Source organism: Agreia sp. (genome assembly GCF_964263775.1).
Classification (GTDB): Bacteria; Actinomycetota; Actinomycetes; order Actinomycetales; family Microbacteriaceae; genus Agreia.
This window is the reverse complement of sequence record NZ_CAXVWM010000052.1, coordinates 1-46,225: the sequence shown is the minus strand read 5'-3', so window position 1 is coordinate 46,225 and position 46,225 is coordinate 1. Positions and strand designations below refer to the sequence as shown.

General features: G+C 66.5%; 44 protein-coding genes and 2 pseudogenes. 28 read left to right on the top strand and 18 right to left on the bottom strand.

What is annotated here, in order from left to right:
* Window positions 1–1,251, top strand: a 1,251-nt coding sequence (locus ACE5CZ_RS04925; RefSeq protein ID WP_374946223.1) for a glycoside hydrolase family 38 C-terminal domain-containing protein, incomplete at its 5' end; no start/stop codon positions are given.
* A gap of 9 nt (window positions 1,252–1,260) precedes the next feature.
* Here ACE5CZ_RS04925 and ACE5CZ_RS04920 read toward each other — a convergent pair.
* On the bottom strand, window positions 1,261–1,503 hold the full coding sequence (locus ACE5CZ_RS04920; protein WP_374946222.1) for a hypothetical protein: 243 nt from the start codon (window positions 1,501–1,503) through the stop codon (window positions 1,261–1,263).
* 82 nt (window positions 1,504–1,585) lie between these two features.
* Here ACE5CZ_RS04920 and ACE5CZ_RS04915 point away from each other — a divergent pair, with 82 nt between their 5' ends.
* Entirely contained in the window at window positions 1,586–2,170 is a 585-nt protein-coding gene (locus ACE5CZ_RS04915) for a thermonuclease family protein (RefSeq protein ID WP_374946221.1), read from the top strand.
* 3 nt (window positions 2,171–2,173) lie between these two features.
* Here ACE5CZ_RS04915 and ACE5CZ_RS04910 read toward each other — a convergent pair whose 3' ends face one another.
* Complete coding sequence (locus ACE5CZ_RS04910; protein ID WP_374946220.1) at window positions 2,174–2,512, bottom strand: hypothetical protein; 339 nt, start codon at window positions 2,510–2,512, stop codon at window positions 2,174–2,176.
* A 41-nt stretch (window positions 2,513–2,553) separates the two neighbouring features.
* Here ACE5CZ_RS04910 and ACE5CZ_RS04905 point away from each other — a divergent pair, with 41 nt between their 5' ends.
* Window positions 2,554–3,066 (top strand): hypothetical protein, encoded by a 513-nt coding sequence (locus ACE5CZ_RS04905; protein WP_374946219.1) that lies wholly within the window; start codon window positions 2,554–2,556, stop codon window positions 3,064–3,066.
* 3 nt (window positions 3,067–3,069) lie between these two features.
* Here ACE5CZ_RS04905 and ACE5CZ_RS04900 read toward each other — a convergent pair whose 3' ends face one another.
* Genes ACE5CZ_RS04900 through ACE5CZ_RS04890 form a run of 3 tightly spaced genes read right to left on the bottom strand, consistent with a single transcriptional unit; the run spans window position 3,070 to window position 7,015 of the window.
* Window positions 3,070–3,858, bottom strand: coding sequence for a ferritin-like domain-containing protein (locus ACE5CZ_RS04900; RefSeq protein WP_374946218.1), 789 nt, complete (start codon window positions 3,856–3,858; stop codon window positions 3,070–3,072).
* 14 nt (window positions 3,859–3,872) lie between these two features.
* A complete protein-coding gene (locus tag ACE5CZ_RS04895; protein ID WP_374946217.1) occupies window positions 3,873–6,200 on the bottom strand; it encodes an SDR family oxidoreductase in 2,328 nt (775 codons plus the stop codon).
* Window positions 6,197–7,015, bottom strand: a complete 819-nt coding sequence (locus ACE5CZ_RS04890) for a hypothetical protein (RefSeq protein ID WP_374946216.1) — start codon at window positions 7,013–7,015, stop codon at window positions 6,197–6,199. The genes ACE5CZ_RS04895 and ACE5CZ_RS04890 overlap by 4 nt, the downstream gene beginning before the upstream one ends.
* A gap of 71 nt (window positions 7,016–7,086) precedes the next feature.
* Between ACE5CZ_RS04890 and ACE5CZ_RS04885 the strand changes: the two genes are divergently transcribed.
* The 5 genes from ACE5CZ_RS04885 to ACE5CZ_RS04865 all read left to right on the top strand — a co-directional run bounded on the left by ACE5CZ_RS04885 (window position 7,087) and on the right by ACE5CZ_RS04865 (window position 11,423).
* On the top strand, window positions 7,087–7,863 hold the full coding sequence (locus ACE5CZ_RS04885) for an SDR family NAD(P)-dependent oxidoreductase (protein WP_374946215.1): 777 nt from the start codon (window positions 7,087–7,089) through the stop codon (window positions 7,861–7,863).
* The gene (locus ACE5CZ_RS04880; protein WP_374946214.1) at window positions 7,864–8,613 is read left to right on the top strand and encodes a lysophospholipid acyltransferase family protein; all 750 of its coding nucleotides are present in this window, start codon (window positions 7,864–7,866) and stop codon (window positions 8,611–8,613) included. It abuts the gene before it with no gap.
* Window positions 8,610–10,277: an FAD-binding oxidoreductase gene (locus tag ACE5CZ_RS04875; RefSeq protein ID WP_374946213.1), complete on the top strand. Its 1,668-nt coding sequence runs from the start codon at window positions 8,610–8,612 to the stop codon at window positions 10,275–10,277. The genes ACE5CZ_RS04880 and ACE5CZ_RS04875 overlap by 4 nt, the downstream gene beginning before the upstream one ends.
* Window positions 10,274–11,158 carry a DMT family transporter gene (locus ACE5CZ_RS04870; RefSeq protein WP_374946212.1) on the top strand — a complete coding sequence of 295 codons (885 nt, stop codon included), beginning with the start codon at window positions 10,274–10,276 and terminating at the stop codon, window positions 11,156–11,158. The genes ACE5CZ_RS04875 and ACE5CZ_RS04870 overlap by 4 nt, the downstream gene beginning before the upstream one ends.
* Before the next feature lie 127 nt (window positions 11,159–11,285).
* A complete protein-coding gene (locus tag ACE5CZ_RS04865) occupies window positions 11,286–11,423 on the top strand; it encodes a hypothetical protein (protein WP_200920326.1) in 138 nt (45 codons plus the stop codon).
* A gap of 77 nt (window positions 11,424–11,500) precedes the next feature.
* On the opposite strand, the gene ACE5CZ_RS04860 is transcribed toward ACE5CZ_RS04865, so the two are convergent.
* Window positions 11,501–12,586 carry a VIT1/CCC1 transporter family protein gene (locus ACE5CZ_RS04860; protein ID WP_374946211.1) on the bottom strand — a complete coding sequence of 362 codons (1,086 nt, stop codon included), beginning with the start codon at window positions 12,584–12,586 and terminating at the stop codon, window positions 11,501–11,503.
* Between the two features lie 20 nt (window positions 12,587–12,606).
* On the bottom strand, window positions 12,607–13,041 hold the full coding sequence (locus ACE5CZ_RS04855; RefSeq protein WP_374946210.1) for a DUF5997 family protein: 435 nt from the start codon (window positions 13,039–13,041) through the stop codon (window positions 12,607–12,609).
* A 60-nt stretch (window positions 13,042–13,101) separates the two neighbouring features.
* Between ACE5CZ_RS04855 and ACE5CZ_RS04850 the strand changes: the two genes are divergently transcribed.
* A complete protein-coding gene (locus tag ACE5CZ_RS04850; RefSeq protein WP_374946209.1) occupies window positions 13,102–14,151 on the top strand; it encodes a LysR family transcriptional regulator in 1,050 nt (349 codons plus the stop codon).
* 20 nt (window positions 14,152–14,171) lie between these two features.
* Entirely contained in the window at window positions 14,172–15,071 is a 900-nt protein-coding gene (locus ACE5CZ_RS04845) for a hypothetical protein (protein WP_374946208.1), read from the top strand.
* 73 nt (window positions 15,072–15,144) lie between these two features.
* Here the strand turns inward: ACE5CZ_RS04845 and ybaK are convergent, their stop codons facing one another.
* Window positions 15,145–15,642: a Cys-tRNA(Pro) deacylase gene (gene ybaK / locus ACE5CZ_RS04840; protein WP_374946207.1), complete on the bottom strand. Its 498-nt coding sequence runs from the start codon at window positions 15,640–15,642 to the stop codon at window positions 15,145–15,147.
* 10 nt (window positions 15,643–15,652) lie between these two features.
* The gene (locus ACE5CZ_RS04835; RefSeq protein ID WP_374946206.1) at window positions 15,653–16,369 is read right to left on the bottom strand and encodes an alpha/beta hydrolase; all 717 of its coding nucleotides are present in this window, start codon (window positions 16,367–16,369) and stop codon (window positions 15,653–15,655) included.
* Between the two features lie 58 nt (window positions 16,370–16,427).
* Between ACE5CZ_RS04835 and ACE5CZ_RS04830 the strand changes: the two genes are divergently transcribed.
* Window positions 16,428–16,802, top strand: coding sequence for an MmcQ/YjbR family DNA-binding protein (locus tag ACE5CZ_RS04830; RefSeq protein WP_374946205.1), 375 nt, complete (start codon window positions 16,428–16,430; stop codon window positions 16,800–16,802).
* On the opposite strand, the gene ACE5CZ_RS04825 is transcribed toward ACE5CZ_RS04830, so the two are convergent.
* Window positions 16,797–17,075: a metal-sensitive transcriptional regulator gene (locus ACE5CZ_RS04825; RefSeq protein ID WP_374946204.1), complete on the bottom strand. Its 279-nt coding sequence runs from the start codon at window positions 17,073–17,075 to the stop codon at window positions 16,797–16,799. The genes ACE5CZ_RS04830 and ACE5CZ_RS04825 overlap by 6 nt on opposite strands.
* Before the next feature lie 24 nt (window positions 17,076–17,099).
* Window positions 17,100–17,888, bottom strand: coding sequence for a DNA-formamidopyrimidine glycosylase family protein (locus ACE5CZ_RS04820; protein ID WP_374946203.1), 789 nt, complete (start codon window positions 17,886–17,888; stop codon window positions 17,100–17,102).
* 912 nt (window positions 17,889–18,800) lie between these two features.
* Here ACE5CZ_RS04820 and ACE5CZ_RS04815 point away from each other — a divergent pair.
* Entirely contained in the window at window positions 18,801–20,150 is a 1,350-nt protein-coding gene (locus ACE5CZ_RS04815) for an ADP-ribosylglycohydrolase family protein (protein ID WP_374946202.1), read from the top strand.
* Between the two features lie 128 nt (window positions 20,151–20,278).
* On the opposite strand, the gene ACE5CZ_RS04810 is transcribed toward ACE5CZ_RS04815, so the two are convergent.
* Window positions 20,279–20,632: a DUF202 domain-containing protein gene (locus ACE5CZ_RS04810; RefSeq protein WP_374946201.1), complete on the bottom strand. Its 354-nt coding sequence runs from the start codon at window positions 20,630–20,632 to the stop codon at window positions 20,279–20,281.
* Window positions 20,629–20,925 (bottom strand): YidH family protein, encoded by a 297-nt coding sequence (locus ACE5CZ_RS04805; RefSeq protein WP_374946200.1) that lies wholly within the window; start codon window positions 20,923–20,925, stop codon window positions 20,629–20,631. Before ACE5CZ_RS04805 ends, ACE5CZ_RS04810 begins: the two co-directional genes overlap by 4 nt.
* Window positions 20,926–21,206: 281 nt before the next feature.
* Between ACE5CZ_RS04805 and ACE5CZ_RS04800 the strand changes: the two genes are divergently transcribed.
* Both ACE5CZ_RS04800 and ACE5CZ_RS04795 read left to right on the top strand, forming a co-directional pair.
* A complete protein-coding gene (locus ACE5CZ_RS04800) occupies window positions 21,207–22,964 on the top strand; it encodes a sulfatase-like hydrolase/transferase (protein WP_374946199.1) in 1,758 nt (585 codons plus the stop codon).
* 80 nt (window positions 22,965–23,044) lie between these two features.
* Window positions 23,045–23,947, top strand: a complete 903-nt coding sequence (locus ACE5CZ_RS04795; protein ID WP_374946224.1) for a formylglycine-generating enzyme family protein — start codon at window positions 23,045–23,047, stop codon at window positions 23,945–23,947.
* Window positions 23,948–23,969: 22 nt separating this feature from the next.
* On the opposite strand, the gene ACE5CZ_RS04790 is transcribed toward ACE5CZ_RS04795, so the two are convergent.
* Window positions 23,970–25,157, bottom strand: a complete 1,188-nt coding sequence (locus tag ACE5CZ_RS04790) for a cellulase-like family protein (protein WP_374946198.1) — start codon at window positions 25,155–25,157, stop codon at window positions 23,970–23,972.
* Window positions 25,158–25,186: 29 nt separating this feature from the next.
* Window positions 25,187–26,152 carry a sulfatase-like hydrolase/transferase gene (locus tag ACE5CZ_RS04785; RefSeq protein WP_374946197.1) on the bottom strand — a complete coding sequence of 322 codons (966 nt, stop codon included), beginning with the start codon at window positions 26,150–26,152 and terminating at the stop codon, window positions 25,187–25,189.
* A gap of 151 nt (window positions 26,153–26,303) precedes the next feature.
* Between ACE5CZ_RS04785 and ACE5CZ_RS04780 the strand changes: the two genes are divergently transcribed.
* The 13 genes from ACE5CZ_RS04780 to ACE5CZ_RS04720 all read left to right on the top strand — a co-directional run bounded on the left by ACE5CZ_RS04780 (window position 26,304) and on the right by ACE5CZ_RS04720 (window position 39,914).
* Window positions 26,304–27,587, top strand: coding sequence for an extracellular solute-binding protein (locus ACE5CZ_RS04780; RefSeq protein ID WP_374946196.1), 1,284 nt, complete (start codon window positions 26,304–26,306; stop codon window positions 27,585–27,587).
* Between the two features lie 85 nt (window positions 27,588–27,672).
* Window positions 27,673–28,806 carry a cellulase-like family protein gene (locus ACE5CZ_RS04775; RefSeq protein ID WP_374946195.1) on the top strand — a complete coding sequence of 378 codons (1,134 nt, stop codon included), beginning with the start codon at window positions 27,673–27,675 and terminating at the stop codon, window positions 28,804–28,806.
* A 158-nt stretch (window positions 28,807–28,964) separates the two neighbouring features.
* Entirely contained in the window at window positions 28,965–29,969 is a 1,005-nt protein-coding gene (locus ACE5CZ_RS04770) for a carbohydrate ABC transporter permease (protein WP_374946194.1), read from the top strand.
* Window positions 29,966–30,868 (top strand): carbohydrate ABC transporter permease, encoded by a 903-nt coding sequence (locus tag ACE5CZ_RS04765; RefSeq protein ID WP_374946193.1) that lies wholly within the window; start codon window positions 29,966–29,968, stop codon window positions 30,866–30,868. Before ACE5CZ_RS04770 ends, ACE5CZ_RS04765 begins: the two co-directional genes overlap by 4 nt.
* A 4-nt stretch (window positions 30,869–30,872) precedes the next feature.
* Entirely contained in the window at window positions 30,873–31,823 is a 951-nt protein-coding gene (locus ACE5CZ_RS04760) for an alpha/beta hydrolase (RefSeq protein WP_374946192.1), read from the top strand.
* Window positions 31,824–31,933: 110 nt separating this feature from the next.
* A complete protein-coding gene (manD, locus tag ACE5CZ_RS04755; RefSeq protein WP_374946191.1) occupies window positions 31,934–33,151 on the top strand; it encodes a D-mannonate dehydratase ManD in 1,218 nt (405 codons plus the stop codon).
* A gap of 62 nt (window positions 33,152–33,213) precedes the next feature.
* Window positions 33,214–34,026: a FadR/GntR family transcriptional regulator gene (locus ACE5CZ_RS04750; protein WP_374946190.1), complete on the top strand. Its 813-nt coding sequence runs from the start codon at window positions 33,214–33,216 to the stop codon at window positions 34,024–34,026.
* 114 nt (window positions 34,027–34,140) lie between these two features.
* Entirely contained in the window at window positions 34,141–34,497 is a 357-nt protein-coding gene (locus tag ACE5CZ_RS04745) for a DMT family transporter (RefSeq protein ID WP_374946189.1), read from the top strand.
* Window positions 34,494–34,823 carry a DMT family transporter gene (locus ACE5CZ_RS04740; RefSeq protein WP_374946188.1) on the top strand — a complete coding sequence of 110 codons (330 nt, stop codon included), beginning with the start codon at window positions 34,494–34,496 and terminating at the stop codon, window positions 34,821–34,823. Before ACE5CZ_RS04745 ends, ACE5CZ_RS04740 begins: the two co-directional genes overlap by 4 nt.
* A gap of 25 nt (window positions 34,824–34,848) precedes the next feature.
* A complete protein-coding gene (locus ACE5CZ_RS04735) occupies window positions 34,849–35,901 on the top strand; it encodes a zinc-binding dehydrogenase (RefSeq protein ID WP_374946187.1) in 1,053 nt (350 codons plus the stop codon).
* A 202-nt stretch (window positions 35,902–36,103) separates the two neighbouring features.
* A complete protein-coding gene (locus ACE5CZ_RS04730; RefSeq protein WP_374946186.1) occupies window positions 36,104–38,389 on the top strand; it encodes a beta-glucosidase in 2,286 nt (761 codons plus the stop codon).
* Window positions 38,386–39,279: a sugar kinase gene (locus tag ACE5CZ_RS04725; protein ID WP_374946185.1), complete on the top strand. Its 894-nt coding sequence runs from the start codon at window positions 38,386–38,388 to the stop codon at window positions 39,277–39,279. The genes ACE5CZ_RS04730 and ACE5CZ_RS04725 overlap by 4 nt, the downstream gene beginning before the upstream one ends.
* A complete protein-coding gene (locus ACE5CZ_RS04720) occupies window positions 39,276–39,914 on the top strand; it encodes a bifunctional 4-hydroxy-2-oxoglutarate aldolase/2-dehydro-3-deoxy-phosphogluconate aldolase (protein WP_374946184.1) in 639 nt (212 codons plus the stop codon). The genes ACE5CZ_RS04725 and ACE5CZ_RS04720 overlap by 4 nt, the downstream gene beginning before the upstream one ends.
* A 35-nt stretch (window positions 39,915–39,949) precedes the next feature.
* Here ACE5CZ_RS04720 and ACE5CZ_RS04715 read toward each other — a convergent pair.
* Window positions 39,950–40,120: pseudogene (locus tag ACE5CZ_RS04715) on the bottom strand (IS3 family transposase); the annotation flags it as partial.
* A gap of 206 nt (window positions 40,121–40,326) precedes the next feature.
* Window positions 40,327–45,003 (bottom strand): ATP-dependent helicase, encoded by a 4,677-nt coding sequence (locus tag ACE5CZ_RS04710; RefSeq protein ID WP_374946183.1) that lies wholly within the window; start codon window positions 45,001–45,003, stop codon window positions 40,327–40,329.
* A 76-nt stretch (window positions 45,004–45,079) separates the two neighbouring features.
* Between ACE5CZ_RS04710 and ACE5CZ_RS04705 the strand changes: the two genes are divergently transcribed.
* Window positions 45,080–45,676, top strand: coding sequence for an NUDIX hydrolase family protein (locus ACE5CZ_RS04705; RefSeq protein ID WP_374946182.1), 597 nt, complete (start codon window positions 45,080–45,082; stop codon window positions 45,674–45,676).
* Window positions 45,677–45,772: 96 nt separating this feature from the next.
* On the opposite strand, the pseudogene ACE5CZ_RS04700 reads toward ACE5CZ_RS04705, so the two are convergent.
* Window positions 45,773–46,225, bottom strand: a pseudogene (locus ACE5CZ_RS04700) (ATP-dependent helicase); the annotation flags it as partial.

Below are 46,225 nucleotides of genomic sequence, written 5' to 3'. Positions count from 1 at the left end.
GCTCGGGCGGAACGGCTGGTCGAGGCTGCGGTCGCGGCGCTGGTCGGTCCGGGCGAGCAGGACCTGGTGCCGAACGCGGCGCCGCACGTCCGCGACGGCGTGGCCGCCCTGGGCATCGGCCCGGCCGCACCGGCTGCGGGTGAGGTCCGGGCGGAGGAGCTGACCGAGCAGGGCCGCACCTGCTACCGGTTGGACAACGGGGTGGTACGCGTCGTGGTCGACGGCGCAGGGCAGCTGACCTCCCTGGTGGACGCCGCCAGCGGTCGGGACGCCATCGCCCCCGGTGACCGGGGACTGCGCCTGCAGCTGCACCGGGACATCCCCAACCAGTGGGACGCCTGGGACGTGGACCGCTTCTATCGCAACCGGGTGGTCGACTTGGTCGAGCTCGACGCGCTGACCCCCACGGTCGGCGCCGACGGCATCGCCCGGATCGAGATCGAGCGGTCGTTCTCGGCGTCCTCGCTCCGCCAGGTGCTCAGCTTGGCGCCCGGAGCCCACGAGGTGCTGATCGAGCAGTCGGTCGACTGGCACGAGACGGAGAAGTTCCTCAAGGTGGCCTTCCCGCTGGACGTGCGGGCCGAGCGTACGGTCGCGGAGACCCAGTTCGGGGTTTACGAGCGGCCCACCCACACCAACACCTCGTGGGACGTCGCGCGCCATGAGACCAGCGCGCATCGCTGGATCCACGCGGGGGAGCCGGAATTCGGAGTCGCCATCGTGAACGACTCGACCTATGGTTACGACGTCGCGCGCAAGGAGAGAGCGGGCGGCGGGGCCTTCACCCTGGCGCGGCTCTCGATCGTGCGAGCGGCCCTGTTCCCCGACCCGAACCAAGACCAGGGCCATCACACTCTTCGAGTCGGCGTTCTGGCCGGTGCCGGAATTCGAGAGGCCGTCGAGGCCGGGTACCGGATCAACCTCGATGAGCGCCACATCGCCGAAGCGGGCGTGGACCAGGTAGCTGCGCTCTTCGCCCTGGACAACCCGGGCGTCGTCATCGAGACGGTCAAACTGGCCGAGGATCGCAGCGGCGACGTCGTAGTTCGGCTGTACGAGTCGCTCGGTCAGCGCAGCACGGCCACGCTCGACGCCAGGTTCGACTTCGGTGAGGTGGCGGCGACGGACCTGCTCGAGCGGGTTACCGCATCCGGTGCGCAGCCGGCACTGTCGGTCGACGGCGCAGCTGTGTCGTTCTCATTGCGCCCGTTCCAACTGGCGACGCTGCGCTTCGGTATCGCCAGGGGCTGATCCACGCGCCTATGCGGTGGGGCAGTGCAGCTGCGTGCGCTCTTTCGTGCGATCGATCGTATGCAGCGCCATCGATGTGCCGCACAGCGGGCAGTGCGGATCCGCCGGGGCGACGTACGGGTCCTCCTGGCGGCCGATGCCTATGTGCGCCGGGCCGGTGAATGAGTACACGACGCGGTTCAGGTTGTTGATGAACCCGGGCTTGCCATCGAACGGGTTCATCGGATTGGGCGTGCGCGCATGCCTGGTCAAGTCGTCCTCACCGGGGTAGTGCCGAAATGCTTAGTACCCTAATCATATCTGACCGGGCGGAGTCAGCCGACATAATCGGCTGATGCCCCGAAAACCGTCTCGACCCTCGACCGCACTCTGGCTGGGAGCCGCTGCGGTCGCACTCGTCATCGTTGCGCTCGCCTCGTTCGCCTCCGCGTCTTTCAGCGACGGGTCGAGAGGCGGCGGTCACGTCGTGCTCGCGACGAACGTCGACGGCCTCGAGATAGCCACAGTCGACCGTGTGGTCGACGGCGACACGATCGTGGTCACGAGGCGGGGCTCGTCGAATTCAGAGACGGTTCGCCTGGTCGGGGTGGATGCTCCGGAGTCGGTCGACCCCGATCGTCCGGTCGGGTGCTTCGGGCCGGAGGCATCCGGCTTTCTCACCGAGCTGTTGACAGACGGAATGACCGTCTATCTCGAAGCCGACCCCGCGCAGGGCGATACCGACCGCTACGGGCGGCTGCTGCGCTACATCTACGAATTCACGGCCGACGGGCCGGGCGAATCGGTCAACCTCCTGCTGCTGCGCGACGGCTACGCCGAGGCGTACCGCGGCGGGCATCAGCGGCAGAGCGAGTACGACGATGCCGAGCGCGAGGCCGAAGCCGCCGGGGTCGGTCTCTGGGGAGCCTGCGCGCGGTGAGGGCTACCTCGAGCCGAGCATCCACAGGAGGGCAGCGAGATTTGCCGCAGCGGTGAGCGCGGGCCCGAACGTCTTGACCCTGTCGCGAATCGCCACGCCGATGCCGGCGTCGATCGCCTGCACGACGATCATCGCGATGGCGATGGCCGCTACGAAAGGCAGGGCCCCGGTGAACGGGGCGACGACGGCGACGACGACGAGAGAGACGCTGCGTGCGGCGGCGTAGAGCGATGCGGTTCGCGCGTCTGCCCTGCTCTGACGAACGGCGACGAGCGAGTATCCCAGACTCACCGCCGCGCTCGCGAAGGTCACGAGTGCGCAGATCCAGAATGCCACAGTCACGATGCCATCGTAGGGCCTTCGCTTCGTCGTAGTCTGCTGCAATGAAAGAAAGCCCCTCTGAGCAGGTGCGTCGCCTGGTGGCCGGCGCCATCGAATCGTTGGAGACCCAGGGTGTGCACGACGAAGCACTGGGAATCCTGCGCGAACCGCGCGGATTCTCCGTGTTCAAGACCGCGCCGATAATCAGACCGGCGGGCAGGGCGTGGAGGCTCGGCGTGCTGCTGGTCGATCGATCGGGCGGCGTCTACGCCACGGGAGACGTGACGCGCGCCATCGAACCGTTGCGCGCGGTCACCAACCGCTCGGCCGAGGCGGAGGCCAGGCGCGACGACCGTCGGGCTGCGGCGCGCGGCAGATTCGCCGAGGGCGAGGTCGTGAACCACCGCTTCGTTGCGTTGTCACTCGACGACGAGAGCCTGCATGCCGGGTCGGGCCCGTTGGAGGTTCAGGATGGCCTGGTGGTCGTGCACTGGGATCGCACCAGTGCGGGGCGAGGCGTCGCGACGCTCGACCGCTACCTCGCCGACCGGGTCAGCGTACTCACGATCGACTGAGTTCTAGACGCCCAGCGCGTTGAGGGAGTCGTCGACGATCGTCAGGCCCTCGAGACCCGGCAGTCCGCTGATGGCGGCGTCGATCTTGCGCGCGGCCTTGCGACCCTCCACGCCGCCCATGAGGTGGCCCATCACGTGCTTGACCTCGTTCTTCTCCATGATGCTCGAGCCGACGGGTGCCCAGAAGTTGCTCAGGGCGAAGCGGGCGAATTTCTGCGCCTTGGTGCTCTTGGCCAGACGCTCGCGAGCCTGCGAGGTGTAGAAGGCGACGTGGCGCGCCTCTTGCTTGGCGATGCGCTTGAGCAGCTCGGCGAGCACCGGGTCTTCTTCGAGTGCGGCCATGCGGTTGTAGGCGGTGATCGCCGACCACTCGTTGGCGGCACCCCACGCCATGTGCACGGCGACGAAGTCTGCGCCCACGACCTTGCCGATGACGGACTGCTTGATGGGGTCGAGCTTGTCGCGCCAGCCGAGCTTGAGCCGCTTGGCCTTGAGCTCGTCGAAGTCGACGTGGATCCCGTGGATGCCGAGAACCGTCGCGAGTGCCTCGCCGTGCCAGAACTCCTCGCGGTTCCACATGGTCATGAACGCGCCCATCTCGGCCTCTTTGTGTGAAGGCGTGGTGAGCAGGTCGCGGGTGTAGCAGACCGTGTGATATTCGACATCGGCCATATACCGCAGGGTGCGCAGGGACCGTTCGGGCAGAGGGTGTTCGCGGAATCGCTCGAGGTCGAGGTCGTCCCAGTTCACGCTCACCGAGGTCGCGGTGTATTTGTCTACGTCGAATGCCATGGTGTAAGGAGAGTTTACTCTCCGGTTCCCTTCGCGAATTGCGGCAGCGCGGCAGCGCCGCGTGCACCGCGTTTCCAGTTGTGGATGCTCCATCTTCTTCGGAGCGCCTCGCGGGAGAGATTGGTGTCGGGGTTGATCGCCGTGGGATTGCCGACGAGCTGCAGCCAAACCAGGTCGGAATGGCTGTCGCCGTAGCCGTAAGACTTCGACAGATCGCAGCCGTGGGTCTCGGCGTAGCGGCGCAGCCAGGCCGCCCGCGCCTCGTCGACCAGGGGCGGCTGGGCGAGATAGCCGGTGAGTATGCCGTCGCGTTCATGCATCGATCCGGCGACGACATCGTCGAAGAGTGCGGCAAGCGGTGACGCCAGGATTCCGATAGAACCGGTGACGAGAACGGTGCGATGCCCGGCGGCTCGGTGCTCTTCGATGCGGGCGATCGCCGACGGCATCGTATGCCGCAGGAGCGTCTCGCGGTAACCGCCCGACACGACCTTCTCGAGTCGCTTCGCGGGCATGCCGCTGTAGCGGCGCAGGAAGGCGCGGATGAACTCGCCGCGGTCGCGGTGCTCGGCCCTGAGATAGCCCGGCAGAGAGGTGAGCAGGCTCGCGACCTCGCCCGGCCACGCCGCCTTGCGGAATCCGGCGGAACGCACCCAGAGATACTGCTCGACGATGTTGGAGTCGACGACGGTGCCCTCGAAGTCGAAGACGGCCAGAACGTCGCGGCGTTCCGGAAGCGCCTTCACGACCCGTTCCGACGCGGCCGGGCGCAGGGCGAATGCCCGGGTGAGAGCCGTGATCGACGGAAAGTGCACCTTCTGCAGGTAGTCCTCCCAGTCGATGGCGGTCACGTCGAATCCGATGTCGTCACGCAGCTCTGCGGGCAGCGCAGCGTGCAGCGCCCGGGTGTTGCGGTCGTCGAAAATGATCTCTGTCTGCACATAGGCGCGGTAGAGCTCGACAAAGGTGCGCAGGCTCTCGAGGTCGTCGCGCTGTTTGAGAACCTTCTTGACGTGCACCCGGGTGCGCTCGGTCGAGGGAAGCCGTTCGAGCGCCCTCTCGAGCCGGCCGTTCCAGACCTCCTGGTTTCGCAGAACGCGATCGACCTTGCGCGTTCCCGGAAAGGTCCAGTACGGAACCTCGATATGCCCGTCGCTCTCGTGCGGCAGGGGAGTGGCCGTGAAGAACTCGTTCATGTTCGTGAACATGCGGTGGATCGGAAGCGGATTTCTGGCGCCGGAACTCGCGTGGTAATACGCCGAATCGATCTCGGCATCGGCCGGCGTCGGGTTCGCCGCGACGGCGAGGATGACGTTGACGACGTAGTCGACGGGAATCACGTCGAGCACGGTGTCAGGCAAGGCGGGAAACTGCGTGAGGTTGCCTCGGGCGTACGCGAGCACCAGTGGGTCGGCGACCTTGAATCCGTCGATCCAGCCGGGATACGGGTGGCGGAGCGCGCTCTCGATGATGGCGGGGCGCACGATCGAGAGTCGATGGCCGGTCTCTCGCCAGAGCTCTTCGGCGGCGCGTTCTGCGAACGATTTGGTGAGCGTGTAGACATCGGTCCAGCCGAGGCTCTGGGCACGGCTCCGCCCGTAGTCGACGAGGCGCTCGCGCACCCAGTCGACGCGTCCGGTCTCTGCCGCGGTCGCGACGGCCTGCGGGCCTTCCTTGCCGTGCACGGCGCGGGCATCCGTCATGAAGGTGCGGAGGGTCTCGGGTTGGCGCGACGCCATCTCAACCCGCACCCGCGCATCCCGCGCAGCCGTGAGCTCTGCGCGCCAGTCGACCTCGTGCGTGAGGCGCCCTTCGGGCACGATGCCTTTGCGCAGTCCGCCGACGTAGGCCGTGGAGACATGCACGACGTGCGGGTCGCTGCCCGACTCCGTCAGCGCGGTGTACAGGGCGATGGCCCCGCCGAGGTTGGTCTCGAAGGCCTGGTCGATGGGCGGGTCGAACGACACGGTGGATGCGCTGTGGATCACGACGTCGAGATCGGCGGGCAGTGCGGGCACGGTGCCGAGGTCGCCCTCGATCACTCGGAGCCGATCGCGCACGGCGCGCTCGACTTCGGCCTCTCCGACGCGCTCGCGCCATGGACCGAAGACGGGCTTGCGCAGCAGGGTGCGCAGCCGGTCGTCGGCCGTGGTGCTGCCCTTCGTGCGGATGAGCAGCGAGATCGTGGTGCCCGGATGCGACGAGAGCAGGCGCTCGACGATCGCCTGGCCGACGAAACCGGTGCCCCCGGTGATGAAGACATGTGCGTCTCCGAGGCCGGAGGACGCGGTCCACGACTCCAGTGCCTCGGTCACGGCGTCGTCGACACCCGCGCCGCTCACGATCGCAGCTTTCGGGCGACGGCGTCGCCTGTCTGCGGGGTCAGGCCGGGAAGTTCTGCCACTCTGTTTCCGATCGAGGTTGCGCGCTGGAGTCCGTCGGCACCGCCGAAGACGGTCTGTTCGAAGAAGGTGCGGTCTGCGTGGGAGCGGTCGACCGCACCGATGGGCCAGGCGGCATGCGCGAGCTGGCCCGCGGCCTGCCGAACGGTCTTGGGCGAGGAGGCGAGGCGACGCTGCGACTCCTCGGCGAAGAAGGCCTCGTGCCGGCGCTTGATCTCACGAATTGTCGCGATCGTCGCGCTGAGCGTCGGGTGGCCGGCGACGGCATCCAATCGTTCGTATGCCGTGGCCATCACCCATTCGTCGATCAGGCCGGCCGTCACGTGCACGCCGGTGAGCGGAACGCCCTGCCCCATGGCCTGGATCGCTCGACGGATCGGCCCCCGGCGCTCGGCGGACTCGGCACGGTCGGAACGAGGCGGGCCCTCGTCGCCGACCTGCGCGCCGGTGCTGCCATTGGCGATGAGAATCTGGTCGATCGCGTCGGCGATCCAGAACTTCTCGAACGCCCACGTGACGAGAAACGCGGTGACGCGGGCGTCTTTGTGGGTGGCGGTCACCAGAAGATTACGCAACTGCTCCATCGTGGCGCTCTCGAGGCGGCCGAGATAGCGCAGCAGGTGCACGGCATCGGCCGAGAGCTGCGCGCCCTCGTAGCCTTCGAGTTCGAGCTCGGGTCGAAGATTTCCGCGGGCCGTGCTGGCGAACGCTCGCACGTCGAACCGCGCACTCGAAGCTGCGTCTGTAGATGTCATGAAAGCCCTGCCGACTGGTCGAAAACCCGCGTGCGTAAACGACGCCGTGAAGAGCAGACTAACCTAACCCCATGGCTGTAGCTCTCGTTACGGGAGGAACGTCTGGCATCGGTGCTGCGTTCTCCCGGTCCCTCGCCGCGCAGGGATATGACCTCGTTCTCGTCGCCCGGAGCGTTCCGCGTCTGGAGGAGATGGCCGAGGAGCTCCGCGCGCTCGGTCGTGCCGTCGAGATCCTGCCGGCCGACCTCGCCGATCGCAGTGACGTGGCGACGGTCGCCGAGCGGCTCGAAGACCCGTCGAGGCCGATCGACATGCTCGTGAACAATGCCGGGTTCGGCGTGCACACCTCGTTGATCGACGCCGACGTCTCGGCCCACGATCAGGCATTCGAGGTGATGTGCCGCGCCGTGCTCGTGCTGTCGGGCGCCGCAGCGCGGGGGATGCTGCCGCGCGGGTCGGGAAAGATCGTGAACGTCTCGAGCACGGCCGGCTTCGTGACGATGGGTGCGTACTCGGCATTGAAGGCCTGGGTCACGTCGTTCACCGAGGGCCTGGCCGTCGAGCTGCGCGGCACCGGGATCGGTGTCACGGCGCTCTGCCCGGGCTGGGTGCACACCGAATTTCACGAGCGCGCCGGCATCAAGGCGTCGAGCATTCCAAACTTTCTGTGGCTCGACGCCGAACAACTTGTCACGGCATGCTTGCGCGACGTCGAGAGGGGCAGGGTGATCTCCATACCGACTGTTCGGTACCAAACCCTCATCTGGTTGGCTCGCCACGCACCGAGGAGTGCGATTCGCGCGGTCTCCGGGTCGATTTCATCGAGTCGAAAGAAGCCGGTCACCTAGATGGCTGCAGAAGAACCCGCCCCTCGAGGGCGTGCCGGCGACGGCGCCGGCGGGCGCGACCGCTTCAACTCGCCCGGCGTTGCGGCCGCCCGATTCGTCGTGCAGCGGGGAATGCTCAAGCCCCTCATCTGGTCGCTCACCCGCGTTACAGTGATCGGCCGCGAAAAGCTCACAGATTTGTCCGGCGGGTTCGTCGTCGTCGCCAACCACTCCAGCCATCTGGATGCGCCGCTGATCGTGGGCTCACTGCCGCGCCGCCTCGCGCGCTACCTCGCCACGGGAGCCGCGGCCGACTACTTCTTCGCCGTGTGGTGGCGACGCGGGCTCACCGCATTGTTTTTCAACGCCTTCCCGGTCAAGCGCATGGAGTCGAAGGCCAAATCGATGAGCGCTCGATCATTGCTGTCCCGGGGCATCCCGATTCTCATCTTTCCCGAGGGGACCCGATCGAAAGACGGCGAACTCGGCGCCTTCAAGCCCGGCGCAGCGGCGCTCGCGGCATCGTGCGATGTTCCCACAGTTCCGATGGCCCTCATCGGCGCCCACGTCGCCCACCCCCGCGGCGCGAACTGGCCCCGACGGGGCCGCTACCCGGTCGGCGTGGTCTTCGGCGAACCGCTGAAGGCCGTCGCCGGAGAGACTCCGGGCCACTTCGCCGAGCGCACCAAACAAGAGATCCTGCGCCTGCGCGACCTTCACTCGGCCACTATCCTTGGCCAGTCCCCCCGATCAAGAGGAGCCCTCGAATGAGCGATGTCAAGCACATGAAATGGTGGGGCTGGGGCGTCGACGGCGTCGCGTTCCACCACGAGAACAAGCCGGGATTCGCGCCGTTCGTCAAGATGGCCCTCGACCTCGATCTCACCAAGACCAAGGGCACCCCGCCGGAGTTCGAGGACATCGACGTTCCCGCCAGCCGCGCGTCTGCCGAGTTCATCGCCGAACTCACTGGCATCGTCGGAGAAGGCCACGTCGAGGCGGGCGACCTCGCCCGGGTCGTGCACACCTTCGGTAAGAGCCTTCGCGACCTGATCCGCGTTCGCGTCGGCGCGTTTCCGCGCACCCCCGACGTGGTGATCTACCCGGCCGACGAGGCCGAGGTGCAGGCCATCGTCACGGCCTCGGTCGCCGCAGACGCCGTCATCATTCCGTTCGGTGGCGGCAGCAACATCGCCGGCAGTCTCGAGCCGCTGGCCGACGAAGAGCGCACCGTCGTGTCGCTCGACCTCGGGCGCCTGAACCGCGTGATCGAGATCGACACGGATTCGAATCTGGCGCGCATCCAGGCGGGCGCACAGGGCCCCGACCTCGAGGCCGAGCTCGAAGCCGCCGGATGGACCATCGGGCACTTTCCCGACAGCTTCACCCACTCGACCGTCGGCGGGTGGGTCGCGACCCGGTCGTCGGGCATGCAGAGCGACAAGTACGGCGACATCGCCGACATCGCCCGCGGTCTGCGCGTCGTGCGCCCCGAGGGAGTGCTCGTTCTCAACGCCCTTCCCAGCACGTCGACCGGCCCCAGTGTGCGCGAGATGATTCTCGGCAGCGAGGGTCGCCTCGGGGTCATCACCGAGGTCACCGTGCAGGTGCACCGCATTCCTGAGAAGCGCGAGATCCTCGCCTACCTGTACCCCACCTGGGACGCCGGCCTCGCAGCCCTCCAGGCCATCTCCGAGAGCGACGCGACCCCGTCGATCACCCGCGTCTCCGACGGCAACGAGACGATGTTCTCGTTCGCCACCAGCAAGGCGAGCAAGGGCATCTCGTCGCTGGTCACCAAGGGACTCGGCGTCTTTCTCAAGTCGAAGGGCTGGGACACCGACAAGATGTGCCTGTCGTTCATAGGCAACGAGGGCGGCACAGAACTCGTCGCGCGCAACCAGAAGATCATCGCCGGCATCGTCAAGAAGCACGGCGGCGTCAGCGTGGGCAAAGGCCCCGGCGTGCTCTACGACCAGAAGAAGTTCGACACCCCGTACATCCGCGACTGGTTTCTCGACTGGGGCGGATCCGCCGATGTCTCCGAGACGGCAGCGCCCTGGGCCAAGCTGCCCGAGCTCTACCGCAACGTGATCGCCAGCGCCAACCGCGCCTTCGACGAGATCGGCGTGAAGGGGTGGATCATGGCCCATCTCTCGCACTCGTACCATTCGGGCGCCTGCCTCTACTTCACGTTCGCCTACCTCGACTCGGGCGACGCGATCGCCCACTACGACGTGGTCAAGGGCGCGATCCAGCAGGCCTTCATCGACTCGGGCGGAACGCTGTCGCACCACCACGGTGTGGGCCTCGAGCACGCGCCGTGGATGGAACAGGACATCTCGACCGAGGGCGTCACGATCATGCGCGGCCTGTTCGGTGCGGTCGACCCCGGTCGCCATTTCAATCCGGGCAAGGTACTGCTCGACGAATGAGTTCGGCCCGTCTCGGCGGCCCGGTCGGTGCGGCGGGGCTCGTCGTCGCGGGGCTCGTGTGCCAGGAGGTCGGCGCGGCTTTCGCCGTGCTGCTCTTTCCGAGCGTGGGCGCGCTCGGCATGGTGGCGCTGCGACTCACCTTCTCCGCCCTCATCCTGCTCGCCATCGCTCGGCCTTCGGTTCGCGGCCGCAGCCGCGGCGACTGGATGACGGTGGTGCTGTTCGGCGCGGCCCTCGCGGTCATGAACGGGCTGTTCTACGAAGCGCTCGCGCCCATCCCGCTCGGTGCGGCCGTGACCATCGAGGTGCTCGGGCCGCTCGTGCTCTCGGTCGCCACGAGCCGACGCGCATCCAGCTGGCTGTGGGCAGTGCTCGCGTTCGTCGGCGTCTTTCTGCTCGGGCAGGGCAGCTTCGGTGAGCTCGACCCCGTGGGCGTGCTGTTCGCCGCGGGCGCGGGAGCGAGCTGGGCCGGCTACATCCTGCTCTCGTCGCGAACCGGCAGCCGCTTCGAGCGGCTCGACGGGCTTGCGCTGGCCATGGCCGTCGGCGCCGTTCTGACACTTCCGCTGGGGCTCGCCGCCGCGGGCGCGGCCATCGTGCGCCCCGACATCCTGCTTCTGGGCGCGGCCGTTGCCGTGCTGTCGTCGACGATTCCGTACGCCCTCGAGCTGTTCGCGCTGAGGCGCATCCCGTCGTCGAGTTTCGCCATTCTCATGAGCCTCGCACCCGCGATCGCGGCCCTCGCCGGGGTCGTGCTGCTGGCCCAGCACGTCTCGATCGTCGGCGTGATCGCGATCGCTCTCGTCGTGACCGCGAGTATCGGGGCCGTGCGCAGCGCGCGGCCGGGCTCTACTCCCGTGGCTCGTGCCGACGTGGTCTGAGCCGGGCCGGTGCATCCTGCTCCGCAAGGTCGCCGCCGAAGTGTCCACCATGATGTCGGTACTTCCGCAGCTGGGTTAGGGTCACAGGTACGGAGTCAGCCGGGCTCTCGGAACGAGGGAGTACATCATGGGCGAGAAATCCGCACGAAAAGCTGTTGCCAAGCCGGCCGCACGCAGCCTCAAAGAGAAGCGCGCCGACAAGAAGACCAAGAGCGGTTCCGTGAACCACTCGACCGACGCGGTCACGAACGTCAAGAAGAAGTAGTCCCGCTGCGAGAACGCCCCGCACGTGTTCGTCACGTGCGGGGCGTTCTTCGTGCTGCCGCCTCAAGCTTCTCCGGGCTAGAGCCCGGTCGTGCCGAAGAGCAGGCCGAGCAGGTAGGTGACCAGCGCCGCACCGAATCCGATGGCGAGCTGGCGAAGTCCGCGTTTCAGCGGCGATGCACCAGACAGGATGCCGACTACCGCGCCCGTGCCGAGGAGGCTGAGGCCCACGAGCGCGGCGGCCACGACGAGGGCCGCGGGCCCCGACAGGCCGAACAGGTAGGGCAGCACCGGGATGATCGCGCCGGATGCGAAGAAGCAGAAGCTCGACAGCGCGGCGCTCATTCCCGTGCCGACGGACTCGTGCTCGTCGCTTCCGGCGTGCACCGCGGGGTCGGCTGTGAGGGCCAGATCGTGGTTATGAAGCACCTCTGAGGCGTGGGCGTCGGCGTCTTCCTCGCTCATTCCGCGTGCCCGGTAGACGAGGGCGAGCTCGTTCTCGTCGACGTCGAGGTCGGCCAGTGCCGTTCGTGCGTCGGGGTCTGGTGTCGACGACTCGAGCAGTTCTCGTTGCGATCGCACCGAGACGTATTCGCCGGCTCCCATGGAGAGTGCCCCGGCGAGAAGGCCCGCGATGCCGGTGAGCAGCACCACGGGGGTGCCCACGCCGCTCGCCGAGATTCCGATCACCAGGGCCAGGTTGGAGACGAGCCCGTCATTGGCGCCGAACACGGCCGCGCGGAACGTTCCGCTCAGCCGCATGCGCCCCCGTGTGGCGAGTCCGCGGACGACCTCCTCGTGGATGCGCTCGTCTGCGGCCATGGCGGGCGTCGCATCCGAATCGGTGTCGTAGGGCGAGCGGGACTCGGCGCGCTGCGCCAGCGCGAGCACGAACACAGAGCCGAAGCGACGGGCGAGAAAGCCGAGCGCGCGCGTGCGCAGCGCGCCCCGTCTCGTGGGCCCGACGTGCTCGCCGAGCAGGGCGCGCCAGTGCGCCTCGTGCCGGGCCTCGGCCTCAGCCAACGCGAGCAGGATCTCGCGCTCCTCGCCCGTGCGCCTCGACGCCAGATCGCGGTAGACGGCGGCCTCGAGCTGTTCGTCGGCGAGGTAGCCGCGCCAGCGGCGAATCTCGGATGCGCGTGGCTGCCTCACGTCGCCGGTCACAGCTGTCCGACCGGTCGCGGTCAGTTGCCGGCTGCCGCGCGCTGGCTCTCCTGGCGCGCGAGATGCGCGGCCTTGCGCGCCTTGTCTTCGCCCTGCTGCTTCACACGGACCGCCTCGCGGCGCACCTCGGCCTGGGTGGCGCGCTCGCGCACCAGCCACTCGGGTCGGTTGGCCAGCAGGTCGTGGATCTCGGCGGTCGTCAGCGGCTCGGTGACGCCTCCTCGGGCCAGGCCCGAGATGGTCACGCCGAGCTTGGATGCGATGATCTGGCGTGGGTGCGGGCCGGTCTGGCGCAGCTGCACGACCCACTCGGGCGGAGTCGACAGCAGTTCGTCGAGTTCTGTGCGGGTGACCGTGCCCTGCTGGAATTCGTCGGGCGTGGCTTCGAGCAGCACCCCGAGCTTCTTGGCCGCCGTCGCGGGCTTCATGGTCTGGGGGCTCTTCGCGGGCGTCATGATGCCAAGGGTAGCCTGAGACCGCGCCGGAAATCCGGCCCAGAGGCGTGAGGAGCTTCCGTGCAGATCGATCCGACCACCCTGCGCTGGTACACGGCGGTGGCCACAGAGTTGCATTTCGCGCGCGCCGCCGCATCGCTCGGCATCGCCCGCACGCGGCTGAGCAAGGCGATCGTCGAACTCGAGGGCGCCCTCGGCTATGCGTTGTTCGACCGCGAGCAGCCGGGCACGGTACTCACGGATGCCGGGCGCCGGCTTCTCGAGGACGCTCCGGCGCTGATCGAGGCGGGCGACGCGCGCGCCGCGCTCGAGGCCGCGGAGGCGGCGAAGCCGGTGCCGTTCCGGCTCTCGTTCGTTGCCGGCGTCACAGTGACGAAGTGGACCACCGAGTGGGCGGAGCGTCACCCCGACATCCCGCTCGAGGTTCGCCCCGTCGCCGAAGACCAGCGCGTCTCCGGGGTTCGTGAGAACGCTGTCGACGTGGCGTTCGTGCGCCTGCCGATCGAGCGCGACGGACTCAGCGCCATCCGGCTCTACGACGAGGTGCCCGTGGTCGTCGTCTCGAAGGACAATCCGTTGTCGCTGCTCGAGGAGGTGCGACTCGACGAGCTCCTCGACGAGCATCTCGTGCAGAATCCCACGGATGTCGAGGGATGGGCCGAGCGGGCCACCGAGATGCTCGAGGGCACCCGCGTCGATGCCCCTGCGCCCGCGTCCGTCGAAGACGCGATCGACCTCGTGGCCGCGGGAACGGGCATCGCGCTGCTTCCCCACTCGGTGGCGAGGCTGCACGCCCGAAAAGACGTGGTCGCCCGGCCGGTGCTCGACCTGCCCGAGACGCAGATCGCCATCGTGTGGCTCGCCGATGAGACGACCGAGCGCATCGAGGAGTTCATCGGCATCGTGCGCGGTCGCCGCACGTCGAGCTCGCGGGCCACGGCCTCCGCGCCCGAGGAGAAGGCGCGCGCGGCCGCGCCGAAGAAGCCGCGCACGGGCGCAGGTGCGGGCTCGGGCAAGAAAGCGAAGGGCGCCGCGGCGAAGACGCCCCGCGCGCTCGGAACCGCCCGCAAGCCGCGCCCCTCGGGCGGCTACCGCAAGAAGGGCCGCTGATCGTACGGAACAATGAAGCGGTGACCACCTCTCCCCGCTTCGGACTCCTCCTCGACGTCGACGGGCCGATCGCCAGCCCCGTGACCCGGTCGATCACCGTTCCGTCGATCGGTCGTGACCTGGCTGCGCTCGCGAACGCAGGGCTGCCCGTGATCTTCAACACCGGGCGATCGGATGCGTTCATCGCTGGCGAGGTCGTCGAACCGCTGCTCGCAGCAGGTCTGCAACAGCACGCCCGGGTGTTCGCGATCTGCGAGAAGGGCGCCACCTGGTTCGAGATCACGCCGCAGGGAGCGGGCGAGGTCTCGATCGACGACTCGCTCACTCCGCCCGACGGATTCGCCGACGACGTGCGCGCGCTGGTGGCCGAGCACTACGCCGACCTGGTCTTCTACGACGAGACCAAGCGAGCCACGGTCACCTTCGAGCAGCGCCTCGACGTGTCGAGGCAGTCTTTCCTCGCGCGCCAGCTCGAGATCGACGAGTCGACCATCGCCCTACTCAACGCACGGGGTTACGGGGCGCGACGCGGTGACGTCGACTATCCCGACGCATCCGGCGCCGTTCAGTACCGGGCCGACCCGTCGATCATCTCCACCGACTTCGAATCGCTGAGTGTCGGCAAGGACTTCGGTGCCGAGCGCGCCTTCGCGCTCCTCGCGGGAACCGGCGAGATGCCCCTCGAGTGGCGCACCATGGGCGACTCCCGCGGCGACTACGCCATGGCCACCTGGCTGCACGAGCAAGGCGAGACCGTGGCGCACGTCGACGTGCGGCCGGCCGACGGCATCCCCGCGACGGCATACCCGGTGCTGACGGCCGGCGAACTCATCCACGACGAGGCCGGGGCGCTCTTTCTCGCGCGCTGGGTCGCCATGCTCGGCGACGACAGCCTTTGCGACGACTCGCTGGGTCGCTGACGCATCAACTCGTTCGCCCAGGAGTGAACCTCGTCGCTATTCGACGAGGATGCGCTGTGGGTGCACAAGATCGTCAGAGACGCCGGATGCGCGCGGCCCTTCCGCCGGTGGCCTCGAGAACGGCGGCGGGCGCGAGCTCGATGTCGAAGCCGCGTCGGCCGCCCGAGACGAGGATCGTGTCGAAGACGAGCGCGGAGTCGTCGAGCACCGTAGGCAGGAGAGTCTTCTGGCCGAAGGGACTGATGCCGCCCACGACGTAGCCGCTCTTGCGTTCTGCCACCGCGAGGTCGGCCATCGCAGCGCGCTTGCCTCCGAGAGTCGAGGCGAGCGCTTTCAGGTCGAGCATGCCGCTCACCGGAACGAGGCCGATACCGAGCCCCGCATCGGTGTCGACCATCAGGGTCTTGAAGACGCGAGCGGGATCGATGCCCAGCGCGTCGGCCGCCTCCGCGCCGAAATCGGCGACCGCGGGGTCGTGGACGTATGCGTGGGGGATGAACGAGATGCCTGCGCGAGTAAGGGCAACGGTCGCGGCCGTCGTGGGGCTGGCGGTCGAATTCTTCTTGGCCATCGTGCGTCGACTAGCGCCCGGTCGCACCGCTCGGCGTGGGCGCGGACTGCAGAGTCTGCTCGAGGAACTCCCGCGCATCGGCGATCTCGTCGCCCGTGATGCCGTGCCCGGCGCCCGGGTAGAGCCGCGCATCCGTCGTCGCGTGCGCCTCGAGCCACGTCGCCGTGCGGGCCACGGCCGAGGGCGGAATGATCGGGTCGCGCTCGTCACGACCCCAGAAGACGCGCGGCCGCAGCGTCTCGAGTTCGACGTCGGCCGGGGCGTCGCCCGAGATCGAGAAGCCGGACAGGTTGATCGTGGAGGCGAAGCGGGAGGGTTCGTGACGCAGCAGCTGCAGTGCCATCGCGCCGCCCTGGGAGAAGCCCAGCGTCGAGACGGCGGCGGGTCCGCCGAAGGCCGACGTGAGTCCGTCGAGCCAGGCGAGCACGCCGCGGGCCGCGGCATCCACCGCGCTCGGCTCGGGATTGCCGGGCGCGCCCACCTGGAACCAGGCGAAGCCGTTCTGGATCGGAGCCGGTGCGATCAGCGGCGCGCGCAGCGAAGCGCAGACGATCTCGGCGGGCAGATGCGGCGCGAGCGAGATCAGGTCGGACTCGTGCGAACCGTAGCCGTGCATGATGACGAGCAGTCGAGAGCCGGGAATGCGGGCGGCGAGCTCGTCACGGGGGATCGACCACACCACCGCCCGGTCGTCGATAACGGGCTGGGTGGGCGAGAAGTCGGTCACCGTGTCGACGATACCGGATGCCGTTGTCAGTCCTGCTGCCCGCAGATATGCTCGGGAAATGGAGCATCCGGGGTTGTTCGACGAAGACGATGTCGTCGTCGAACGCGTGCGCGGGCTCTGCATGGCCTATCCGGAGGCCGCGGAGGTGCTGGCGTGGGGCCGGCCGACGTTCCGGGCCGGCAAGAAGATCTTCGTGACCGTCGGCGCATCGATGAAGCGGCCTCATTCGATGGTGTTCAAGCCCGACCCCGACGAGTATCCGGCGTTGGTTCAGAGAGACGAGGTCTTCGTGCCCCCGTACTTCGGGCCCGCGGGCTGGCTGGCGATCGACCTGGAGGCCGCGGTCGACTGGACGCTCGTGGGCGAGCTCGTCGACGAGAGCTATCGCCAGGTCGCGCTCAAACGACAGCTGAAGGCACTCGACGGGTCATGACCGGTTGCGGCTGAGCTCGTAGATCTTCACGAGTTCGTCGATGGCGCCGTCGCGGGTGTCTCCGCCCTCGTCGAACATCTCGGTCACGTGCGTCTTGAGGTGGTTCTCGACCATGAGCTTGTTGAGCGACCCGAGCGACTTCTGGATGGCGAGCGACTGGGTGATGATATCGACGCAGTAATCTTCGTTCTCGATCATCTTCTCGAGGCCGCGCAGCTGCCCCTCGAGGATGCGGGTACGGTGCAGGGCGCGCTTCTTGATGTCATCGATCACGAGGCCAAGAATACGCGCGGAGCCTCAGCGCTGACAGCGCGGGCACCAGTACACATCGCGCAGCGACAGCGGGTCGGCGCCCAGCTGGCCCGATCGGATGCGCGTGCCGCACCGGCGGCACGGCTGCCCCTCGCGGCGATAGACCCAGCTCTGCCGACCGGGTCGGAGGTCGCCGGTGGTGGAGCGCTCGGTGCGGTCGCGATTGGCCAGGATCACGCGGTGCCCGAGGGCCACGAGGGCCGGCAGATCGGCCACCTCGCCGATCGGCCTGGCGGGCAGAACACCCCGCAGAAAGCACAACTCGTTGGCGTAGACGTTTCCGAGGCCGGCGAGGTTGCGCTGGTCGAGCAGGGCGACGTGGGACTCGCGCTCGGGCTGGGCCGCGAGGCGGAACACGGCCTCGGCGGCGAGTGCGTCGTTCCAGTCGGGATCGAGCACGTCGGGGCCCAGGTAGCCGACGACCGACTCCTCGTCTGTGCGGGCGACGACCTCGACCGTGCCCAGATCGAAGCCCACGGCGACCCAGTCGGCCGTCTCGAGCACGATCCGCGCCGCGTAAGCCGGGCGCTTCCAGGTCGATTTCGGCCGATAGAGGTGCCACGATCCCTCCATTTTGAGGTGGGTGTGGATGCTCACCTCGCCGACCCGGGTGAGCAGGTGCTTTCCCACGCTGGCGACGCCCTCGACGACCCTGCCCGAGAGGTCGAGCTCGGCGAGCTGGGGAACGCGGAAGTCGCTGCGGGTGAGGGTCGCGCCGGCGAGTGCCTGGTCGAGGTGTCGGGCGGTTCGATAGACGGTGTCACCCTCGGGCATGCCGTCCACACTACGCGGATGCGCCGCTACGGCCTCCGTCGCCACCGTTTGGTTGTCGCCATAAGGGTTGAGTCGACGACAAGCGGCATCTTTTCTTGTCAAAAATGAGCAAAATCTGTGCCTTGACACCGGGGCAGGCCCCACCGCGTCGCCCTACAACCTTTCTCTGTGAACCGTCCCTCAGTTGCCGCCGTTTTGTTGGCGGCTTCGTCCCCCAACGGGCCGATGCTTTGAGCACAGTAGGTGCGCTCGTATTTTTCGCGCCGGAAGTTGCCCCTCGCGATGGCACGAACTCGACCGCTCGATAGTCGAGGTGATCCGAGCTCGGCGTGCTGGCGATCGCTGGAGACGTCGATGACGCATTCGCGCCCGTTCTCGAATGGCTGCCCGTTGTCAAACGATTGGTAGCCGCCGGTGTTGTCGGCCCCGCTTAAGCCAGTTCTGAACCGCGACCTCAAGGCTGTCCCAGGCGCAGCGATCTGTCACGTCCTGGCCGACGATCCTCTCGATGTCGTTGGCGATGGAGCCGTTCACCTCGATCGTGAGTAGTTTCGTGCTCGTCGGTTCCTTCTCGTCGGTTTGAAATCTGAAGGTCAGATTTACATCCCCGAGGACTGCCGAGTGCCATCCGCCAAGCCCGATTTAGCGCAGTGCCGAACTGGAGTGCATTTCGAGCACGTTTGACCACGAGGACAGGTCTGGAGTGCCAGAGTGGGCCTTCATGGTCAAGAAATTGGAGAGAGCTGATGCTCGAAGAGCCGAATGCGTCGTCTAGGGAGGCAATCGGTCTTGATTACATCGGCCGCGTCATTGATAGCCCGTGTGGAATTACCGGCCTTACCACTTCGTCGTACACTCCTATTAGTTACGCGATCGACAACGAGGTGTGAAATGACTGCACGAGCGACACTTATGCCCGCCCTGGACGCGAGGTTCAAGCCGGCCGATCACGATCCGCTGATCTTGACAGCACTTCTCGCCGACGAGGTGACCCAACGCCGTGAGAGCGGTTACGACGTGGATGACATCGTAATTGCGGCGAACCGGCTGGCCACCGACGACCGCGACGGCATTCTCGCGCTCGTCGACGTCATGTCCGAGTCCGCGCGGCGCGATTGGCCATGGGAAGAACCCGAGACGCTAGCGGACATCGAAGCGTCGCTCGTCGGCGGGCCGCCCACGGCCCTGAGCGTCGATTCGAGCACCTATGCAGACCGGGTGGATGCCGCGTGGCTCGGACGCATCGCGGGCTGCAACCTTGGCAAACCGGTCGAGTGGGGCGATCACTGGACCGTCGATCACATCGCCGACTACCTTCGTCGCGCCGACGCCTATCCGCTCACCGATTACTTCCCAGTCCTTGATCCGATGCCGGCGGAGTTCGAGCTCAATGCGAGCTGGACCCACAGCACGCGCGGCCGCGTTGACGGATCAGCACGCGACGACGACATCGACTACGCGATCCTGGCCCTGCATCTCCTCGAGAAGCACGGCACGCAGCTGACCACGCACGAGGTCGGCGAGGCCTGGACCGAGATGCTGCCGCTGCGCCAGGTGTTCACGGCCGAGCGCGCTGCCTACATCAACCTGGTCAACGGGCTGCGGTCGCCGCACACAGCCCGGGTGCGCAATCCGTATCGGGAATGGATCGGCGCGCAAATTCGAGGCGATGTGTTCGGGTACGTCCTGCCCGGCAACCCCTGGGCGGCGGCGAGCCTCGCCTACTGCGATGCGACGCTTTCGCACACGGCCAATGGGGTCTACGGCGAAATGTGGGCTGCGGCGCTCGTGTCCGCAGCGTTCACGGCGCCCGATGCCCGGTCCGCGATCGAGACGTCTCTCGGCGTCGTTCCGCCACGCTCGCGACTCGCGGCAGCCGTGCGTTTCGTACTTGCACTTCGAGACGACGGACTCGACTGGCTCACCGCGCGTGCCCGGATCGGCGACGAATACGGCCAGTACGCCTGGGTCCACACGATCAACAACGCGGCAGTGGTCGCACTCGGCCTCCTGTGGGGCGACGGCGATTTCACCACGTCGGTGGGCCGCACCGTCATGTCGGGCCTGGACACCGACTCCAACGGCGCGACCGTGGGCTCGGTCTCCGGCATCCTTGCCCGCCGCGGCGGGCTGCCGGACACCCTGATCGCACCGCTGCACGACCGCACCCGGTCCGCGCTCTTCGGCTTCGACGGCTCCCGGATCTCCGACCTTGCCAGCCGCACGGTCGCGCTTCGCGACCGGTTTGAGGCCGGCGCGTGATCGGCGTCGCATGAGCGAGATCGTCGTGATGGGCAGCGCCAACACCGACCTCGTCGTCTACGCTCTGCGCATGGCGCGGCCCCTGCCGGCCTGTTGATCCGCTTTCTCCACGGCATCGCGAGGGGCGGTCAGACGGATGCTGATCCGAGGGCGACCGATACGACATAGAGGGTGCCCACGACACCGCACGTAAATGCAAAAAACGCCATCGTCAGGAGCGCCCCGCCTCCGACGACAGGCGTTGCGGTCCGGTCCCGCAGAGCGTCGCGCATCTGCTGTCCGCGCCGGCGTGCCTGGGTCCAAGGCCATACCGCGAACGCGAGACCGGCAACTCCGACGAGACTCCACGCGGGGTGGCCGAGAGTGATCGGCAGGACTCGCATCGAGATCAATGATCCGACAGCGATAGTCAGTGCCGTACGTCGCCATGCCAGCTCGCTCCGCTCGGGTTGAAGGCCGGGGTCGGCCGGCCCGATCGTCATCGCAGCAGCAGGGCGACGGCCACCAGCAGCCCCGCGAGAGCGATGGCCGCGGCCATCACGAGGCCCGTGCGCGCCGCAGGGAGTGGCTCATCCAGGCGAAGTGCGCGTTCTGTCTGCATCCACTCTCGCCAGGCGATGAGCGGGACGACCATTCCTGCAAGGACGAGCACGCCAGCGGCTGCCAGCCGCAGCTGGACCTGTAGATCCAGCCCAAGCGCCTCGAGTGCGACGCCGCCAGCGATCAGCGCCAGCGACGTGCGGATCCATGCAAGGAACGTCCTCTCGTTCGCCATCGTGAACCGCGGGTCGGGCTCCTTCCCGACGGAGAATACGGAGCGGGGGAAACGCCCCTTCACCGAGCCACCCGCTTTATGGCCCGGTCCAGATCGGCGCCTGCCGCCAAATTCACCGTCTCAAGGACGCACGGGATGTCTGCCCTTGTGAAAGCAGGATGCGCAGCAGGCAGATCATCGGTCATACCGGTCCCGTCGAGGTAAGTTCTTCGAGCGCGTGCCACGCGCGGTTCGAATGTACACTTGTCAGGCCGGTAATACCAGTTACGAAGGAGTGAGCGATGAAGCGAGCGATCCTAGTGATGTTCGACAGTCTGAACAGACACATGCTTCCGCCATACGGTTCCGACGAGATCGTCGCGCCCAACTTCGCACGGCTCGCGCAGCGAACCCTGACTCTCGACAACTTCTACGCTGGATCGATGCCCTGCATGCCGGCTCGGCGGGAGTTGCACACGGGGCGTTACAACTTTCTGCACCGGTCGTGGGGCCCCCTGGAGCCCTGGGATGACTCGATGCCGGAGATGCTGAAGACCGCGGGGGTGCACACGCACCTTGCGAGCGATCACCAGCATTATTGGGAGGACGGCGGCGCGACCTATCACACGCGCTATTCGACCTGGGAGTTCTTCCGAGGTCAAGAGGGAGACCCGTGGAAAGGCCGAGTAGGCCCTCTCTCGGACACGCAGGACGCGCTCACCGGGTTGTACCGCCAGGACGTGATAAACCGGAATCACCTACAGAACGAAAAGGACCATCCGCAGCACCGCACGTTCGACGCGGGCATCGACTTCGTCCGATCCAATGCCGACGCGGCGGAGCCGTGGTTCGTGCAGATCGAGACGTTCGACCCGCACGAACCGTTCTTCTCCTACCCGCAGTACGCCGACCTCTACGGCTCGGCGGCCGTTACTGAGCCGTTCGACTGGCCGCCGTATGCGAAGGTCACAGAGTCATCCGATCGTGTAGCGCAGGCAAGGGATGCCTACAAAGCGCTGGTCAGCATGTGCGACCGATCTCTGGGCCGCGTTCTGGACATGATGGACGAGCTCGATCTGTGGTCCGACACAATGCTTCTCGTGACCACGGATCACGGCTATCTCCTCGGCGAGCACGGCTGGTGGTCCAAGACCATCCAGCCGTGGTTCAACGAGCTCGTCCACCTTCCCGGCTTCCTCTGGGATCCGCGCTCACCACGGCCAGGCGAGAGATCCGGCGACTTGACCCAGACGATCGACATCGCCCCGACCCTCCTCAGCTTCTTCGATCTCGATCCGGCGTCGGACATGCAGGGCCGGCCACTGTCGCCGGCCCAGGCATCGGAACACCGCGACGGCGTGCTCTTCGGCGGGCACGGCGGCCATGTCAACGTCACGGACGGCCGCTACGTGTACATGCGCGCCTCCGCGTCGTCGTCGAACGAACCGCTCGAAGACTTCACGCTCATGCCCACTCACATGCGATCGCGATTCTCCGTCGAGGAATTGAGCGACATCGAGCTCGCCGCACCGTTCGGGTTCACCAAGGGAGTGCGTCCGCTGAAGATCCCGGCGACGAGCCTGATCAATCCGCACACCTTCGGCTCACTGTTGTTCGACCTCGAATCCGACCCTGGACAGCTGAACCCGCTCGACGACGACGGCAACGAACTGCGGATGATTGACCTCCTCGTTCGGTTGATGCGTGAGAGCGAGGCTCCCGCCAGCCAGTTCGAGCGGTTAGGCGTGCCCATGGTCGGTCCGGCGAGCCGGGAACATCTTGCGGTGCGGGCACAGCGGGGAAACGCGGAGCGGGCCGCCGAGCGGATGCCCCCGCTGGCCGATTTCGTCGCGGGGCGGCTGAACCTGGGGTCCTCGCTCCCGCTTCTTTTGGCAGACCCCCGCGCGCGGCAGATCGTGCGGGAACGGATGCCGGACGTGACGCGCACAGAGCTGGTGGAGGCGACGGAGGACGTGTCCCTCTACGACGTCGCTGCCATGCTCGCGACCTCCATCGACGTTCTCCGCCGACTGGCAGCGGAGCTCGCGGAGATCGAGTGAAGACGCACCTGAATGGCGATGCGCCGATCGAGGGCGACGGATGTTGCTGCAGCGCGCCCGCGCGATCGACATCTGGTGCGATTCTGCCGGTGCCTATCCCCGCGCCGTGTCCTCCCGACCAATCTCACGGCCATCGGGTGGCGCAGGCAACCGTCCCGCCGGGAACATTCGTGATGGGCGATTCCTCCGGTGATCGCAATCCGTTCGACGGAGAGACGCCGCGGCATCCGGTGCGTCTTGACGGCTTCCAGATCGACGCGACGTGCGTGACGAATTCCGACTTCGAGACCTTCGTCGACGACACCGGCTACCGGACGGAGGCCGAGTCGTTCGGGTTCTCCGCGGTCTTCCATCTCCTGGTGGAATCCGATCGGGGAGACATCATGGGGCCGGCGAGCGGTACGCCCTGGTGGATAGGCGTCCGGGGCGCGGACTGGACGCATCCGCACGGCCCTCGGTCTACGCTTCACGGCCTTCAGGACCATCCCGTGGTGCACGTGAGCTGGAGCGATGCCGTGGCGTATTGCGCGTGGGCGGGTCGCCGCCTGCCGACCGAAGCGGAGTGGGAGTACGCCGCACGGGGCGCGCGCGTCGACGCGAAGTACCCCTGGGGTGATGCCGAGGTCGACGAGGGCGGCTGGCGAGCCAACATTTGGCAAGGTGTCTTCCCCGCAGTGAACACGATGGAGGACGGCCACCTCGGCACGGCGCCGGTGCGTTCTTTCGAACCGAACGGCTACGGCGTGTGGCAGTCCGTCGGAAACGTCTGGGAATGGTGCGCCGACTGGTTCGATCCGACCTACTACGCGGTCGCGCCCGAATACGCCCCCCGGGGCCCCTCGAGTGGTAGGAAACGAGTGCTCCGCGGCGGCAGTTACCTGTGCCACCCCTCGTACTGCAATCGCTTCCGCAACTCGGCACGCTCGCAGAATACGCCGGACTCGTCGATGGGCAACGCCGGGTTCCGCACGATCGCCGTATGACCACGATCGCGCGGAACGCGGCCTAGCGGTCGAGCGACCGTGTGCGCAGATCCTCGTCGATCGGAGAGTTCTTGATGACAGATGTGAGGCGCTGGTGCCACTCGATCTCGCGCCACATCCCCACGAACTGCGGGCCGCAGAAGTTGCTCGTCGCGATTCCCACGAATCGCCCCGTCGCGGCAGCGTACTCGACGGCTCGGGCGGTGATGTCCAGAATCCAGTCCCACTCCAGCCCGGGCCAGTCCTTGTAGTCGACGATAGACCAGCACTCCGTGATGTAGAGCGCCTTTCCTGTGGCTCGCGACCAGTCTGCGACCGTGTCGATCATGCGGAAGAGCGCCGCATCGTACTTCTCGCGGTTCTCCTCGTACGTCTGCCGGCCGATGCGCACCAGGTTGTCGTAGCCGATAGTGGAGAAGCGTTCGTAGTTATAGCCGATGACCTTGTAGTAGTCGCTGTAATCATTGTCCGCGAGCCACACGTGCGGTTCGAGCACGTCGAGCATCGACACATCCTGGCTCTGCCAGGTGGTCAGCTCCGTCGTCGTGGAGTACGTGTAGTCGAGATCGGGGTACACCTCGCGGGCCACCTCGATCGAGCGTCGCATCCAGTCGACCACGCGATCCGATGCTCGGCTCTGGATTCCGGGCATGACGTCGGTGAGCAGTGTCTCCGCCGGAAGGTCGTACCGCGCGGCGTTGCGCAGCAGCTGGTCGGCGTAGAGCCACGGCGCCCAGATCTCCAGCGGAAACTCGTTGCAGAAGTCGACGTAGAGAATCGTGTCCAGGAGGTCGGCCTGGTCGATGTGCTGCAGCGTCTGCAGCCACATCTGGCCGAAATCGGTCGGCGTGTGCGCGGCCATGCGCGTGTTATCGCGGTCCTCGCGAAACCAGCTCGAGAGCGCTACGGCCACTCCGTGTCGCTTGGCGGCGCGGAGGAAGTCGAGCAGAGCGGGCAGGACCTGCACGTGGACGATGGACGGCGCGCCCCACGACTGCTGGTTCCAGACCGGCAGCAACTCCCACGTGCGGTACGGGTCGGCGGCGACGAGGTGGGGATACGCCTCGATGCGCACCGCGTCGTAGCCTCGGTCGACGAGCTCTGCGAGGACCTGATCCCAGTCCTCGTAGCCTGCTCCGGGCCAGCGCCGCTCCAGCCAGGAGAAGTCCCACATCGTGATCGCGAAGGGGCGGTCGAACGTCGGTCGCATTTCTTGACTCGCTTTCGTGTTCCGAGAGGCTAGCGGGGGGTGCGAAGCCGGTGCAGCTCCGCGGCGAGCTCCGCTACGAGTTGCGGATGCTCCTGATAGCTATTCATCCGCTGCTGCGGATCGTCGACGAGGTTGTACAGCCCGCCGGGCCGGTCGTCACTGGTGTAACCGCGAGTCTCGCGGAGCCACGCCGGCTCGTCGTTCTCGGCGCCGCTCATCGCATCGATGTACATCCAATCGCCGCGGCGGATGCCGAATTTTCCGGTACCGGAATGCGTGACGATGCCGTCGCGGACGGGGCCCTCGCGACCCTCGAACGACGCGAGAAGGCAGACTCCGTCAGGCCGTAGGTCGGGCGGAAGGGGCACGTCTGCGACGTCGAGAAGAGTCGGCAGCAGATCGACCAGGCTGATGAGCTCGTTCGAGCGCGATCCTGCGGGAACGACGCCCGGCCACTCGGCGATGCGCGGGACCCGGTGCCCCCCTTCCCAGGCGTCGCGCTTGATGCCGCCACGATCGGTGGGGCCACCCGCGATGCGTCTGCTGAAGTCGATGTTCTGGTACCCGAAGTCGATGCGGTGCTGATGCGTTTCGGCGTTCGCCAGCCCGTGGGGGAGCGTATCGTTCGGGTGGGATCCGTCATGAGTGGGCCAGTCCCACCCGAGATGCCACTTGCCGATGCACGCCGTGTCATATCCGGCATCGCCGAGGATCGAGGCGATCGTGTGCTGGCCCTCCTCTATCATCGGTCCGTCCCACATGCACACGATCCCGCTCTTCAGGCCCGATCGCCAGTTGTATCGGCCGGTCAGCATGGAGTACCGGCTCAGTGAGCACACCGACGAGGTGGCATGTGCGTCAGTGAAGCTTCCACCGTCGGCCCCCATGAAATCGAGATTCGGTGTCACGATGGCCGACGCGGGGTTGAACGCGGCCAGATCGCCGAACCCGAGGTCGTCGGCGACGATGAGCACGATGTTGGTTCGCGAGTTCATGATTGCCTCCATCGACGGTGAGAGAAACGAATAAGAAAAAGAATAGTGGTCATACCGGTCTTACATGTCGTACTCTAGTCGAGAACCTGGACACCCGACGTTCAAGAAGAGTCCAGAATCCTTTTCCAATGACGCAACTAGGAGAACGCTTATGAACAATCGGTTGGCGACATCGCACCGCAAGTGGATCACGGGGGTGATCGCGGTCACCGCCGCGTCGCTAGCGCTCGCAGGATGCAGCGCGTCCACCGACTCGTCATCCGAATCGGGCGGGAACATCACGCTGAAGCTCGCCGCTTTCGGAGACGCCACGCAGGTCAAGGTGCTGGCAGAGCAGTATTCGGAAAAGAACCCGAACATCACCGTCGAGGTAGCGGCCGCCGCCAACGCCGGCGACGCGCGTACGAGCCTGCTCACCAAGCTTGCGGCCAAGACTGGTCTGGCCGATGTCGAGCAGCTCGAAGTGTCGTGGATCGGCGAGCTGGCCCCCTACTCGAGCAGCTTCAATCCCGTTGTCGATGACGGCAACGGCGGTTGGCTGGCGAGCCAGGCCGAGCCCGTGACCAAAGACGGTGAACTGTGGGCGTACGGTGCCGGTGCCGGTCCGATGGCGATCTGCTACCACGCGGACGCGCTGGCGGCGGCAGGGATGCCGTCTGAGCCGGACGCCGTCGCCGAGATGCTCGGAACGTCTTGGGACGACTACTTCGCAGCGGGCGAGAAGTTCGCCGCTGCGGGTGGGGCAGGCGCGTGGTACGACTCGGCGTACCAGACGTACCAGGCCCAACTCGAACAGATGCCCTACCCGTATGAGGACGCCGACGACAAGATCGTCGTGGACAACCCCGAGGTCGAAGCCATCTTTAAGAACTCGCTGAAGGAGTCGGAGACACTGTCGGCGCGACTCATCCCGTTCTCAGAGGACTGGATGGCGGGAATGGGCTCCAGCGCCTACGCGACGATCGCGTGCCCCACCTGGATGCTAGGCATGATCGAAGGCAACTCTGCTGACGTCACCGACTGGCGTGTGGCCAACTCGTTCCCCGGGGGTGGCGGCAACGCCGGAGGTTCTTACTACGCCGTCCCGGCGGTGAGTGAACACCCCAAGGAAGCGGCGGCCCTCGCCGCATGGCTGACGGCGCCCGAGCAGCAAATCGCTCTCTTCATGGCCGGAGGTGCGTTCCCCAGTCGCGAAGAAGCGCTCACCTCTCCGGACCTCACCACCGTCACCAACGCGTTCTTCGGCGACGCCTCGGTGGGCGAGATCTTCGCGGATCGGTCGAAAGCCATCAATGTCGTTACGTACAAGGGGCCGAACTTCCTGGCCATCGACACCGTCGTGTTCGACGCCATGTCGCGCGTGGAAGCAGGGCAGCAGTCGACCGATGACGCATGGGATCAAATCGTCAAGGAATCGAAAGCGCTGGCTGACTGACCCGCCGAGCGGGGTCGCCGCGTGCCGTTGCGGCGGCCCCGTTTCGGGTATCTCGCACGCGGGCCGGTGGGGCAAGAGGAGAAAAATGAGCAGTTCAGCACAGCATCCGTATGCCATCGCGATGTGGGATTTTTCGTGGCTCGAACGGCGGTGGCCCGGTGCGGGATATGAGGACTGGAACGTCGCGCTGGGCCAATTGGCGCACCGCGGGTACAACGCCGTTCGGATCGATGCGTATCCGCACTTGATCTCGGCCGATGCGCACCGTACCTGGCGCCTGGAACCGATGTGGACGCAGACGAGCTGGGGTGCGCAGTCGCCCCTCTCCGTAACCGTTCTTCCCTCGCTCATCGAGTTCATCCGCGCGGCGCGACGGTACGGCATCGTGGTCGCGCTCAGCACCTGGTACCGAGACGGCGCGGCCCGCACCCGGGAGACGATCGTCACCCCGGCCGACCAAGCCCGGATCTGGCGCGACACGCTCCGCCGCATCGAGGCGGCGGGACTGCTTGATTCGATTCTGTACGTCGACCTTTGCAACGAATTCCCCCAGCAGCGCTGGGCCGCCTACACCGCTGGCCGCCCGGAAAGCCAGGTGAGCAAGACGGAGCCATCCCTCGTAGCCTGGATGCGGGAATCCATCGCCGAACTGCGAAACGACTACCCAACACTTGCCTTCACGTATTCGTTCCACACGGAGTTCGATCGCTGGCAGGAGCTCGATGTGGGCATGCTCGATCTCCTCGAAGTGCACACGTGGATGGCGGGGGCGGACGACGACCGCTACAACAAGGCGGTGGGCTACGGGTTCGAACGGTTTGCCCCGATCGGATTCGACAATCTGGCCCGCAACGGAAGACGAGAGTATGAGGCGAATCGAGAAACGTACGACGCCCTGCTCTTCGCGGACATCGATCGGATCGCCGATTGGTCGCGCGCTGCGAGGCTTCCGGTGCACACGACTGAGGGCTGGGCCGTTGTGGACTATAAGGACTGGCCCGGGCTCGACTGGGACTGGATCCTCGATCTCAACGCTCGCGCAGTAGAGTACGTTGCCTCGAAGGGGCGATGGACGGGTATCGCAACGAGCAACTTCTGCGGACCGCAGTTCGTCGGAATGTGGCGTGAGGTCGAATGGCATCAGCAACTAACCACGAGAATCACATCCGCACCACTTGATGAGGATCTGCTCGTCGATTCGGCGACAGCAGACTGGTAATACCGGTAAGACATGCACTAGAATCACCCTTATCCACACCGACGTGGCGCGGCCTCGAGCAGAGCGCGGTGCCGGTAGCACCCCGAGGAGTACGTTTTGCATATATTCGGCGACGGCGGCGACGCGGTCAGCACACGAGTTGGGCGAGGAGCCCGCGAATGACGACGACGGCGCGCAAAACGGATCCACCCGGCATCCGAGGCGGTACAGGGCGTTCAAGCGGGCCAAGCCCCTCCCCGCGCGGACGCAATTTTGGGTCGTCTCTCAATCGTTGGGACTTCAAATACTCGCCGTACCTGTACGTGCTCCCCTTCTTCGTGCTCTTCGCGATCGTCGGGCTGGCTCCGCTGGTATACACGGCCTGGGTTGCCCTGAACAGCTGGAACCTCATAGCGGGTCAGGGTGACTTCGTCGGCTTGAGCAACTTTACGGAGATCCTGGGAGAGTCGGACTTCTGGAAGGCACTCCGAAACACGCTCAGCATCTTCGTGCTCACGATGGTGCCGCACTTGATCATCGGGCTCGTAATCGCGGCGGCTCTCGATCGGAACATCCGTGCTGGCACGTTTTGGCGTATGAGCGTTCTGGTCCCGTACGTCGTGACGCCGGTGGCCATCGCATTGATCTTCAACAGCTTCTTTGCCGACGAATCCGGACTCGCGAACTCGATTCTCACGGACCTCGGGCTGAATCCGATCGGCTGGCACCAGGACGTTCTCGCCAGCCACGTGGCGATCTCGACGATGGTGAACTTCCGCTGGCTCGGGAACACCGCACTGATTCTGCTCGCGGGGATGCAGGCCATCCCGCGCGATCTATACGAAGCGGCGAGCGTCGATGGCGCAAAGGTGTTGCGGCAATTCTTCTCGATCACGATTCCTCAGCTGCGGCCGACGATGATCTTCGTCATACTCACGATGACGATCGGTGGTCTGCAGATCTTCGCGGAGCCGCGGCTGTACGACTACCAAGGACAGGGCGGGCCCGACAAGCAATGGCTCACGCTTCCGCTCTACATCTACAACCTCGGGTGGGGGGAGCTCGACTTCGGGCTCGCTTCGGCCGCCGCCTGGCTCCTTTTTCTTCTCATCATCGTTTTCGCGTTGATCAATCTTTTCATCAGCACACGAATCGCACGCAACGAGGCACGGAGGAACGAGTGATCGAGCAACAGGTCCAGATCGCGCAACAGCGCGAGGGCGAACCGGTCAAATTGCCTCGTCGCAGACGGAAGCTCCGGACGGGTCGAGCGGGACTGGGTGTGTACATCTTCCTCGCAGCCGTCGTCCTGATCAGCTTCTTCCCGTTTTACTGGTCCCTGCTGATCGGAAGCGGCGATGCCTCCACTGTTCGTGACCCGGATCGATCGTGGCTTCCAGGCGGCAACTTCTTCGCCAACATCGAGGCGGTGGTAATTAATCCGGCCGTCAACTTCTGGCGCGCGTTGATGAACAGCATCATCGTGTCCACGGTCGTGTCGTTGTCGGTCGTCTTCTTCTCGACCTTGGCTGGCTACGCCTTCGCTAAATTCCGGTTCCGGGGTCGCGGACCGCTCCTAGTGTTTGTCGTCGCGACGATCGCCGTGCCGACCCAACTCGGGATCGTGCCGCTCTTCATCGCTATGTCCGACCTCGGCTGGGTCGGCACGCTGACGGCCGTAATCGTTCCAAACCTTGTCACCGCGTTCGGCGTCTTCTGGATGACACAGTACATCGGGCAGGTTGTGCCCGATGAAATGATCGAGTCGGCGAGAATCGACGGGGCAAGCACGTTCCAGTCGTTCCGCCTCGTGGTGCTGCCGGTTCTGCGACCAGCGGCCACGATGCTCGGTCTGTTCACCTTCGTCATGAGTTGGACGGACTTCTTCTGGCCATACATCGTGCTGAACGGGGAGAACCCCACGCTGCCGGTATCGCTGCAGCTACTCCAGTCGAACTACTTCATCGACTATTCCATCGTTCTCGCGGGCGCCCTGCTGGCGACGATTCCTCTGCTCCTGCTGTTCGTCGTGACGGGAAAGCAACTCGTCGCCGGTGTGATGGCGGGCGCGGTGAAGGGTTGAGTCCATGCGCCGCCCCCCATTCGACGCGGAACTCGAACCCGAGCTGAAAGCGCTTACGGAAGAAATTCCCTCGACGATCACACAGGAGATGATCCCCGCTCTGCGGGCAATGGCGGATTCCGCCCCTGCGCTCGAAACCATCATGGTTCGGGGCTTCTCTCGGCGGGATGTGACGATCGTCGGGCACGACGGCGGCGAGATCGTGGTCAGCGTGCTGGCGAAGAAGGGTCGCGCAGGAGCCGGTCCCGGAATTTTCTACGTGCACGGCGGAGGAATGATCACAGGAGAACGCTTCGGTGGCATCGATATTGTGCTCGGGTGGCTGGAGGCGGTGAACGGCGTCTGCGTCAGCGTCGAGTACAGACTCGCGCCGGAGTTTCCCGATCCGTATCCCATCGAGGACTGCTACCTGGGCCTTCTCTGGACCTCGGAACACGCCCTAGAGCTCGACATCGACCTCGATCGCCTTATCGTAGCGGGCAGGAGCGCGGGTGGTGGGCTGGCGGCCGGTCTTGCGCTGCTTGCACGCGACCGCCGAGGCCCGGCGCTGGCGGGCCAACTGCTGATGTGTCCCATGCTGGACGACCGTGATGCCACGGTCTCCTCCCGGCAGATCGACGGTGTGGGGACATGGGACCGCGGTTCGAACGTCACAGGCTGGAGAGCGCTCCTCGGCGATCGACGGGCGACAGGCGACGTGTCGATCTATGCCGCGCCCGGCCGAGCGACCGATCTTTCGCGCCTCCCGCCGGCGTACGTCGATTGCGGCAGCGCGGAGGTGTTTCGAGACGAGGACGTCGCATACGCCACCGGTCTCTGGGCGGCAGGGGTGCAGGCCGAACTTCACGTGTGGGACGGCGGTTTCCACGGATTCGACAGGTATCTCCCGAACGCGGTCGTTTCGCGAGCTTGCCGTGCCGCGCGCGACACCTGGGTCGCCCGAATCCTTACCTGAAGGTATGAGGATTCAATTCAGGACTGACCGGCCTGACCAGTTTCGGATAGGCTGGCCCCGCCTCCTTCAGTCTGATGGAGACCTTCCGAGTAATGAAAGGAATGCCCAAGTTGAATATCGTATCCGCCGAGGTGGTGGTCTGCAGTCCGGGGCGCAATTTCGTTACTCTCCTCGTCACCACCGACGACGGACTCGTCGGCGTCGGGGACGCGACGCTAAACGGTCGCGAATTGGCCGTCGCGAGCTACCTGCAGGACCACATCGCTCCGTTGCTGGTCGGCCGTGACGCGCAGGCGATCGAGGGGACTTGGCAGTACTTCTACCGGGGGGCGTATTGGCGACGCGGTCCCGTTACGATGGCGGCGATAGCCGCTGTCGACGTGGCACTGTGGGACATCAAGGCGCAAGCGGCGGGCATGCCGCTGTATCAGCTTCTCGGCGGTCGGAGTCGCGAGACTATCCGCGCATACGGCCACGCCCACGGTCGTGACATCGCCGAACTGGCGGATTCGGTCCGAGAGCGCAAGGAGCAGGGTTTTGACGCCGTGCGGGTGCAGGTCGGCATTCCGGGAAACGATCCGGGTTACGGCATTTCTGGGACGCCGGGTAAGCCTCGCTACGAGCCTGCCATTGCCGGGCCGCGACCGACGGAAGAACGTTGGGACGCTGGATCATATCTGCGGTTCATTCCGAAAGTTTTCGAGAACATCCGCCAGGAATTCGGCGATGAACTCGACCTCCTTCACGATGTACACCATCGCCTCACGCCCATCGAGGCGGCACGCCTCGGCAAGTCGTTGGAGCCCTACCACCCGTTCTGGCTGGAAGACGTTACCGTCGCCGAGAACCAGCAGTCCATGCGGACCGTACGTGAGCACACCACGGTGCCTCTGGCTATGGGCGAGACGTACAACTCCCTGGTGGACTACCTTCAGCTCATCCCTGAACAGCTGATCGACTACGTCCGCAGTGCCGTGACCCACTCAGGCGGTGTCACCGGGCTGCGTCGGATCCTTGACTTCGCTGCTGTCTACCAGATCAGGAGCGCGGCACACGGACCGACTGACATCTCTCCGATCGGGCTTGCCGCGTCGCTCCACATCGACGTGTCGCATCACGCTTTCGGCATCCAGGAGTACATGCAGCATGAAGAGACCGTCTTCGATGTGTTCGATGTCGGATATTCCTTCGACAGGGGCGCATTCCAACCCGGCGAGCGCGCTGGGTTGGGGGTTGTCTTCGATCAGAGCGCGGCTGCTAAGCATCCCTACAAGCAGGCGTACCTGCCCGTGAACCGTCTCCGCGACGGCACCGTTCATGACTGGTAGTCGGTGAACGCGCCTGCGGGGCTGGGCTAAGATGGATCGCCCGCGTGCCTGAAGGGAATCGCATGATCAACGTCGTCTCGGCGGCGCGGACTGCGCCACGAATTGCCAGCCGTGCCCACTTCGAAGCAGAGTTGGTGCGAAAGATTCTGAGCGGCGCGTACCCGGCCGGCTCGAAGCTTCCGGGGGAGCGCCTGCTTGCGGTCGAGAGCGGTCTTTCACGTCCTGTCGTCCGCGAGGTGCTCCGGGGCATGGTGGAGCGCGGACTCATCGACGTGATTCCTGCGCGAGGTGCCTATGTAAACGCGCCCGACATGATGCAGCTCGCAGGGGTGGCCGGCCCGGCAGCCCGCCAGCAGGGCGCGACGCCTCGCGACCTCGTCGAGGCACGAGAACTCATTGAAGCTCAAGCCGCGCGCCGCGCCGCAGAACGCGCCTCGCCGGAGGATGTGGAGCGGTTGCAGAATCTCGTGGACGCGTTCGACCGTGCCGGATCGACCATTGAGCGCACGCAGTGCGACCTCGCCTTGCACGCGTCGATCGCGCAGTTGTCGGGAAACCCTGTGCTCGGCATCCTGTTCGGCGCAATTGCCCCGCTCGTGCTGGATGTGCAACTGCGCAGCCTCGCCGACCCGGCGATTCTTCATCGAGGTGCACCTATGCACCACGACATCGTCGATGCTATTTCGCAGAAGGATCCTGATCGCGCGGCGGCCAAGATGTCGGAGCACATCCTCCTCGCTCTGGAGATGTATGGGGGTGACCTCGACGTACCACTCAGCGAACTGGCCGTGGGCCGTCTAGAAGGTCTGCTGGGGAGTCAGCGTCAACTTCAGGACATCGTTCACGGTGTTCTGACGACATACCGCTCGTCGTGACGGTCGCTTCGAGGAGCATCTGAGCGTTGTACTGGTAATACCGGTCTTACAAGGGTTATAGTGGGTCGTAACGCGGGCGTTGGTCCGCCCGAGACTCGCGAGGTGCGGACGAGCATGAAGGCTAGACGCTGGGCGGTGCTCGCACTCGCCATCGCGGTCGAGGTCGCCGCAACCCTCTCGCTGAAGGCCGCGCTCGAGGTGCCCGTCTTCTACGTCATCGTGGTTCTCGGCTATGCCACGGCCCTCGTGCTCCTCGCGATCTGTCTGCGCCTGGGCATGCCGATCGGTGTCGCCTACGGAATCTGGGGTGCGGTCGGCGTCGCGGCAACAGCGCTGCTCGCCACGGCGATCTTCGGCGAAGCTCTCACGCCCCTCACGGGAGCGGGCGTCGCACTGATCGCGACCGGTGTGTTGACCGTCGAGATGGGATCCCAGCGAGCGCAGCGTCCAGAGAACGGAGAGCCCTCTTGAGGTGGCTCTTCCTGGCCGGAGCGATCGTGAGTGAGGTCGCGGCGACGATGGCGCTGCGCGCATCCGAAGGCCTCAGGCGGAAGATCTGGGCCATCCCCGTAGCACTCGGTTATCTGCTTGCCTTCGTGCTCCTGGGTTTGGCGCTCGAGGCCGGCATGCCCGTCGGGGTAGCTTACGGCACGTGGGCGGCGACGGGCATTGCCATGACCGTAATTCTCGCGCGTGTGCTCTTCCGCGAGCCGCTGACGCGCACGATGACGCTGGGAATCGTGCTGATTGTCCTGGGTGTCATTGTGGTTGAAATAGGAGCCGGCAGTGGCCACTGAGCCGAGAACCCAAGCAGGAACGACAATGAGCGCGTTGCGGTGGCACGGCCAGCGCGACGTGCGGATCGAACGCGTCCCCGTGCCGGAGCCGGCGCCTGATGAAGCATTGATCGCGGTCGAGTGGGTCGGGCTGTGCGGAAGTGACCTGGAGGAGTATCTCGACGGCCCCATCGTCGTCTCCGGACCAATAACGCTCGGCCACGAGATCGTCGGTATCGTCACGGCCTCGGCCGCAGACGGTTCCGGCCCACCCGCGGGAACGGCAGTGGTGGTTGACGTTGTGACCGGCTGCGGGCACTGCTTCTGGTGTCGCAACCACAACGAGGGCCTCTGCCCGGATGAAGTCGTCACCGGGATGGACGTCGACGGTGGTTTGGCCGAGTTCGTCGTCGGTAGAGCCTCTCGCCTGATCTCCGTACCCCAGGCCCTCGACCTGCGGAGCGCCGTACTGGCGGAACCCACTGCCGTCGCCGTGCGTGCCGTTCGGAAACTCGGACCAATGCGCGAGCGTGGCGCCGTGATCATCGGCGGTGGCACGATCGGCCTCCTCACCGCGCAGGTTCTGCGTCATTATGGCGCTGGTCCGATCGTGCTCGTTGAGCCCCACGAGGGCCGCCGAGCTCTCGCCGAACAGCTCGGCTTTTCGGCGGTGTGGTCCGATACTGCCGTCGAACGTGCCCTTGCCGTCGTCGCCTCGGAAACCTTTCCCTCGCACGGTATCGACGTTGTCATCGAATGCTCGGGCGCCGAGGGCGCCGCTGGCGAAGCCACTCGTCTCGTGCGAGCCGGCGGCACGACCGTGCTGCTGAGCGTCACCGCACACGACCAGCTGGTCGACACGACGGAAGTCATGCTCGCCGAGAAGACCCTGATCGGATCTGCTGCGCACATGTGGGATGACGACGTTCAGCCTGCGGTGGAGTTGATTGCCTCCGGCGCCGTGCGTGTCGACGACCTAATCTCGCACACGCTCCCTCTCAGGGAGGGACCCGCAGCCTTCGAGATCCTCGCAGACCGCACCCAGAACTCCCTCAAAGTGCTCGTGCACGTGCCCACAGTCCCATCAAGGAGAGCCTGAGATGACTCCGAACGATTCCCTTTCGACGTCAACGGAGTCCCGCACGGCCGATCGTGAACCACCCGCAGATCTGATCGCTCGCCTTACCCTCGAAGAGAAGGTGAGCGTCCTCGCCGGCGCGAGTGCTTGGAGTACGGCCGCGCTGCCTTCCATCGGACTCCGCGAAATGACCCTCTCGGACGGGCCGAGTGGCGTCCGTGGGGTGCTTTGGGACGAACGTGACCCGTCGCTATGCCTACCCTCCGGCACGTCGCTTGGAGCGAGCTGGGACGTCGATCTCGCCCGCGAATACGGAACCGTGATCGCCGCGGAGGCGCGCCGAAAGAACGTGGACGTGGTGCTCGGGCCGACGATCAACCTGCACCGCTCGCCACTGGGCGGTCGGCACTTCGAAGCGTTCAGCGAAGATCCCCGTCTTACGGCCGACTTGGCTGCGGCGTACGTCAACGGCGTTCAGGAGCAGGGCGTGGGCGCGACGCCGAAGCACTTCGTTGCCAACGACTTCGAGACCGATCGATTCAACGCGAACGTGCGCGTCTCCGACCGCGCGCTGCGGGAGCTGTACCTGCTCGCCTTCGAGAGGGCGGTCACCGAGGCACACACCTGGCTGGTGATGAGCGCGTACAACTCGATCAACGGCACGACGGCGACCGAGAACCGGCTGCTCACAGACCCGCTCACTACGACCTGGGGCTTTGACGGGGTGATCGTCAGCGACTGGACTGCGGTGCGAACCATTGAGAGTGCGCGTCAGGCGCAGGATCTCGCCATGCCAGGACCCACGGGGCCGTGGGGGGAAGCACTCGTTGCGGCTGTACGCAAGGGCGAGGTCGACCAGGCGACGATCGATCGCAAAGTCCAGAACATCCTGCGCTTGGCTGCGCGGGTGGGCGCCCTCGGAGGGTTCGCCCCCCAGCCGGTGGCCACCGGGCCAGAACCGCGCGCGTTCGCTCGCCGCGCGGCATCCGAAGGCTCCGTCTTGGTCCGCAACGAACACATACTGCCACTGGACGCCGATTCAATTGTCACCGTCGCGGTGATCGGAGACAGCGCCAAACGACCGCGAGTGCAGGGCGGCGGCAGCGCCACGGTCATTCCCGATCACGAAGTCACCCCGCTCGATGGTCTCCGCGACGCGCTCCCTGGAGCGCAGATCACCTACGCTCAAGGTGCCGTAGTGCACGGCGGTTTCCGTCCGTTCGAACCCGCACGAATCACGAACCCCATCACCGGTGGGGCTGGGGCGCACGTCGCGCACTACGGGGCCAGCAACGAGCTGCTCTATGACGAGGAACGCTTCGGCGGCTTCATCCTCGACTTCGGCGTCCACGAGCGCGACATCGATCGGGAGTACATGACGTACACGACAATGTTCACTCCCGAGCTGTCGGGCGTGACACAGATCGGCTTCGCCTCTCCCGGCACCGGACGCTTGTTCATCGACGGTCAGCTCGCGTTGGAGGCGACCCTCGAGGCGGACTCGAACATCGTGCAGTCATTCTTTACGCCCCCCGCGGCCACCGCTGCCGTTTGCGCGCAGGCGGGTGTGCCAATCGAACTACGATACGAGTTCGTACCGGGCTCGATCGTCGACGGAGTGCCAGGCTCGCTGACAGTGAGCTTCGGCACTGAGACTCCCGTCCCCACAGATGCCGAGCGGGCCATGATGATTGAGGAGGCCGTCGCGATCGCCCGCACTACCGACGTCGTGGTCGTCGTCGTCGGTACCGACGAGGCATCCGAATGTGAGGGGTATGACCGTGAGCACCTCAGGCTCCCTGGCGGCCAAGATGACCTCGTCGCGGCCGTAGCGGCGGCGAATCCGCGCACTATCGTCGTAATCAACGCCGGTGCGCCCATCGAGATGCCGTGGCGGAACGACGTCGCAGCCGTACTTCTCACGTGGTTCGCTGGGCAGGAGTATGGGCACGCCTTGGCAGACATCCTCCTCGGCGTGACCGAGCCCGGCGGACGATTGCCCACCACCTGGCCGGTCACCCTCGCTGACGTTCCCATCTCCGAAGTCGTCCCGGTCGACGGCCACCTCGACTACACGGAGGGCATCCACATCGGCTACCGGGCCTGGCTGCGCGCGGGAACCGAGCCCGCCTATCCGTTTGGATACGGTCTTGGCTACACGCGCTGGGAATTCTCCGACCTCCGCGTCGGCCCTTCGGCGCCAGACACGCTCGGTGTCGAGGTGGACGTCGCGAACGTGGGTGAGCGCGCGGGAAAGCAGGTTATCCAGATTTACGCGAGCAGGCCGAAAACAGCGGTCGATCGGCCGGAGAAATGGCTGGTCGGATTCGCAGTCGTGCGAGCCGAAGCCGGAACGACGACGACGGCACACGTCACCGTTCCGTTGCGTGCGCTCGCTCACTGGGATGACGGGTGGCGAATCGAGCCGGGTGGATATCACATCGCCGCCGGTGACTGCCTTGACCATCTCACCCGGCCCGTCGTCGTTGACATAGGAAGTCCGTCTTGACCCCCTCCGGCTTACTCGCCATCGGCGAGACGATGGCGCTCGTCACGCCCTCGTCGTGCGAGTCGCTCGCAGACGCGCAGTCCTTTCGCGTCCATGCCGGCGGAGCGGAGTCGAACGTGGCCGCACATGTTGCAGCGCTCGGTCATCGCGCTCGCTGGTTCAGCAGACTTGGAGCCGATGCGCTGGGGCGACGGGTGAGCGCACAGCTGAAAGCGCGCGGAATCGACGTTTCCACCGTTGTCTTCGATGCGCATTCGCCCACGGGATTGTATGTAAAGGATCCCGGAAAAGGCGTCATTTACTTCCGCGCAGATTCCGCCGCCTCTCAACTCTCTCCGGAAGATGTGGACCGCCTCGACTGGGACGGCGTTCGTGTCTTGCATGCATCCGGCATCACCAGTGCGATCTCAGCGTCGGCGGGCGCTTTTCTCACTGCAGCGATCAGCAGGGCGGTCGCGCGAGGGATAACTGTGAGTTTCGACGTAAATCATCGCGCAGCACTGTGGGACGCGCCGACTGCGGCACCTGTTTTAGCGGATTTGGTCGGGCGTGCACACGTTGTCTTTGTCGGACGCGACGAGGCCGAAACCTTATGGTCAACGACGACAGCGAAGACCGTTCGAGCTCTCTTTCCTTCTGTGCCCGAACTCGTCGTCAAGGATGGCGAAATTGGTGCGACCTCATTCGCCGGGGATATCGAGACGTTCGCACCCTCTCGTTCGGTCGAGGTCGTCGAGGCCGTCGGCGCGGGTGACGCGTTCGCTGGGGGGTACCTGGCTGGCATGTTGGCGGGCTTGCCGGTCGTCGAGCGCCTACATTTAGGACACGAGCGTGCAGCGCAAACGCTGCGAACCACTGACGATTTTCCCGAGAAGGAGGCACACAAATGACGGATATAGCTGCGGTCGGAAACGCGTGGTTCGACGAGGCCTTCGCCACGGCGCGGATAATGGCGATCTTGCGAGGAAGGGGCGTGCAGCGTTCGCTCGCTATCGCGAAGGCTGCGTGGGACCTTGGCATCGATGCAGTTGAAGTCACGCTTCAGGGCGCCGAAGACGAAGCGACTCTGCGCGAACTCGTGCGGGTGGGGGCCGAGAGAGGAAAGATTGTAGGCGCGGGAACGGTGATCGACCCTAATCAGGTGGTTCTCGCGCACCGGGCGGGTGCCGCGTTCCTGGTTTCGCCCGGCCTCAATCTCGCCGTCGTCCGCGCTGCTCACGATGTCGGCATTCCGATCATTCCCGGCGTAGCGACTCCCTCCGACATCCAACTCGCCCTATCCGTCGGGCTGAGTTGGCTGAAGGCTTTCCCCGCTCACTGGCTCGGCACCGATTGGTTCGCTCATATGCATGGGCCGTTTCCCCAGGTTCAGTTCGTCGCTACCGGGGGGATGGACGCAGAAAACGCGCAAGCGTTCCTTAACGCGGGAGTACGCGTCATCGCCGTCGGGTCGGCTTTGGAAGACTCGGAGCAGCTCGTGAAGCTCGCGGGACTAGTGAACGGTTCCGCAGGCGCCCGGCCGTAGGAGAAGCGCAGAAAATAATCCTGCCGGGTCGACTATTGCTGCTTGTCGAGGACGTTCTTCGGAAGCAGGGCGAAGAACGATTTGGTCGCGGCGTTGTCGCCGCACCCATCCACCCGCCCCATCGATCGGGTAATGCCCTCACGGCGAAGCACTGCGACGAATTTCCTGGACCGGAATTGCAACCCGCGGTTCGAGTGAAGTTTCGTGTCGTCGACGTCGCGGAGAGCGACCGTGTCGCGAAGAGCGGCCATGGGGAAGTCCGCGATCATCGTCGAATCGCTTGAATAGCCAACGATCCGGTTGGCGAACACGTCTGTGAATGCGCAGAAGCGTATGTGGCGACACGAGACTGGCTCCGGTAACGGATACGTTTTCCGCGCCTGTCGCGCTGTCTGCGCGGCATTTAGCGGAACTACGAGGCGCGCAGGCGGAGGCCCTGCGGGGTCGCGCCGAATCCGGCTGTCTCGAGGGCACGACCGATGTCGGTGCCCAGGGCGTATTCGCCGTTCACTTTCTCTACGGTGAGCTTGGCGACCCGGCCGGCGATGACGGTCGCGGCCAGCGACGACGACGCGGAGGCCAGCTCGTCGTCGTTCGTGGCGAACGACAGCAGCGTCTTGCCTCCCCGTTCGACGTAGAGAATGAGTCGCCCGTCGACGAGCACCACCAGGGCTCCGGCCTTGCGACCCGGCCTGTGCCCGGTGCCGCCCGGCCAGGGAAGAGCCGCGCCGTAGGGGTTGGCCGGGTCGGTGGCCGCCAACGTCACGGCCCTGTCGGTGACGGGTTTCTTGTCGGGGCTCTGTCGCTCGGCCAGGGCCTCGGCGGTGAACGAGCGCAGACGGTCGATCGTGCCGCCGGTGGCGAACTGGGATGCGCCGAGCGTCTCGATGAAGTAGCCGCGCCGAGCGCGGCCCGTCTCCTCGAACCCCGACAGCAGGCGATAGGCCAGGGCGAAGCCGCCCACGATGCGCTCGGCGACCACGGCGCCCTTCGTCACGACGCCGTAGCGCTCGAGGAGCATGTCGCCGAGGGCGTGCCCGCGCACGGTGGGGTCGGTCTCGGGCGTGGGCAGCAGCGACCAGCGCCCGCCGGCGGTGGGTGGACCGATGCGGGTGACCATCGTCGGGCGCGCGTAGGAGCGCCCGCGATAGAGCTTGGAGCGGGGAGCCGCGCGCTTGGTGCTGTGCGCGGACTTGCCCCCGCCCGTGAGTGAGCGCAGGGGCGCGAGCGTGTCGTTGGTGATGCGCCCCGCCCACACCAGGTCCCACAGGGCGGTCACCAGTTCGGTGTCGTCGACGGCCGAGCCCAGCCCGGTGCCGACCGTGTCTGAGAGGGCGCGGAAGAAGAACGCGCCTCCGCCCTCCAACGCCCCGAGCACCGCGTGCTGCAGCGTCGTGGGCTCGAGCGGTTCGGCGAGGGGAATGGTGAGCGGGGCCGTCTCGGCGAGGTGCATGGCGACCCAGCCGTCGTTGCCGGGCAGCGAGCCTGCGCCCGACCAGACGACCTCGCCCGTGGCGGTGAGCTCGTCGAGCATGGCCGGGCTGTACTTGTGCACACGGCTGGGCAGGATGAGGGTCTCCCACGCCGAAGCCGGAATCGGCACGCCCGCCAGTTGGTCGATGACGGTGGCGACGCCGTCGACGCCGCGCAGGGAACCTCCGATGTGCTGCCATGACGGCAGGAAGCGCGCCAGGGTGGTGGTGTCGACAGGTTCGACCTCGTGCCGCAGTGCCGCGAGTGAGCGCCGTCGCAGTCGCCGCAGCACCTCGACATCGCTCCACTCGGTTCGCGACGCGCCCGGGCTGTCTGCGCCCAGGGGCCTGAATTCTCCCTCGAGCGCGCGCCGGGCGCTCTCGAGCCGGCGCAGCGCATCCAGAACCACGGCGGAGCCGAGCCCGTAGCGGCTCGCCGCCTCGGCCACCGTGAACGGGGCGTGCGTGCGGGCGTAGCGGGCGACGAGGTCGGCGACCCGGTCGGGAACGGGCTCGATGAACGCGTCGGGAACGCCGTAGGGAATGGGGACTCCCAGGGCATCGCGCAGTCGGCTCGCGTCTTCGATGGCGGCCCAGCGCTCGTCGCCCGCGATGTTGACGACCAGGGCGCGGCGCGCCTCGACGAGCTGGCCGAGAAGAGCGGATGCCTGCGGCGCGGCCTCGTCGACGAGCCTCGCCGTGACCTCGGCCATCGAGAGCGGACCGAGCACTCGGATGAGGTCGGCAACTCCCTCGATGTCGCGCGCCTTGCGATCGGGCGCGAGGCGCTGCAGCTCGAGCTCGGTCTGCGCGATGACGGCCGGGTCGAGGAGCTCGCGCAGTTCGGCGCGGCCGAGGAGTTCTGACAGCAGGGTCGGATCGAGCGACAGGGCAGCGGCGCGACGCTCGGCCAGCGGACTGTCGCCCTCGTAGACGAACGAGGCGACGTAACCGAACAGCAGTGACTTGGCGAACGGCGAGGGGTCGAAAGTCTCGGCCTCGACGACCCGGATGCGCCGCGCGTCGAGGTCGCGGGCGAGCCCGATGAGCGCGGGCAGGTCGTAGACGTCTTGCAGGCACTCGCGAATCGTCTCGAGAATGATCGGGAACGTCGGGAACTTGCGCGCTACGTCGAGCAGCTGGGCGCTGCGCTGGCGCTGCTGCCAGAGGGGCGAGCGCTTGCCCGGGTTCTGCCGGGGCAGCAGCAGTGCCCGGGCCGCGTTCTCGCGGAAACGGGACGCGAACAGGGCCGAGCCGCCCACCTCTTGTGTGACGAGCTGCTCGAGCTCGTCGGCCTCGAACAGGAACAGTTCGGCGCCGGGCGGCTCGCTCTCGGTGTCGGGCAGTCGCAGGATGATTCCGTCGTCGTTGGCCACGGATGCGCCGTCGATGCCGAAGCGCTCGCGCAGTCGCGCGCCGATGGCCAGCGACCACGGCGAGTGCACCTGCATGCCGAACGGGGAGTGCAGGATGACGCGCCAGTCGCCGAGCTCGTCGCGGAAGCGCTCGATGACGAGGGTCTTGTCGCTGGGCACGTGGCCCGTGGCCTCGCGCTGTTCGAGAACGAAGGTGACGAGGTTGCTGGCGGCGCGCTCGTCGAGCCCCGCGCTCTCGGTCATGCGCGCTCGCTCTTCGGCATCCGCCCCCGCCAGCTTGCGGGTGAACTCGCCGATGGCACGGCCGAGCTCTGCAGGCCGGCCCTGACCGTCGCCGCGCCAGAACGGCAGTCGGCCGGGTTCGCCGAACGCGGGTGTGACGAGCACCCTGTCGTGCGTGATCTCTTGGATTCGCCAGCTCGTGGCTCCGAGGGCGAAGACGTCGCCCACGCGCGACTCGTAGACCATCTCTTCGTCGAGCTCGCCCACCCGGTTGCCGCCCTTGGCGGTGGATGCGGTGCCGGTCGCCTGCTCGGATGCCGCGCCGCCGACCATGAAGACGCCGAAGAGCCCGCGGTCGGGGATGGTTCCGCCGCTCGTGACGGCGAGACGCTGGGCGCCCGGCCGGCCCGTGAGGGTGCCCGCGTCGCGATCCCAGACGAGTCGGGGGCGCAGCTCGGCGAACTCGTCTGACGGGTAGCGGCCGGCGAGCAGGTCGAGGGTTGCCTCGTAGGCAGAGCGGGGGAGGCCGGCGAAGGGTGCGCTGCGCCGAACGGTATCGAACCACTCCTCGACGTCGATCGGTTCGAGCGCGCAGGCTGCGACGGTCTGCTGGGCCAGGATGTCGAGGGGATTCGTGGGCACCGACAACGACTCGATGAGGCCCTCGGTCATGCGCAGTGAGGCGACGGCGGAGTGCAGCAGATCGGCCCGGTGCTTGGGGTACAGGATGCCGCGGGACACCTCGCCCACCTGGTGCCCGGCGCGGCCGACGCGCTGCAGGCCACTGGCGACGCTCGGCGGCGACTCGACCTGCACGACGAGGTCGACGGCGCCCATGTCGATGCCGAGTTCGAGGCTCGAGGTGGCGACCACGCAGCGTAGGCGACCCGTCTTGAGGTCGTCTTCGATGACCGCACGCTGCTCTTTCGAGACCGAACCGTGGTGGGCGCGGGCCAGAATCGGCTCGTCGGCTCCGTCGCCCGCTCGGGCGCTGACGCTGGCGGGAACGCCCTTGGTCTGTCCGGCCTGCCCCATGACCTGGGCCGGGATTTTCGAGTTCGCGCGCGAATCTTCGAGCCGCTCCAGGTAGATCTCGTTGAGCCGCGCGGTGAGTCGCTCGGCCAGCCGACGCGAGTTCGCGAAGACGATCGACGAGCGGTGGGCGAGGATGCGGTCGACGATGCTCTCTTCGACGTGCGGCCAGATCGACCCCTGGCCTCCACCCGACCCGTCGTCCTCCCGGAGCGCCCCGGCCGCGGATCCTTCCCGCTCGCCCGCCGAGGGCAGCGCGGTCATGTCGTCGACCGGAACGACGACCCGCAGGTCGAACTTCTTCGTCGAGGGGGGAGCGACGATGGTGACGGGCCGGCCGCCGGCGAGAAAGCGGGCCACCTCTTCGCGTGGACGCACGGTGGCCGACAGCCCGATGCGCTGCGCCGGTTTCTCGAGCAGGCCGTCGAGCCGCTCGAGCGAGACCGCGAGATGCGCGCCGCGCTTGGTGGCCGCGACCGCGTGCACCTCGTCGATGATGACGGTCTCGACGGTCGAGAGCGACTCGCGCGCGGCAGAGGTGAGCATCAAGAACAGCGACTCGGGTGTGGTGATGAGGATGTCGGGCGGGTTCTTCGACTGGGTGCGACGGTCGGCCTGGGTCGTGTCGCCGCTGCGCACGCCCACCTGGATGTTCGGCGGCTCGGTGCCGAGGCGCTTTGCCGTCTGCGTGATGCCCACCAGGGGCGAACGCAGGTTGCGCTCGACGTCGACGGCGAGCGCCTTGAGCGGCGAGATGTAGAGCACCCGAACGCCCGCCTTCTCGGGCGGAGGCTCGGAGGTGAGCCGGTCGATCGACCAGAGGAAGGCAGAGAGGGTCTTGCCCGAACCGGTCGGGGCGACGACGAGTGCGTTCGACCCCGCCGACACGGCCTTCCAGGCGCCGAGCTGCGCGGGGGTGGGCGCGCTGAACGCCCCGCGGAACCACTGCTGCGTCGCGGGGGAGAATCTGTCGAGCACGTCGCCCATAGCCTCCATCCTCACGCATACCGCCGACAGCGTGTCCTCGGGCGGCGGCGGCTGGCTCCGTGGGTGAGAATGGACTATGAGCGTGAGAACTCCAGACCCCGATCCCGAGTGGACCCCCGAGGGCAGCAATATCCCGCCGACACCGTCTCAGAATTCCAATCCGGGATGGCTGAGCGACGTCGAACTGGCTGAGATCCGACGCCGCCTCCCTCTGCTCTACGTCGAGGCGGTTCCGGTTCGCGTCGACGGCCTGGGCCAGGTCACCGAGGTCGGCATGCTGCTGCGCGCCACTCCCACGGGCTCGATCACGCGCACGCTCGTCTCGGGGCGCGTCATGTACGGCGAGACGATCCGGGATGCCCTCTTCCGCCACCTCGAGAAAGACCTCGGCCCGATGGCGTTCCCGCAGCTGCCGGCGAGCCCCATCCCGTTCTCCGTCGCAGAATACTTTCCGCTTCCGGGCGTCACCCAGTTCTACGACGAGAGGCAGCACGCCGTGTCGCTGGCCTACGTCGTGCCGGTCACAGGTACCTGCGAACCCCGTCAGGATGCGCTCGAGGTGACCTGGATGACCCCGCAGGAGGCGGCATCCGACGAACTCTCCGCCGAGTTCGAGGGCGGGCGCGGCTCGCTGCTGCGCGCAGCCCTTGCATCGGTTGGCCGCCTGATCTAGTTTCGAGCTTAGAAACGGGCGGAGATTCCGCTTCACCGAGGCGAATAGAGCGTCGGTATGCAGGAATCTCCGCCCGTTCAGGCGAAGCGCGGGCTGCTAGCCCTGGGCGCGGCGTCCCTGGCGACGGGCGCCGTTCGCGCCACCACCACCGTTGCCGCCGGATGCGGATGCGCCGGCCGCGTAGCCGCCCTGTCCGCCGGTCGACGTGGAGTAGGTGCGCGACGAGCCGCCGGCCGGGGCCGCTGCGCGGCCTCCACCGTTGCTGCCGCGGCGTGCGCCGCCGGCCGACGCCGGGGCGCCCGCGGTGGCGGGACGACCCGAGCGGTCACGACGGGGACGGCCCTCGCCGCCGCCGGCCGATGGCGAACCGTCGCGCGCCGTGCGCTTGCGCTGGGCGTTGGCGCCCTGCGAGCCGCCCGCACGTCGCGGCGTGCCCTGAACCTGAACGGCGGCGCGGGGAGCGGGCTTGACCCACTCGGCCAGCTCGCCGACCAGCTCGGCGACGGCGGGGGAGTTGGCGGTGACGCGCTGCGGGGTGACGTGGATGGC

What these genes read in the sequence shown, in the direction of transcription:
- ACE5CZ_RS04720 (WP_374946184.1), top strand. Translation starts at nt 39,276, where the DNA reads ATGACGGATATAGCTGCGGTCGGAAACGCGTGGTTCGACGAGGCCTTC.
- ACE5CZ_RS04775 (WP_374946195.1), top strand. Translation starts at nt 27,673, where the DNA reads ATGAGCAGTTCAGCACAGCATCCGTATGCCATCGCGATGTGGGATTTT.
- ybaK (WP_374946207.1), bottom strand. Translation starts at nt 15,642, where the DNA reads ATGGCCAAGAAGAATTCGACCGCCAGCCCCACGACGGCCGCGACCGTT.
- ACE5CZ_RS04710 (WP_374946183.1), bottom strand. Translation starts at nt 45,003, where the DNA reads ATGGGCGACGTGCTCGACAGATTCTCCCCCGCGACGCAGCAGTGGTTC.
- ACE5CZ_RS04745 (WP_374946189.1), top strand. Translation starts at nt 34,141, where the DNA reads ATGAAGGCTAGACGCTGGGCGGTGCTCGCACTCGCCATCGCGGTCGAG.
- ACE5CZ_RS04905 (WP_374946219.1), top strand. Translation starts at nt 2,554, where the DNA reads ATGAAAGAAAGCCCCTCTGAGCAGGTGCGTCGCCTGGTGGCCGGCGCC.
- ACE5CZ_RS04705 (WP_374946182.1), top strand. Translation starts at nt 45,080, where the DNA reads ATGAGCGTGAGAACTCCAGACCCCGATCCCGAGTGGACCCCCGAGGGC.
- ACE5CZ_RS04770 (WP_374946194.1), top strand. Translation starts at nt 28,965, where the DNA reads ATGACGACGACGGCGCGCAAAACGGATCCACCCGGCATCCGAGGCGGT.
- ACE5CZ_RS04815 (WP_374946202.1), top strand. Translation starts at nt 18,801, where the DNA reads ATGCCCGCCCTGGACGCGAGGTTCAAGCCGGCCGATCACGATCCGCTG.
- ACE5CZ_RS04820 (WP_374946203.1), bottom strand. Translation starts at nt 17,888, where the DNA reads ATGCCCGAGGGTGACACCGTCTATCGAACCGCCCGACACCTCGACCAG.
- ACE5CZ_RS04785 (WP_374946197.1), bottom strand. Translation starts at nt 26,152, where the DNA reads ATGAACTCGCGAACCAACATCGTGCTCATCGTCGCCGACGACCTCGGG.
- ACE5CZ_RS04760 (WP_374946192.1), top strand. Translation starts at nt 30,873, where the DNA reads ATGCGCCGCCCCCCATTCGACGCGGAACTCGAACCCGAGCTGAAAGCG.
- ACE5CZ_RS04890 (WP_374946216.1), bottom strand. Translation starts at nt 7,015, where the DNA reads ATGACATCTACAGACGCAGCTTCGAGTGCGCGGTTCGACGTGCGAGCG.
- ACE5CZ_RS04800 (WP_374946199.1), top strand. Translation starts at nt 21,207, where the DNA reads ATGAAGCGAGCGATCCTAGTGATGTTCGACAGTCTGAACAGACACATG.
- ACE5CZ_RS04900 (WP_374946218.1), bottom strand. Translation starts at nt 3,858, where the DNA reads ATGGCATTCGACGTAGACAAATACACCGCGACCTCGGTGAGCGTGAAC.
- ACE5CZ_RS04865 (WP_200920326.1), top strand. Translation starts at nt 11,286, where the DNA reads ATGGGCGAGAAATCCGCACGAAAAGCTGTTGCCAAGCCGGCCGCACGC.
- ACE5CZ_RS04915 (WP_374946221.1), top strand. Translation starts at nt 1,586, where the DNA reads ATGCCCCGAAAACCGTCTCGACCCTCGACCGCACTCTGGCTGGGAGCC.
- ACE5CZ_RS04855 (WP_374946210.1), bottom strand. Translation starts at nt 13,041, where the DNA reads ATGACGCCCGCGAAGAGCCCCCAGACCATGAAGCCCGCGACGGCGGCC.
- ACE5CZ_RS04750 (WP_374946190.1), top strand. Translation starts at nt 33,214, where the DNA reads ATGATCAACGTCGTCTCGGCGGCGCGGACTGCGCCACGAATTGCCAGC.
- ACE5CZ_RS04810 (WP_374946201.1), bottom strand. Translation starts at nt 20,632, where the DNA reads ATGACGATCGGGCCGGCCGACCCCGGCCTTCAACCCGAGCGGAGCGAG.
- ACE5CZ_RS04885 (WP_374946215.1), top strand. Translation starts at nt 7,087, where the DNA reads ATGGCTGTAGCTCTCGTTACGGGAGGAACGTCTGGCATCGGTGCTGCG.
- ACE5CZ_RS04880 (WP_374946214.1), top strand. Translation starts at nt 7,864, where the DNA reads ATGGCTGCAGAAGAACCCGCCCCTCGAGGGCGTGCCGGCGACGGCGCC.
- ACE5CZ_RS04780 (WP_374946196.1), top strand. Translation starts at nt 26,304, where the DNA reads ATGAACAATCGGTTGGCGACATCGCACCGCAAGTGGATCACGGGGGTG.
- ACE5CZ_RS04805 (WP_374946200.1), bottom strand. Translation starts at nt 20,925, where the DNA reads ATGGCGAACGAGAGGACGTTCCTTGCATGGATCCGCACGTCGCTGGCG.
- ACE5CZ_RS04790 (WP_374946198.1), bottom strand. Translation starts at nt 25,157, where the DNA reads ATGCGACCGACGTTCGACCGCCCCTTCGCGATCACGATGTGGGACTTC.
- ACE5CZ_RS04875 (WP_374946213.1), top strand. Translation starts at nt 8,610, where the DNA reads ATGAGCGATGTCAAGCACATGAAATGGTGGGGCTGGGGCGTCGACGGC.
- ACE5CZ_RS04830 (WP_374946205.1), top strand. Translation starts at nt 16,428, where the DNA reads ATGGAGCATCCGGGGTTGTTCGACGAAGACGATGTCGTCGTCGAACGC.
- ACE5CZ_RS04735 (WP_374946187.1), top strand. Translation starts at nt 34,849, where the DNA reads ATGAGCGCGTTGCGGTGGCACGGCCAGCGCGACGTGCGGATCGAACGC.
- ACE5CZ_RS04870 (WP_374946212.1), top strand. Translation starts at nt 10,274, where the DNA reads ATGAGTTCGGCCCGTCTCGGCGGCCCGGTCGGTGCGGCGGGGCTCGTC.